Source organism: Bacillus sp. CH_48, from assembly GCF_038008465.1.
GTDB lineage: Bacteria > Bacillota > Bacilli > Bacillales > Bacillaceae_G > Bacillus_A > Bacillus_A thuringiensis_S.
The window spans coordinates 1,440,001-1,490,000 of sequence record NZ_JBBOZF010000001.1; the positions used below are offsets into that span (position 1 = coordinate 1,440,001).

Sequence of the window (50,000 nt, forward strand, 5' to 3'; positions counted from 1 at the left end):
TGCATTTGCATGTTCACGTGCAACGATAAATAATTCGAAACGATCTGTGAATCGTGGATCTTCATCATTCTTTTTCGCAAGTGGCGAAATTTCTACCGGATGACCGTAAATAAATGTTGGTTGGATTAATTTATCTTCTACTTTTTGCTCGAAGAACTCATTAATAATATGACCAACTTCCATTGTATCCTTAATTTCTACATTATGTTCTTTCGCAAGCTCACGCGCTTCTTCTACACTCATCGGATTCCAGAAATCCGCTCCAGAGTGTTGCTTAATTGCATCTACCATATGAAGACGTGTCCATTCTGGTTCTAGATTAATTTCATAATCACCATATTGGATTGTTGTTGTACCCAATACTTTTTTCGCAATATGAGCAACCATATTTTCTGTTAGTTTCATAATATCATTATAATCAGCGTACGCTTCATATAATTCAATCATCGTAAACTCAGGGTTATGACGAGTTGATACACCCTCATTACGGAATACACGGCCAATCTCATAAACTTTTTCTAATCCGCCCACAATAAGACGTTTTAAATGAAGTTCAATTGCGATGCGCATATATAATTCCATATCTAACGCATTATGATGCGTAGTGAAAGGACGAGCAGATGCTCCACCTGCAATCGCGTGCATCATAGGCGTTTCTACTTCAAGATAACCGTTGTCATCTAAATATCTTCTCATTTCACGAATAATTTTACTGCGAGTAACAAATGTTTCACGACTTTCCATACTTGTAATTAAGTCTAAGTAACGTTGACGGTATCGTTGTTCAACATCTTTTAATCCATGATATTTATCCGGTAACGGACGGAGAGATTTCGTTAAAAGCGTAAATCCCGTTGCTTTTACTGAAAGTTCTCCAACGTTTGTTTTGAACACTTTACCTTCAATACCTACTAAGTCACCTAAATCTGCTGTCGTAAATAACTCGTACTCTTCATCTCCAACAGTATCTTTACGAACGTAAATTTGAACTTGTCCGTGTAAATCTTGAATGTGCGCGAATCCAGCTTTTCCTTTACCGCGTTTTGTCATAATACGACCAGCGATAGAAACAGTGATTTCTTTCTCTTCTAATTCTTCTTTAGAGAATTCTCCATATAAACTTACTAAGTCGGTCGTTGAATTTGTGCGTTCAAATCGTTTACCGAACGGATCGATTCCTTGCTCACGTAAATTATGTAGCTTTTCACGACGAACAAGCAATTGGTCGTTTAATTCTTCGTGGTTCATGTTATCCATGATATTGATATCACTCCAGCTCTATTAATTTTTACAATATATACAGTATAGCATTTTCTACTCAACTAGAAAAACTGCCAGCAACTAACTGGCAGTTCTTCTTTCTTTCACGTAATTATAGGAAGTGTATAGAAGAATGTCAATCTCCTATGTTCCTTATTAACCAACGTAAATTGTTTGTTGTTTCGCTTCTACTTCTTCTACAAATGCACCTAACACATTCGCAAGGTCTTCACGTGTGTTACAAGCATTAATACCATTACGTACACTCGCATTACCACGAACACCTTTTAAATACCAAGCTGCATGTTTTCTCATCTCTCTTACAGCGACACTTTCGTTCTTTAAGTCGATAAGACGATCTAGATGCAACATACATACATCAATTTTCTCGCGCACTGTTGGTTCCGGCATTAATTCACCTGTCTCTAAATACTTTACTGTACGATAAATCATCCATGGATCCCCAAGAGCCGCACGGCCAATCATAACACCATCTACACCAATCTCATCAAGCATGCGCTTCGCATCTTGCGGTGTTTCGACATCACCATTTCCGATAACCGGGATATTCACAGCTTGCTTTACTTGTTTAATGATATCCCAATCCGCTTTACCTTCATACATTTGCACTCGCGTACGTCCGTGAACCGCCACAGCTTGTCCACCAGCACGCTCAATAGCTCTAGCATTTTCTATTGCGAAAATATGTTCTTCATCCCAACCGATACGCATTTTAACTGTAACCGGCTTTTCAACGGCATCTACAACTGCTGCTACCATTTCATATATTTTATTGGGATCTAAAAGCCACCTTGCCCCCGCATCACATTTTACGATTTTCGGTACTGGGCAACCCATATTGATATCAATAATATCTGCTGTCGTATATTTATCTACGTATTTCGCAGCATCTACAAGAGTTTCTTTCTCTCCACCAAAAATTTGTAAACTTAACGGTTTTTCTCTCTCATCGATATATAACATATCTAATGTTCTTTTGTTATTCAGTAATATTGCCTTATCACTTACCATTTCAGCACAAACTAGACCTGCACCAAATTCTTTCACTGTTAAACGGAATGCAGAATTACACACTCCCGCCATCGGTGCTAATACAACCGGATTTTTCATCTCAATATTTGCAATCTTTAACAATCAACCTACTCCTTCCTGCACAGTCACTTTGGCATTAATTCATCTATCGAAACATTTAATGCCTTAGCAACTTCTACTACAAAATCTTGAGAAGGTGATCGATTCCCTCTCTCAACTTCACCTAAAACAGATACAGATACCCCTAATTCTTTAGCAAAACCTTCTTGCGTGTAGCCTTTTAGCTTTCGAAAAGCACGAATGCGTCTTCCCCATTTTTCTGCTTCCATACCGTTACTCCCTCTCGCCTTTTCATTTCTTCTACTTGTGAACGTGAAATGTTTTGTTTTATGTCTTGATTAATCTCTAACAACGGAACGATAACAAAAGCTCTTTCAAACATCCGCGGATGCGGAACAATAAGATTCTCTGCTTCAATATTCTCTTGATTATAAAGTAAAATGTCAAGGTCGATAGTCCTCGGCCCCCACCTAATTTCCCTTTTTCTTCCTAGGTCATTTTCTACTTTTTGTGTTACTTTCAATAATTCTTGTGGTGATAAATTGGTAGAAATTTTTATAACTAAATTTAAAAAGCAACTTTGGTCAGTATAGCCAACTGGCTCAGTTTCATATACAGATGAAATATCATCAACCTGAATATAAGGATTTTTATTTAAGAACTGAATCGCTTCGGTTAGATACGTATAACGCTCTCCAATATTTGACCCTAATGCAATGTATGCTATATTATTCATGGACGTTCTCTCGTAATTTCTACTGCTACAGCACGATAATGACCTGGTATCGGTGGATCCGGCTTAATTACCTTAATTGTACATCGTGAAATACTTTCATATTGTTTTAATATATCTGCAGCAATATTTTCAGCGATACTCTCCACAAGCTTATACTTTCTATCTTCAACAACTTTTCTACATAATTCGAAAAGCTCTCCATAATTGACCGAATGCTCTAATTCATCACTTTCCCCTGCACGCTTTAAATCCAACTCCACCGTTAAGTCAACTTTAAATCTCTGACCTAATTTATTTTCCTCCGGGAACACACCATGATAACCGTAAAACTCCATATCATGGATATAAATTTTATCCAATTACTTTACCCCCTTACCAATCATTGCATCCATCATTTTAGCCATACGCGCCATTTCTTTCACATCATGGACACGAACAAACTCACAACCCTTTTCAATACCAAGACAAACAGTAGCTCCCGTTCCCTCAAGGCGTTCCTCTACTGGCAAATCTAATACGTGCCCAATAAAGGACTTTCTCGATGTACCTAAGAGAACCGGATAACCTAGCACATTTAACTGTTCTAAATTACGCATCACCTCTAAGTTTTGCTTAGGTGTTTTAGCAAAACCGATACCTGGATCTAAAATAATATTCTCATCTCGCACACCAGCATTTTTAGCAATTTTGATACTATCATACAAATCAGCAATCATATCCGCCATTAAATTACGATAATTCATATTATCGCGGTTATGCATTAAAATGATAGGTACATCATAATGAGCTGCGACTTCAGCAATTATTGGCTCCGCCTTCGCTCCCCAAATATCATTAATAATATGAGCACCAGCCTCAATTGCTTGCTTTGCAACTTCAGCTTTATATGTATCGATAGATATAGGCAATTTCACTTCTTTTGAAACCGCTTGAATCATCGGGACAACTCGCTTTATTTCTTCTTCTACTGATACTTTAGCAAAACCCGGGCGAGTAGATTCGCCACCAATATCAATAATATGAGCACCTTCACCTTGCATTTCTTTTGCATGACGTACCGCAGCATCTACCTCGTTATAACTCCCACCATCAGAAAACGAATCTGGTGTTACATTTAAAATCCCCATAATTAATGTCTTTTCATTTAAATTCAATGTATATTCGCCGCAGCGTAAATCATAATCCCACTTCAAACTACACATCTCCTCTTCGTAATTCATTTCTGCTCCATAATTTCTCTCTCTGCATTCCATAAAGGTACATTAAACTTTTTGTAACTACTCCTACTTTACCCGGGAAATCCTGCGCTTCTATACGATAAAGCGGAACAATTTCTTGAATTGAGTTTGTTACAAAGACTTCATCTGCTGAAAGTAATTCATCTTTTGTAAAGAAACCTTCCTTTACTTCTATATTCAATTCTTCAGCACTTTTTATAATAAACGCACGAGTGATACCATTTAAAATCCCTGTTTTTAACGAAGGTGTATATAAAACATCACCTTTCACAAAAAAGAGATTCGAAACAATCCCCTCTGCAACATAACCTGCTTCAGTAAGGAAAATACCTTCCTTGCTCACTACATTTCCAATTTCACGCTTCCCTAAAATATTATTTAGATAATGATGAGACTTCAGACGAAATGCTCCTTCTGGTGTATTTCGCACTTGTTTTAAAATAACCCCTTCTTTTTCTACTACATCTCCTGGAGCTGTTAAAGGTTTTATAAAAACAATAACCGAAGGGTCTTCATACATTTCCGTTTGTAATCCTATTTCATCTACACCTGCTGATACATTAAAACGTACATACGCATGTTCCAATTCATTCTTAGCGAGTAGATTTTTCAAAATAAGCATCACGTCATCTTTTGTCATTGTCCATTTAATTTGCAATGCATCTAGCGCACCTATTAAACGGTTATAATGATCATCTAACAAAAAAGGATGACCATTATAAATACGAAATGTCTCAAAAACTCCCAGCCCATATAAATAACCATGGTCATAAGGGGAGATTTTCGCTTCATTCGCTTCTACATACTCGCCATTTACGTAAATTAACATGATGCCACACTTGGACTATATTTACGAATGAAGTTCTGTAGTAACTCTTTCCCATGAGAAGTCATAATAGATTCTGGGTGGAATTGCACACCCTCTATCGGCAGTGTCTTATGACGAATCGCCATAATTTCCCCTTCCTCTGTCCAAGATGTTACCTCTAAACAATCTGGCAATGACTCTTTCTTAACAATCAGGGAATGATAACGCGTTGCAGTAAATGGATTAGGAATATCTAAGAAAATCGTTTTCCCATCATGATGCATAAGTGACGTTTTTCCATGCATTAATCGCTCTGCACGAACAACTTCTCCACCAAATACTTGTGCAATCGATTGATGCCCAAGACAAACTCCAAAAATCGGAATCTTCCCAGCAAAGTATTTAATAACTTCCATACTAATCCCCGCTTCATTAGGACTACATGGACCTGGCGAAATCATTAAGAAATCTGGTTTCATATTCTCAATATCTGCAATACTCACTTCATCATTACGCTTAACAACAAGCTCTTGTCCAAGTTCTCCAAGAAACTGTACTAAATTAAATGTAAAAGAATCATAATTATCAATCATTAATATCATTTCTCTCACCTAACCGTTTCTTCGCTACTTTCTTTTGCACGCCATAAAGCAATTGCCTTTTTTAACGACTCTTTATATTCATTTTTCGGATTTGAATCAATTACAATTCCCGCTCCAGCTTGCACATGTGCTTGCCCATCTTTCGCAAGAAGCGTTCTAATGACAATATTTAATTCCGTATCTCCAGAATAACCAATCCAACCAATTGAACCTGTATAAATCCCTCGACGAACAGGCTCTAATTCTTCTATAATCTCCATCGTACGTATTTTCGGTGCACCAGTAATTGTTCCACCAGGAAATACAGCTTTCACTAAATCGAAAGCATCCTTATCTTCTTCCACCTCACCACGCACATTGGAAACGATATGCATAACATGTGAGTACTTTTCAATTACCATAAATTCATCGACTTCTACAGTACCATATTTACAAACACGTCCTAAATCATTTCGCTCTAAATCTACAAGCATCACATGCTCTGCTCGTTCCTTTTCGTTCTCAATTAATTCCCTTGCTAAGTCTTGATCCTCTTGTTCATTTGCACCTCGGGATCTTGTACCTGCAATTGGTCGTGTACTTACTTCTTGCCCTTGTTTTTTAATCAGCAATTCAGGCGAAGCACTAACAATTTGAAAATCCCCAAGCTCTAAGTAACCCATATATGGAGATGGATTAATTTTACGAAGACTTGTATAAATTTCTAGTGGATGCGTTTGTAAAGTTCTTTCCTGTCTTGTCGACAAGTTTACTTGAAACACATCACCATTTCCAATATACTCTTGAATACATTCAACAGCCTTCATAAAGCCTGCTTCTGTAAAGGCAACCGCTTCATTTTTCTTTTTAGGACGTTCAAACGGCATAGTCACTTCAGGCACTTCTGCCGTCCAAAGATCCTTCCATTCATTTAAACGTTCTTCCGCTTCTGCATGCTTATCTACATAATGTGTAATAATCCACAATACCTTTTCTTTTTGATCATAGACAAACACATCATCAAATAATAAAAAGTATATATCGGGTATATTCAGATCATCCTCTGCAAGAGAAGGGAGTTTTTCAATATAACGGATACAATCATAACTAAAGTAGCCCATTGCACCACCTTGAAAAGGTGGGTACTCTGGATTGTAGTCTGTTTTCCATTTCTCCATATATTCTTGCATTAAATCTAATGGATTCCCTTTTTTTATTGTTTCCTTACCACTTTCACTTATATGTAACTTTACACCCTTTCCTTGGATTGCCGCTACCGGGTTTAAACCCACTATGTTATAACGACCGCCACGTCCACTTTCCAGCAAAATATGTTGCGGCTTATCCTGAGAAAGAAATTTATATTGCTTAAAGAAATCTAACTGATATGGAATAGAAAGCGCTAAAGATTTTCTTCGTTGCATATCAACACCCCGTCTTCTTTTATCCCACCCTCTTAGATGAACCACCTCAAACTACATAAGTTATTTATATAGAGATTGATTATACTCGAAGGCTAGTGAAAATAATTTAATTATACTACCTCTTATTTTACATGAAGTTTTCTAGTCATTCACTCTTTTCCTATTTCCAATCCAAAAAGAAAAAGCATCCTTTTTCAAGGATGCTTTTTCAATCGCATTTAATTATGATTCAAATTGATAAAGTGGTGTACTTAAATAACGTTCACCGTTACTTGGAATAATAACGAGTACCTTTTTCCCTTTACCTAACTTTTTCGCAACTTCTGTTGCTGCATAAATAACTGCTCCTGAAGAGATACCAACTAAAATACCTTCTTCTTTAGCCACTCTTCTCGCATATTCAAATGCTTGCTCTGTTTTCACTTGAATAATTTCATCATATACTTCTACATCCAATGTCTCTGGGACAAATCCCGCCCCAATTCCTTGGATTTTATGTGGACCTGGTTTCCCACCAGATAACACTGGTGAATCCGCAGGTTCTACTGCATAAATTTTAATACCTTCATATGCTTCCTTCAGCACTTCACCAGCACCAGTAATTGTTCCACCTGTACCAATACCTGCAATAAACGCATCTAATTGATCACCCATTTGTTCAACAATTTCTGGACCTGTTGTTAAACGGTGAATTTGTGGATTCGATTGATTTTGGAACTGTTGCGGTATAAAGTAACCATGCTCTTTTGCTAATTCAGTTGCTTTACGAATTGCTCCACCCATCCCTTCAGGACCTGGAGTCAATACTAATTCAGCACCGTAAGCACGTAATAAATTACGACGCTCAATACTCATTGTTTCTGGCATTACTAAAATTGCATTATATCCTTTAGCAGCCGCTACCATCGCTAAACCAATACCTGTGTTACCACTTGTTGGTTCAATGATTGTATCGCCCTCTTTTAACAATCCCTTTTTTTCAGCATCTTCAATCATAGCTAGTGCAATACGATCTTTAACGCTACTCCCCGGATTCATAAATTCTAGTTTTAAGTATATATCTGCGCTGTCTGATTCTACGATGCGGTTCAACTTAACGATCGGCGTTTTCCCGATTAATTCTGAAACTGATTGTGCCACTCGCATTCCTGTCACTCCTAACACCGAGTATTTTTATTGGTTTTATCTATATTTAGATTTTGTCAGAAAATTCCCTGTTTGTCAATCTATTCGGAGGGTTAATCCCCTTATTACAAATTCTCAATTAAATTTGTAATATCTTCTTTAGAGAACTTGTAACGTTCATTACAGAAATGGCAATGAACTTCTGTCTCTTCTTCTTCTTCACGAATTTGCTCTAACTCTGTTTTACCTAAACTAATTAACACACTCTCAATACGCTCACGTGAACACGTACAATTAAATTGAACATCCATTGTTTCTAATACTTTTACTTTATCTTCTCCAAGGACTGCATATAGTAGCTCTTCTGGAGAAAGGCCTCGTTCAATCAATGTTGATACAGGCGGGATTTTTTGCAAACGATCTTCAATGAATGAAATTGTTTCTTCCTGTGCGCCCGGCATAATTTGAAGGATAAATCCACCCGCCGCTAATACGCTGTCATCTCCATTTACAAGAACACCGACACCAACAGAAGAAGGCGTCTGCTCAGAAACTGCGAAATAATACGTGAAATCTTCCCCTAGTTCTCCCGAAACGATTGGGGATTGACCGATAAACGGCTCACGCATACCAATATCTTTAATTACTGTTACAAAACCTTCTGTACCTACCGCTTGATATACACGTAATTTCCCTTGTTCCGTTCCTTCAAAATCAACATGTGGATTCGTTACGTAGCCACGTACATCTCCATTTGCATGAGCATCCACTAAGATAGGGCCAATCGGACCATTACCTTCTACCTTAATCGTTAACTTTTGATCACCTTTTAACATCGCACCCATCATTGTACCTGCAGTTAAAGAACGACCAAGTGCCGCCGAAGCTGTCCTCCATGTATCATGACGTCTTTGTGCCTCACTTACTGTATTTGTTGTACGTACACTATACGCACGTACTTCTCCATCAAACGCTAACGCTTTTACTAAATAATCTTTCATACTTATTTATTCACCTTTCTCCTGCTGTAAATTTGCATTACGCTCATATAACATATACAAGCCTTTTAACGTTAAAAATGGATCTACAATATCAATTACATTCGATTCCTCTGAAATTAATTTCGCCAATCCACCTGTTGCAATAACTTTCGGTTCTTGTTTAGCTTCCTCTTTCATACGCTTAACAATACCTTCCACTTGTCCTACATAACCATAAAGAATACCTGATTGCATCGCACTTACTGTATTCTTCCCAACAACACTGCTCGGTTTTGTAATTTCAATACGAGGAAGTTTTGCCGCCCTACTATATAAAGCCTCTGCTGAAATCATAATTCCTGGCGTAATAACTCCACCCATATAATGCTTTTCTTCATTAATATAACAATATGTAGTAGCCGTACCAAAATCAACAATAATAAGTGGACTTCCATACAATTGGATTCCTGCTACTGCATTTACAATTCGATCTGCGCCTACTTCACGTGGATTTTCATATTTAATATTTAGCCCCGTTTTTATTCCAGGTCCTACTACAAGCGGTTTAATTTTAAAATACTTTTCACACATACGTTCTAAAGCGAACATAATTGGTGGTACGACTGAAGACACAATAATACCTTTCACATCTTCAAACGAGAGACCCTCATGATCAAGTAACTGTTTTACAAGCATTCCATATTCATCTTCTGTCTTATGACGATCTGTTTCCATGCGCCAATGCTGACGAAGTTCCCCCTCTTCAAACACGCCTAGTACAGCATTTGTGTTCCCTACATCCAATACAAAAATCATATTCTCACCACTTATCTTATTTAATCTATATTTGTGTAGTATGTATAAAACTTATAAAAACATCATATCACACATACTTATATAATCAGCTTTCCTATCCTCATCATTTTACAAAAAGATTGCTCTCTATTTCAATTTTTAATACTAGTTTTACTTAAATTACTTTATCCACTAAGCCCTCAATAGTAATTAGCAAAAATCTTAACAAATAAAAAAGGAGTGACGATAGTCACTCCTTCATTTCTTACTTATCTTCTTTATCTTCATCGTCTTTCTTCATATTGATGTTTACTTTCACATCATCTGAAGATGTTGGACGCTCAGGTAATCTGCCATAATCATATAAATGATTAATTTGCTCTGCATCTAATGTTTCTACTTCAAGTAACGTTTTTGCGATAATATCAAGCTTATCTCGTTTTTCAGTAAGAATTTGTTTCGCACGAGCATAACAGTCTTTAATAATCGTTTGCATTTCCACATCAATTTCATGCGCAATTGCATCACTGTAGTTTTGTTCTGAATGGAAGTCTCTTCCTAAGAATACCTGACCACCTTGTGAGCTACCAAATTGCATCGGTCCAAGCTTATCACTCATACCGAATTCCGTAACCATACGTCTTGCAATACCAGTCGCACGTTGGAAGTCGTTGTGAGCACCTGTACTTGCTTCACCAAATACAATCTCCTCAGCTACTCGACCACCAAGTAAACCAGTGATTTTATCAAGTAACTCTGGCTTTGTCATGAAGTAACGATCTTCCTTCGGAAGCATTACCGCATATCCACCAGCTTGACCACGAGGGACAATTGTTACTTTATGAACGACATCAGCCTCATCAAGAACAACACCAATTACAGTGTGGCCTGCTTCATGGAAAGCAACGATATTACGTTCTTTTTCAGAGATAACACGACTTTTCTTAGCTGGACCTGCAATAACACGATCCGTTGCTTCATCGATATCACTCATATCAATTTTCTTCTTATCTCGACGTGCAGCTACTAAAGCAGCTTCGTTTAATAAGTTTTCAAGATCCGCACCAGAGAATCCTGGTGTACGAGTCGCAATTGCTCTTAAATTAATATGCTCATCAAGCGGTTTATTACGCGCATGTACTTTCAGTACAGCTTCACGGCCATTTACATCTGGACGATCTACTGTAATTTGACGGTCAAAACGACCTGGACGTAATAACGCTGGGTCAAGAATGTCTGGACGGTTTGTCGCAGCAATGATAATAATACCTTCGTTTGCACCGAATCCATCCATTTCAACAAGTAACTGATTCAATGTTTGCTCACGCTCATCATGACCACCACCAAGACCTGCGCCACGTTGACGACCTACTGCATCAATTTCATCAATGAAAATGATACAAGGAGCATTTTTCTTTGCATTTTCAAATAAATCACGTACACGTGATGCACCGACACCGACAAACATCTCTACAAAGTCAGAACCACTGATAGAGAAGAATGGAACGCCAGCCTCACCTGCAACAGCACGTGCTAATAAAGTTTTACCTGTACCTGGAGGTCCAACTAATAGGACACCCTTTGGAATACGGGCACCAACTTCAGAAAACTTACGAGGGTCTTTTAAGAATTCAACTACCTCAACAAGTTCTTGTTTCTCTTCATCCGCCCCAGCAACATCTCTGAAACGAACTTTTTTCTTTTCATCATTATATAACTTCGCCTTACTTTTCCCGAAGTTCATAACACGGCTACCGCCGCCTTGAGCTTGGTTTAATAAGAAGAAGAATAAAATGAAGATGATGACAAACGGAATGATTGAAGTAAAGAATGTTACCCAAGCACTTGTTTCTTCTGCTGGTTGATACTTAACTTCGGCACCTTTCGCTTTATCATTGATTTTCTTTTGTAATTCCTCAGTATTTGGTGCATAAGTAACAAATTGTTCTCCTTGGCTAGAGTTATTGAATTGTCCTTTTACCTCAAATACACCATTTTTCGGTTGAAGTTGCACATTACGCACTTCACCGCTTTCTAGTTTAGTAATGAATTTGTCGTAGCTAACTGATGTCGTTTTTTGTGTCGAACCATTAAAATAGCTCACGATTCCAATTACTACTAAGAATATCAGTAAATAAAAGATGGTATTACGGAAGATACGATTCATTCCTAACCTCCTCTCACGGCATAAACACTATAGTAAATCGTAACATAGAAAAACTTTCCTATACAATTGTAAAGCCTGTATTTAATTAATTTGAGTAAACGCTTGGTTTTAATACGCCTACATAAGGAAGATTACGGTACTGCTCTTTATAATCTAATCCATATCCTACTACAAATTCATGTGGAACAGTAAATCCAACATAATCCGCTTTCAGATCAACCTTACGGCCTGTTGGCTTATCTAATAATGTAACAATTTTTACAGACTTCGCTTTACGATATTTGAATAAGTCTACTAAGTAGCTTAGTGTAAGACCACTATCAATAATATCTTCGACGATTAAAATATCACGACCTTCTACAGAAGTATCAAGATCTTTTAAAATTTTCACTTCGCCTGTTGAAACTGTAGAGTGACCATAACTAGATACAGCCATAAAATCCATTTCAAGATATGTATCTGTTCTCTTTAATAAATCTGCCATAAATGGCATTGCGCCTTTTAATACACCAATTGCAAGGGGTACTGTGTTTTTATAATCCTCTGCAATAACTGCACCTAGTTCGCGCACCTTTTCTTGTATTTGTTCTTCAGAAATTAATACTTTTTCGATATCTTGATTCATCATTTCATTATCCTCCCGGAAGACTCCTTGCTTTTGTAGTGAATAATCATATATTTACCCTTCTTTGCCATCTCTTTCGAAATTGCAAATGCAGATCGCTTCAACAAGGGTACCCAAATAATGTTCCCACTTGCATCACAAACGACCGGCCATTCTTCCCTTTTTTCTTTTGGTACTTTCGCTTCGATAAAAATAGCTTTTATCTTTTTCGTGCCATCCATACCTTGTATTGACATGCGATCTCCATTTTCCCTAGAACGAATACGAAGTGGATATGATATATCATTATACTTAGCAACAAATACTGTTTCATTCATGTTACTTGGTATATCTTCGCTCACCTCTGTTACAAATTCATCCCCGTTCAATAGCGTAATGATCCCGGGTACTGATAAATCTTGCAAAAAAGGAGAGACAATTTCTTGTTTAAATCTAAAGCTACACTCCTCGTATGTACGAACAATTTTCAAATCACCTGGAAAATCAAGTGAACCTGAAGGTTGTGTCCGCTTAAAAAACTCAATCACCTTGTCAATATGTATAGAAGAAAGAGAAGATGGAATCTTATATTCATAAAGATAGTTTAATATTAGTTGAATCCCTCTTCTTTGTAAAGGCATAGACATGGATTCAAAGGCAGGAATTGATAAGCTAATTTGTTTATCACTTTTTTTTGTAATTACTTTATTCATTTTCTCAAAAGCTAATTCCTGCAAATAAGCCTCATCCTCTTGCATCTGCACGCTAAATTTTTGGAATTTCTCATGCATTTGTGGATTTTCTTCTTTTAAGTGAGGAAGGACATATTTACGTAATCGATTCCTTGTATATACTTCCTTTTTATTACTCGGATCTATACGTGGAATTAAATTTAGCTTATTACAGTAATCAACAATTTCTTCCTTCGTTACCCCAAGTAACGGCCTAATTAAATATCCATTATGAAAAGGACGCTTCACTGCAATTCCTGCATATCCTTTCGGAGTACTCCCTCTTACAAGACGCATTAAAATCGTCTCTACTTGATCATCTCCATGATGTCCAAGAGCAACATATCTTGCATCATATTTCTTCATTATTCTTTCCAAAAATGCATATCTGCATTCCCTAGCAGCAACCTGTGCATTCATCCCGTATTGCTGTTGATATTGTGATACATTAATTCTTATCGTTTCACAAATAATTCCCAGTTCTTCACAAAGGTCCTGCACAAACTGTAAATCCTCATGAGATTCATCACCTCTAAACATATGATCCACATGAGCTACTACAATTTCCAACTGTTTTTCCGCTCTTTTTTCTAATAAATAATATAAAAGGGCTAACGAGTCAGGACCACCAGAAACTCCCACAACAATTGTTGAATCATTCTTTAATACATCATGCTGCTTTACAAAGTCATCTACTTTTTCAACAAATGTATCTTTCAACTTCGCAATCACCTTTCATTAAACAAGAACAGCAACATTAGTCGCCTTGTCTATAATGGTACAACTTTTACAAACATTGTGCAAAAAAAAGATATACAAAAATTACATTTTTATCTTACATCCTCCGTCTGTATTCACAAAATCAATAGCATTACCTTTTCCCACAAAAAAACCTAGGTATTCGCCTAGGTTTTTAAAATCAAATTTTAGATAAACATTCCACTTACATTTTACTGCGCCTGCATGCCTACAATCGGAATCGTAGCCCACTTCGGCATATTTTTCTTCACTTTTGCCACTACAATAGTCATATCATCATTTATATAACCATCACAAGAGCGAATCACTTCTTCCATAATGATATCAGCAATTTCTTGCGGGTCTTCGGTTTGCAATTCTTTAATTTTTCGTTTCATCCACAATTCATGATTCTCTACATGCTGCGCTCCCTCAAAAATCCCATCGCTCATCATAATAAGGATATCGCCCGTTTTTAATTGTTCACCCACCACATCAACTTCAACATCTTCGATGATTCCCATCGGCAAATTACTTGCTTCAATTTTCAAAATATTATTCGCGCGTTTAACAAAACTCGGCGTTGATCCGATCTTTAAAAACCTTGCACTCGCATCTCGCAAATCTACCATAGCTAAGTCTAATGTCGTAAACATCTCTTCCGTCGTTCTCAAAGAAAGAATTGAATTAATAGACTTAATCGCTATTTCTTCGTCAATACCGGATTGGAGTATTTTTTGTAATAATTTCACCGTTTCCTTACTTTCCATATGAGCTCTTTGCCCATTCCCCATACCATCACTAATCGCAAGTGCATATTTGCCAACACTTAAATCCATCATCGCATAAGAGTCACCCGAAACAAATCCACCGCCCTTTGCGGCTGTGGCCAATCCCGTATCAAGAGAATACGTCTTCGCCGAACCGAATGATATTAAACTGTGGCCATTCGGATAAGAAGACTTTTCTTCATGTTTAACGACAACATTTTCTTTAAGGATATCCGAAAGCATCGGTGCAACTAACTTTTCACATTCACCATGTTCATTAGATGCAACGGGAATCAACATTTCAATATCAATACTTCCTCTATCTAAACAATAAATATCAACATGCTCTACTTCGACACCAAAATCACGGAACGCTTGCATAATCTGTTCTTCCTGCACCTGATGATTTTCACGCTCTCGTTGTATCTCCTTAGCAAAATCCTCCATAACCTTTGATACACCTAATAGTTGCTCCGCAACTATTCTACGATTTTCCTTCATTTGTTTTCGTAATTTTTGTCCCTCATAGAAATGATCTAATTCACCCGCTACTAAATCCGTCACTTTTTTCCCTCTCACACAATGCTTGTCCCACTCACGAACTAATTTACGATTATGTTGCAGGGTTCCTTCTTCCGTTTCACTCATTATTTGTTTCATATAATCGTACGTTTTATCGAAATTCACTACCCAGCATTGATCCTTTTTAAAGCATGTTTGACATGTTTTCGCAGTAATTGTACTCAAAAACAAATCTGCTTCTGTATCTTTATCTTCTTCCTCTACATACCCATATACAGAAAAGCTATTAGATAAAGCAGCAAATACATTTGCAAATTGGTTGATTTTGTTCGCTGTAACATCGCGCATCCTTCTTAAATATTGTTGTTGATCTTGCGAATGCTCTTGTGTACCTGGCATAAATTTAGCAATACGATCTAAAACAAGCTTTGGCGTTAATAAGAAGATAGCAATCGCTACGCCTGACTCAATTAAAGTCGTTACAATATTTGTCTGTTTGTCTACATATAATGTAATTAAGCTTGTCCCAATTAATAAACCTAAACTAACACCTAAACGCTTCCCTTCTTTTAACAACCCACCAAGCAATCCAGAAAAAGCAAGAAGGCTAAGCTGGGACAAGCTAGATACATTTGCTAAACTTAATATCAAACCTGTTACGACCCCCACTGTAGATCCTGTAGCAGCACCCGCAATAAATGCAAATACTAGTACTAAATACCGTGTAAAAATATGTTGAATAGAAGCATCATATACAAACCAATCTGTTGTACCCGTTAAAACAGATGCTAGTAATATAATCAAACAAACAATTTCTTCCGTCTCTAACGCCTGTTGTTTTCCTTTCCTTTCTACTAAAAGCGGAACACTTTGTAAAAATATCATAGTTAATACAAAACTAAGCCCAGCCTCAATGGTACTAACGAGTAAATCGTACATGGTGACAGTTTGTTGTGCAAAATATACAACAACTAAGTGTGCGGTTAATGCGGAGATAAATACTTGAAATGGAACAAGTCCAACGGTTTTACGTGTGAATCTACTAAAGAAGATATTATAAATGAAGAAAGTAAAGATAGATGCAAAAGTAAAAAACAAATTATCTATCGAGACTGAAAGAGCTCCTCCCATTAGAGCTAAAAATGCTAGCGGCATCTTATCCCGCTTCATAACATAAACAGCAGCAAAAAATGGTAGTGCAAACGGTAAGATATTTGTTAATATATATGCTCTTCCCAAAAGAAAACCAATAACAACAATAATAAATCCCCATCTAAAGAAAACTTGTTCAAATTTCATTCGCAACTTACTCGTCCACTTTATTCCTCCAAGCTGACTCTCATTCATTGCCAATACACTTGTATTCATAGTATTCCTTCCTGCTTTAGGCATACTTTTAACACCACCTGCATAGTTTAATTACTGTCATTATAAAAGATGATTGTTGGGATTTTTGTCAAAACAACAGTTTTCACTTTTATAATCGTTCGACTTTTTATTCGAAATAACTCTACAGATATACACGGTATGTAAGTTATTTCGATTTTTTAATTAAATATTCAGAAAATATAGGGTGATTTTGTAGAAGTGTTGTATATCTTAATCCATTTAACAAAAAAAGATCATGCAAATTTGCATGATCTTTTTAGATGACCCGTACGGGATTCGAACCCGTGTTACCGCCGTGAAAGGGCGGTGTCTTAACCACTTGACCAACGGGCCGTTAAATTAAATATAGCGGCGGAGGGGATCGAACCCCCGACCTCACGGGTATGAACCGTACGCTCTAGCCAGCTGAGCTACACCGCCATGTCGTCGTATTTAACGGACAATTAGTATCTTACATCAGATATTATTTAAAGTCAACATATCTTGAAAACTTTTTTAAAATATATTTTCACATATAAAAAAGTACCCTGAGCCATCACTCTGGGTACCTCTCTATATGTTAAAAACTAAACGGTCTTATTATCCGCGACGTGCGCCACGGCCACCACGTTTAGACTCTGTGTTACGCTTTAAAGAAGTTAAACGATCTTCGCTATCCTTTAAGAAGCGTGCCATCTTTTGCTCAAATGTTTCTTTTGGAGCTCGGTCGTTACCGCCACCGCGATTATCTCTGTTGAAAGAGCGATTATTACGTTGTGGACGTCCAGAACGTTGTTGATCACCACCGCGTTGGTATTCACCGCGTGGACGATCTCCTTCTGTTTTTTCACGTTCTTTCGCTTTTTTGATAGATAAACCAATCTTTCCATCTTTTTCAACATTAATAACTTTTACTTCTACTTGGTCGCCCACTTTTAAGTGATCGTTAATATCTTTTACATAGTTATCAGCAACTTCACTAATATGAACAAGACCAGTTAAGCCTTCTGGCAGCTCCACAAAAGCCCCAAAATTTGTAATACCTGTTACTTTACCCTGTAACTTGCTGCCTACCTCGATTGACATAAAAAAAATGCTCCTCCTTAGTGGTTAAAAAGTCAAATTTTACTTTATTATATATAATCCTAAAATATAGTGTCAATAAGACATACTCTACTTCGAAACAGGAAAAATTATCTCCCCTTTACCAGAGAAGAAATAATCCCTTCTAGCAATCTTTAATACGTACTCTTCATCATTTAACTTTTGAACTTCGTCTTTTAGACTTTTTTCTTTATTCGTTAATGAATCCAGTTCTTTTTTCATGTCCTTAACTTTTGCTTCTTTTGCTTTAATGGAACTGTTTTGTTGATAAAACGTTACACTAATACTCGCAATAATTGTAAAAGTAAAGACAAGAAAAACCGCTAAACGGCGATAAAGTCGCTTCCTGTTCTCATCCGTTTGTATTATATGCTCTTTAACAGGATTTGGACTCTGTTTTTCGATTGTTCTTTGTCTCAGTTCCCTCATTTCCGAGGTCCCCCTAACTTCTTTTTTATACGCTCCCATATTTGGAAGATATGTCCCTTCAATTTTGCTATATATTGCAGGAACCCTATATGTTTCACTATAAAAAGTTTAACACGATTAGGGAGAAGTTTCCATATGAGCGAAGCAATAAATCGAACAGGCCAGAAAAAAACTTTCCATATGAAAAGTAATATCCAAATCACCATTTTCCATAACACATGTCCAATTGAAAGCAGTATACGAAATAAGAATAATATAAATGCAATAAATAGCTGCGCTATAATAATAACAGGTTTTATCATGAGTAGCTGTATAATTCGAACAAAAAAATATGTTGTTTGCATAAAAATATAGATGAGAAAATTTAACAGCTTCATGTATAGTGCTTTCAGTAAGCTTTGATATGCCGCAAAACCACATAATAATGCCAAAAACACATATATACGTAACTCAGCTTCATTTACGAGAAGCAATACATAAAAGACAAATAATGCTTGGACAATCCAAAATAGTATATCATGTATAAATACAAGCCAACGTTTACGTTCTTGACGCTTTAAAAAACGTTGATATGTATCTAAAGATGCTCCAATCCAAGCACCCATTCCAATCATTGAAAGCATTGTATACAACTGAATTGTTAAGCTCATTTAAACAACTTACTAAAGAAACCTTTAGTTTTTTCTCCTTGATTTTCATCAATATACAGCATCTCATGAACTTTCCCTTTAATCGACACAATACCTTTTTCTACATCTAAATTTTTCATTTGTAAATTTTGACCACGAATCGTTAAAAAACCCATTACGGTTTCGAGTAAAAACTCTTCGCTATCAAAACTCTCTACCTGCTTCACACCAGTAATATCAATTACACGCCTTCCACGCATAATAATATCATGCTCCACAGAAACATTTTGTTGATTAGAAGACGTAGGTGAGTAACCATTATTCACGTAAATCCCCCCATAGGTTTTTACTAGCTAATAGTAATGTATGAGGGGATAAATGATTTTAGAACAAGCCTTCTTCCGCTTTTACTTTTTCTTCGCGAACTAAGCTATACATATTTGCTGCATCTTCTTTTTTAGTTGTTTCTTTCAATTCATTTATTTTTACAGTCACTATTTTTTGACCAAAACGAATTGTTAATTCATCAGCTACTTTCACATCCGAACTTGCTTTTGCCACTTGACCATTAATAGATATTCTTCCTTGATCAGCTACTTCTTTCGCTAATGTTCTTCTTTTAATTAAACGTGACACTTTTAAAAACTTATCTAGACGCATCTCAAATCCCCCTATTAACGCTCTGTTTGTTTCGCTTCTTCCCATAAAACATCTAACTGTTCTAATGATAAATCTTCCATCTCTTTATTCATTTCAGCTACTTTTGCCTCCATGTATAAAAAACGACCAGTAAATTTCTCATTAGTTGAACGTAACGCCTCTTCTGGATCTATTTTATAATGACGAGCTATATTAACAAATGCAAATAGTAAATCACCAAACTCACCTAGCATCTTTTCCTCATCCATGTTTGTAACTTCTTGTTGGAACTCTTGCCATTCTTCCAAAGCTTTCTCTATCATAGGCTGCACATCAACCCAATCAAATCCAACCTTACCGGCTTTCTTCTGAATTTCATAGGCGCGTAGTAACTGCGGCAAACTTTTTGGAACGCCATTTAAAACAGATTCTTTCACGAATCCTTTTTCTTGTTTTTTAATTTCTTCCCAATTGGCAATCACTTCATCAGCATTGTTTACATCCGTATTTCCAAATACATGTGGATGGCGACGAACCATTTTCTCAGATAGAGTTCGAATGATATCATCTATAGAAAACCAACCTTCATCTTCTCCAATTTGAGCATGAAGCATAACTTGTAATAATATATCACCTAATTCTTCTACTAAGTGATCATCATCCTCTTCATCAATTGCTTCCAATACTTCATAAGCTTCCTCAATTAAATATTTCTTTAATGATTGATGTGTTTGCTTTTTATCCCACGGACAACCATTTGGGCCTCGAAGTTCTGCAATAATTTCTCTAAGTACATCGAACTGTTGATACAAGGATGCACGCTCCTGAACTGGCGGCACATACACACTCGTTAAATTATTCAATTCCGTTTCATGATCTAACATATACAACGGTACCTTCTTTACTTGTTCAAATGAAGTTCCTGCAGCTGTTACGATATACACTTCATAATCATCCGGCAACATCTCCATTAATGTTAATTTCACATCAGATGCAACGAATGCATCATATACTTGGCAAAAGATTAGATGTTGACGTAATTCTAATTGTCCTCTTTTAAATGATGTAGCGTCAAGTAATTGAAATCCTTCAATTGGATCAATCTTTAGGCTTGCAAACATAGGATCAAGGAAACTTTGTCCACCCTCAATTCGCAATTCAACATTTGAATCTTCACCTTTTTCCAACAGTAGCTGAACTGTTCTTTCTGCTACAAGCGGATGCCCTGGAACAGCATAGATAATTTCTGTACCTTCAGCTTGTTCTAGCAATTTATTCGCAATTGTTTCATATACAATTTCAAACGTATCATGCGCTTCATATACATCATCAAAAGCCGTATATTGCACGCCTTCTTTCTCCAATTCTTCTATAACTGGATGTTCCTTCGTCCTAACAAACAGATGATCTGCTTCTTTTATCTTTCGATATACACCCATCGTTAGCTGATCTAATTCACCAGCACCTAAACCTAAAATAGTAATGATTCCACTCACAATCTGTCACCTCTATCCACTCTTCTTCAATGAACCTTCTTTTTTCTCTTGTTTCATAACGGTTCCTAATTCTTTTTTTGTAAATACACGTAATTTCAAAATTAAAAACATATATGTCAATCCGCCGACAACTACACCTAGCAACGCTTCAAGCGTCGCGATTCCTCTATGTTCCGTATCAATTACTAATCCAGACACCTGCAACACACGTGTGAACATCATTAATACAAATCCCATACAGATACCACTAATCACTACACCTAACATATTTCGCTTATTGATAAGCGATCCTGATACAGCTCTCATAAGCAACAAACTATTTAGCCCAGAAATTATAATTAACGCACACAAAGTCGCAAAGGCTGCCCCTTTCACACCAAAATAAGGCATAAATATATAATTTAACGCTAACTTTAAGCAACCTCCAAATACAACAAATAATGCTGGCTTAAATGTTTGTCCCAACCCTTGTAAAATAGAAGCCGTCGTAATTGACAACGAGCTAAATAAAATAGATAAAGATAAAATAGATAAAACATCTGATCCATCACTATTTTCAAACAACATAATATTCGTAGGTTGAATAATACAAGTTAGTCCAATAGCTGCTGCAAGTCCAATAACAAGTGTTATTTTCATTGCTAACTTTACCTTTTCTTGAATAAAGGAAAGATCTCCTCTTTCCTTCGCCGCTGTAATAATTGGAATAAGTGACAACGAGAAAGAAGTCGTCACAACAGTACCTAATTGCATTAGCGGAATACTTCTATCATAAACACCCTTTAATACCTTTGCACTTTCAACCTGTTCTCCCGCACCAATAAGTAAGGTGTACAAGGATATTGAATCTGCCATCTGTATAAAAATAAGCACTAAATTACTAACACAAATCGCTAACCCCTGCCAAAAAAGGATTTTAATTACCCTCCTTTTTCCCTTAATTCTCGCTACACTTTTGAAAAATATAGAACGAAAATCTCGACGCATATACAACATAAGTACAATAATCCCAATAAGTCCACCCGCAATTGAGCCTAACATAGCCCCTGCACCAACTGTATATAAATCAAATCCGTGAGCAATTAGGAATAGCGATAAAAATACAATAATAGAAACTCGAATTGTTTGTTCTATTACTTGCGAAACAGCTGTTGGCATCATATTATTGAAGCCTTGAAAATACCCTCTTGCTACAGACAAAAACGGCATCAATAAGAATGAAAATGAAATAACACGTAGTAACTTATCTAAGTATATATCACCCATAGCTATCGCAATTGTTTTGGCCCCAAAAAACAATGTAAAGAAGCCTATAAAACCAATTCCCAATAAAAACCAAAAAGATACACAAATAATTTCTTCTGCTTCTTTTTGTTTTCCCCGCTCTAGTCGTTCTGCAACCATTTTCGAAATGATAATAGGAAACCCATAAGTAGCTAAAATTAAACAAAATCCATAAAACGGGTAAATTTGTTGGTAAATATAAAAACCAATATCACCCGCTATATTTTGATATGGAATACGGTAAAAAGCGCTTAATACTTTTGTAACAAAACTTGCAATCGTTAATATAATAGCCCCGCGCCAAAAGGCTTGATACTTCTTCGCTTCCATATAAGAAAACTCCTTTTTCTATTCTCACCTCTCGTATTATATCATAAAGAAATGAACAAGCTGCCTTACCACCACGGGTAATAATAGGTTCCTGCACCGTTAAAAATACTCAACGAAAAAAGGTAGCAAAGCGCTACCTTCATTCAATATACATATATCTCCAAATAATTGATTTCTCAAAAAGAAAGATCATAATTAGGAAAAATTGCTACTTCTAAAATTATACACCCTTACTGTTCCATTTGTTTCGCTAAGAAACTGGCAGCAGTATTAACCGCTTTATGCTCGATTTCGCTTATAATAGCTTCTTTCGAAAAAATAATGACAGCTCCAATCGGGTCTCCGTTTGCAACAATCGGTCCAACTGTATAAGAATGAACCTTTTCTGTTACACCATCGATAATGGAAATATCACTTTCGTCCGTCATAATAACAGACTTTCGTTCTTCCATCGTTTTTTCGATTAAATCGCCAACACTTTTATTTAAGTATTCTTTTTTCGATACGCCTGATACTGCGATGATAGAATCTCGATCACAGACAAGCACATTATGTCCTAAGCTGTCATATAAAGCCTCAGCATATTCTTTTGCAAAATCACCTAGTTCACTAATTGGAGAATACTTCTTTAAAATTACCTCTCCATCGCGATCAACAAATATTTCTAGTGGGTCTCCTTCTCGAATACGTAAAGTTCTACGAATTTCCTTCGGGATTACTACCCTGCCTAAATCATCAATTCGACGTACGATTCCAGTTGCTTTCATTCTAATGCTGCCTCACTTTCTACTGATGATCAAAGTGGTGAATTTACCTGTTCATGTAAAAATCACCAACTGTTAGACATAGTATTTTACACATTAGTTCTTCTATGCACGTCGAATTGTATTTTTTTATCTTATTTTAGGCATTTATTACTTCTTTTTTTACATCTGGTAAGCCTTTTAATAAATTTTCAGCAATTGTTAACCACTTCGATGTCTCTAAACCATTTGTTTTCATAACAATTTTCAATTGTGATCCTTCCATTCCTAAACCGATCATACGTCCAAAACTATTTCCAAGCATGAATAATTTTCCACCATCAATATTTTGACTTGCTTGTTCAGAAAACAGGAATGTTACTTCAAATTTATTCTGTTTAATTAACTCAATTTGTTCTTTCATTGCCAACACTTTGATATTTGCAATTTGTAATAAATAACCGACTTCTTGTGGATAATCACCGAATCTATCGATCATTTCTTCCTGCAATTCTTCAATATCCTCAATTGCAGAAACACCTCTAAATTGTTTATACATCATAATTTTTTGCTTACTATCTGAAATATAAGCATCTGGTAAGTATGCATCTACCTCTAAGTCAATTTCAACATTAACTGTATTTTCAGCCCCATCTGTTCCTCTACGCTGTTCAATTGCATCTTTTAACATTTGAGAATATAGATCAAATCCGACAGAATCAATAAATCCATGCTGCTCTGCCCCTAACAAATTACCTGCTCCACGAATAGATAAATCTCTCATCGCAATTTTGAAACCAGATCCAAGTTCCGTGAACTCTTTAATTGCTTGCAGACGCTTCTCTGCAACCTCTGACAGCACTTTGTCACGTTTATAGGCAAAGTATGCATATGCAACACGATTAGAACGTCCAACACGCCCACGAAGCTGATACAACTGTGATAATCCCATACGATCTGCATCAAATACAATTAACGTATTTACATTCGGAATATCTACACCCGTCTCAATAATTGTTGTACTTACAAGAACATCATGCTGTCCTTCTAAAAATGATAGCATAACAGACTCTAATTCACTTTCGTTCATTTTCCCATGTGCGTATGTTACACGGGCATCTGGAACTAACATCGAAATTTCATCTGCTTTTCTTTCAATATCCTCTACACGGTTATATAGGAAGTAAATTTGACCGCCTCTTGCAAGCTCTCGCTCTATCGCCTCTCGCATTAATGCTGGATTATACTCTACTACATACGTTTGGACTGGGAAACGATTTTCTGGCGGTGTCTCAATAACAGATAAGTCGCGCACACCAAGCATAGACATATGAAGCGTCCGTGGAATCGGAGTTGCCGTTAATGTTAATACGTCAACATTCGCCTTCAATTGTTTAATTTTCTCTTTATGCGTCACACCAAATCTTTGTTCTTCATCAATAATAAGAAGCCCTAAATCTTTATAAGTAACATCTTTAGATAAAATACGATGTGTTCCGATTACAATATCTATTGTGCCATCCTTTAAACCCTTAATCGTTTCATTTTGTTGTTTTCTCGTACGGAATCTACTTAATAATCCTATATTGATTGGATAATCTTGAAAACGCTCTCGAATTGTTTCATAGTGTTGCTGCGCAAGAATCGTTGTCGGTACTAAAATTGCAACTTGTTTTTCATCCATAATTGCTTTAAATGCCGCACGAATAGCCACTTCAGTCTTTCCATACCCTACATCACCACAAAGGAGCCTATCCATCGGGCGTCCGCGTTCCATATCTTTTTTAATCTCGTCAATAGAACGTAACTGATCCTCTGTCTCTTGATATGGGAAAGATGATTCGAACTCTTGTTGTTCTGCTGTATCTGGCGTATATGCATAGCCTTTTGAAGCTTCGCGTTCAGCATATAGTTTAATTAGGTCATCCGCAATGTCTTGTACAGATTTTTCAACTTTCGTTTTAACCTTCTTCCAATCATTACCGCCTAATTTGTAAACTTTTGGATCCTTACCTTCAGACCCTACATATTTTTGGACTTGATCAATTTGTTCAATTGGAACGTATAACTTATCATTACCTTGATATTTAATATTTAAATAATCTTTATGAACACCATTAATCTCTAATGTCTCAATACCTAAAAATTTACCTATACCATGATTTACATGAACTACATAATCTCCAACTTTTAATTCCGAATAACTTTTAATACGTTCAGCATTCGATAACTTTTGTTTACGTTGTGATTTTTTAACTTTCTTATGAAAAAGCTCCTTTTCAGTAATGACAACAAGCTTTTGCATCGGCATTTCAAATCCTGCATGTAAATCACCTACAGCAATTTGTAACCTTCCAGGCAATAAGATATCTGTACCTTCCACAATATCTGCCTCAATATCATAATCACTTAAAATATGTTGTAATTTTTTCACACGTTCATCATCTGTTCCAAGTACAACAGTCGTAAAATGCCCTTCATTCCATCTATCAATTTCTGTTTTTAACAAATTCATCTGTCCATGGAAATCTTGCATTGTTTTACATGTTACATTTACAATATTTTGCGGATGCGTGTGTGCAATATGACGCAAGAATAACGTTAAATATACAAAATTTCTTTTTTTATGATGAAGAAATCCCTCGAATGCGTGAGAGAAAGATAAATCTTGAATAATTGTTCCTTCACCAAGAAGTGATATATACCATTCCGCCTCTTCTGTTTCCAGATGTGATGCTGTTTCTTGAATACGGGAAATCTCATCTAAAATTACAACACCGTCTTCTGGTAAATAATCTATCAGACTAGCAGGTTCTTTATAGAAAATAGATAAGTATTTAAACATCTGTTCTATACTTTGCCCGTTTTTCAACATCTCAATTTCATGACTTACCGTCTCAAGTACTGTAGTCTTTAGTTTATCATCAGAAAGTTTTTGCATCGTCTTAGTCAAACCTTCTTCAAGATGCTGAATTCCTGATTTTAATTCTTCCTGTGAAAATAAAAACTCTGTTGCCGGACCAAACTTAACGCTTTCTTTTTTTCCTTGAGAACGCTGTTCATCCACATCAAATAATCGAATAGAATCGACTTCTGTATCGAAGAATTCAATACGAAATGGTAGTTCTTCAGTTAAAGGATAAATATCTAATATTCCCCCGCGCAAACTGAACTCCCCTGGAGCTTCTACCATCGACTTACGTTCATAGCCAATATGATGTAAAGTATGCAAGAGCGCATCTAAATCAATCTCTTGCCCTAGATTGATTTCAACTTGCTTTTGCTTCCACAATTCTTTTATTGGTAAAAATCTACGCAATCCTGCCACTGGAGCTACAATGATTCCATTCTCTCCAGCAGCCAAGCGATTTAACACTTCTATACGTTGCGCCTTCAATTCTGGACTTGCAACCCCAATTTCCGATGCTATAAGTTCATTCACTGGATATAGCCACACATCTTTTTCACCAAGTAACGCCACTAAATCTTCATGTACTTTTTGCGCTTGGTATAAGTTATGTGTCACGATTAATTGTGATTTTTTTGTTTTTTTATATAAAGCCGCCATTAATAATGAACGAGAAGACGTTGCCATCCCTGATATAAGTTGTTCCTTTAACCCATCTTCTAATCCATTAATAACTGATTGTATCTCTTTATTTTTATAAAATTGCTCTAATAAACCTATCATTTTTAAAACTCCTCTCAACATAAAGAGCAAGCCATTCTATTTTATGCAAATATTTCGGAAAAGGAAAACAGAAAAATGCTTTGGACATGCCAAAGCGACAACATTTTATTGCAGAAATTTTTCATATTCATAATACTCAGGATAAGATGCGAGCGTTTCTTGACACGATTCACAAATCGTTTTTATATATATATTTCCATTCTCATGAAAATGAATCATCTCTACTACTTCTTGCTCTGTTAGTTGAAATAAAACGTCGCTATATACTTTTTCTGCGTTAATGGAGCCTACATTACCTCCGCAGTGTCTGCAATAATAATACCCTTCCATACTAGCCTCCTAAAAATTAAATTACTACTAGTATGGGTAAAACAAAAAAGAAATATTCCTAATCTCATTTTTAACTATTGAAAGTATTCATGATTTGGAGAAAAGGCTTATTTAGCCACTCTTCACATGCATCCGCTGCTTTTTCAATAGAATGGTTAACATCCGGAATCTCTTCAGATGTAAAGCGTCCTAATACATAATCGACTACCTTCATTCCATTTTTCGGGCGATCAATTCCCATACGGATACGTTGAAATTCTTGTGTTCCTAGGTGTGAAATCATTGACTTTACACCATTATGTCCACCAGCACTACCTTTCATGCGAAGACGCAATTTACCTACAGGAATGTCTAAATCGTCGTACATAACAACGAAGTCCTCAACATCAATTTTATAATAATCCATGAGTGGACGAATACTTTCTCCAGATAAATTCATATATGTTAGCGGCTTTAATAAGATTACCTTTTCTCCATTAACAAAACCTGCACCAAATACACCTTTAAATTTTTGTTCATTCAAAGAAATGTTCCAACGCTTCGCAAGTTCATCAATGGCCATAAATCCAATATTATGCCTTGTTAATTCATATTCTCTACCTGGGTTCCCAAGTCCTACTATCAATTTCATTCTTGTACCACTACTTTCTTTTTTCGATACGAAAAGACGTAACCAATTTTGGTTACGTCTCATTCTATCCAATTAATTGAATAATACACTCACAGATTCTTCTTCGTATACACGAATGATTGCTTCTCCGATTAATGGAGCAACTGAAAGTTCATGTACTTTGTCGATTTTCTTCTCTTCCGGTAATACGATAGAGTTCGTTACAACTAACTCTTTAATATTTGAATTTTGAATACGTTCAATTGCTGGACCAGATAATACTGGGTGTGTACAGCAAGCATATACTTCAGAAGCACCGTTCTCAACAAGAGCGTTTGCTGCTAATGTAATTGTACCAGCTGTATCAATGATGTCATCAATTAAAATCGCTGTTTTGCCTTCAATATTACCGATAATGTTCATTACCTCTGATACGTTCGGGCGAGGGCGACGCTTATCAATAATAGCGATTGGCGCTTTTAGACGATCTGCCATTTTTCTTGCACGAGTTACACCACCATGATCAGGAGACACGATTACGATATCTTTAAGACCTTTTGTTTCAAAGTAATCAGAAAGAATCGGTACACCCATTAAGTGGTCGATTGGGATATCAAAGAACCCTTGAATTTGTGGAGCATGTAAATCTAGAGTGATTACACGAGTTGCACCTGCTGTTTCAAGCAAGTTTGCTACAAGTTTCGATGTAATTGGTTCACGAGAACGCGCTTTACGGTCTTGACGCGCATAACCATAATAAGGAATAACAATATTAATTGTTTTCGCAGATGCACGTTTTAATGCATCGATCATAATAAGTAATTCCATGATATGTTCGTTTACTGGGAAGCTTGTAGATTGAATAATGAATACATCGCAACCACGGATACTTTCTTCAATGTTAATTTGAACTTCTCCATCACTAAAACGATCAACAGAACATTTTCCTAGTCCTACTCCAATATGCTTTGCAATCTGCTCAGCAAGTTCCTTATTAGAGTTTAAAGAGAATACTTTCAAATTAGAATTTAGATATTGAGTCGACATCTAGATTAACCCTCCACATTATGATTTTTTCTTATTCAGCAATTGATCAACATAGTCTTCTTTGTTAACTTGACGTGCACGTGCTACCGATAATGCTTTTGATGGAACATTCTCTGTAATTGTAGAGCCTGCTGCCACATAAGCACCATCTTCAACTGTTACTGGAGCAACAAGGTTTGAATTACATCCAATAAATACCCCATTACCAATCACAGTTTTGAATTTATTCTTACCGTCATAGTTCACCGTAATTGAACCACAACCAAGATTCACGTCTTCTCCAACTTGTGCATCCCCGATATAACTCAAGTGTGAAGCTTTACTTCTATTACCAAAGACAGTTTTTTTGATTTCCACGAAGTTTCCAACGCGTACTTCGTCTCCAATAACTGAATCTGGGCGAATATGTGCAAATGGACCAACCGATACTTCTGTACCAAGTTTACTATCATGTACAGTAGATTGACGAATTGTCGTACGATCTCCAATTTCACTATCACGAATTACTGTATGCGGTCCAATTTCACAATCAGAACCAATTACAGTGTTCCCCTCAATAATTGTTCCTGGATGAAGAACTGTATCACTACCGATAATTGCATCAGCAGAAATATAAGTGTTACTTGGATCAATAATTGTAACACCATTTACCATGTTCTTTCGGTTGATACGGTTTTTCATAATAATTTCCGCTTGCGATAGAGCGACTCTGTCGTTAACACCTAACGTTTCATCGAACTGCTCTGTTTGATAAGCTGATACGATATGACCTTCATTTTTTAAAATCTCAATAACATCTGGAAGGTAATATTCACCTTGTACGTTATCATTTGAAACTTTAGAAAGTGAAGCAAATAAAGCCTTATTATCAAAACAATACGTACCTGTATTGATTTCTTTAATAGCTAATTCTTTCTCATTTGCATCTTTATGCTCAACAATCTTTTCAACATGACCATTCTCATTACGAACAATACGGCCATATCCAGCAGGTTCTTCTATGTACGCTGTTAGCACCGTCGCCATTGCTCCTGCTTCTTTATGTTGCTGAAGTAATGCTTCCATCGTTTCAGCAGTTATTAGCGGCGTATCACCACAAATAACTAAAGTTGTTCCTTCTTCATTTGCAAGTACACTTGCAGCTTGATCTACAGCATGTGCTGTACCAAGTTGTTCTGCTTGTAATGCAAACTCACTTACGTTTCCTAGCTGTTCTTGTACCATTTCAGCACCATGTCCAACAACCGTTACAAGTTTCTGCAATCCTAATTGAGATACTTGATCGACTACGTGTTGTACCATGGGTTTTCCACATACAGGATGCAGCACTTTGTATAGCTTAGACTTCATACGTGTGCCTTTACCTGCAGCTAGAATCACTGCAAATCTGTTTGACATATAGACCCTCCATCGCAACCTATTTATCCATTAAAGATATTATCCTAAATCATCATATATTTCAAGAAACACATTTTAACTATTAAATTTTACCATAATTCTTATAAGATGTTTTACTCTTTAGTATCTTTTTTAAGAAATAAGCTATACTATTTAAAATGATTTTGAAAAAATTAGTAGTTTCTTCTTTTTATATTAATGAATTATGAAATTTACAAATATAAAGTAAAAAAAACAAACTCCTGTAAATGCTTACAGGAGTTTGCTACAAAATTATAAGGCTTTTCGTCAAAGCCCTTTTCATTCGAATTTTACGAAGCACCTGCTTCTTCAAACTCAACCTCTTCTAACTCGCCTAAACGATGATACTCTGTTAAAACCGCATCTTGAATTTTAGAGCGTGTACCAGAATTAATCGGATGTGCAATGTCACGGAACTCTCCATCTGGAGTACGTTTACTTGGCATTGCTACAAATAATCCATTATTACCATCAATTACACGAATATCATGAACAACAAATTCATGGTCCAAAGTAATAGAGGCAATTGCTCTCATGCGGCCTTCTGTGTTTACGCGGCGTAATCTTACGTCAGTCACTTCCATCTTGTGTTCACCACCCTTTTCTAAATAAGCGATATATTTGTATAAATTCCACAAATTTTCTATTTTCCCTTTAATTTTTTAAAAATTTTTAAGATAAAAATTTTTAATGTAGTTGAATATAGAGATTAGTGGAGGTTATCGCTTACAAAAGGTTACTTAACTAGGGCGATTACTTCAATTTCAACGGAAACATCTTTCGGTAATTTTGCTACTTGCACACAAGATCGAGCTGGTTTATGAGTAGAGAAATAAGAGCTATATACTTCATTCACTGCATTAAAATCATCCATGTCCTTTAAAAATACTGTTGTTTTTACGACTGTATCAAATGAAGCACCTGCTTCCTCTAATACCGCTTGTAAATTTTGAAATACTTGTTCTGTTTGTACTGTTACATCTCCTGTTACAAGCTCCCCATTTTCCGTTAATGGAATTTGTCCTGAGCTATAAAACATATTATTTACAATAATCCCTTGTGAGTAAGGTCCAATCGCTTGTGGTGCCTTGCTTGTTTGAACAACTTTCATACTTTTCACCCTTTTATTATTTATTTTACTCTTTAAAAATAGTGTACGAAAGGCAGTTTGTCCATCTATTTTATAATCTATAAATAAAATAAAAAAAGATAGAGCTATCTGCTCTACCTTTTATTCAGCCTCTACAAGCCCTTCATCAAATGGTGCAAGAGAATAATTCCCTTTTTCCACTTGAATCGTTTTTTCTTTCACATCAACTTCCGATAGACGAATTAATGATACAAAATTATTAATTAGTCGTTCTTCAATATCTGTGGATTCTACTAATACACCAATACCAACAACATTAGCCTTGAACTCTTCTAACATACTCATCATACCTTGAATCGTTCCACCAGCTTTCATGAAGTCATCAATAATTAAAACATTCGATCCTTCTGGAAGGCTGCGTTTTGCTAATGTCATTGTTTGAATTCGTTTAGAAGAACCCGACACATAGTTAATACTAACAGTCGGACCTTCTGTTACCTTATTATCTTTCCTTGCAATTACAACTGGTACATCTAAGTAATTTGCCACTGCATAAGCAAGTGGAATCCCTTTCGTTGCCACCGTCATAACCGCATCAATTGATTGCCTAGCAAAAACAGAAGCAAACAAACGACCTGCGCCATTAATATGGCGAGGATTACTCAATAAATCTGTCATGTATAAGTAACCGCCAGGCAAAATACGATCTGGATTTTCAAATAAGCCACAAAGCTCATCAATAATTAGATCTGCCTCTTCTTCACTTATATACGGTATATATTTCACTCCTCCTGCTGCTCCTGGTATCGTTTGCAATGTGCCGACCCCTTGTTGTTCAAACGTTTGCTTAATAATAACTAAATCTTCACTAATGGAAGACTTAGCCGATTGATACCTTTCAGCAAAAAAAGTGAGAGATACTAGCTGACGAGGGTTTTGTAGCAAGTAATAAGTCATATCGACTAATCTTGTACTTCTTCTAATTTTCATACTCTCACCTCAAATCACGAATATTCTAAACAAATCATAACGTATTATACGTCTTTATTCAAGCGTTTCTCGCTCTCCTAATAAACGTACCGCATAGACCTGTTCACAAAATCCTTTTAACCCGTTATAAATGCGATGCATTCGAGAATCATGGTGTACAAGTCCAAATACAGTTGGACCACTTCCACTCATCAATACAGCATCCGCTCCGAATCGCTTCATCTGTGATTTAATACGTGCAACTTCAGGATGCATTCCAAATGTTACATCTTCTAAAACGTTACCAACAGTATCACAAATCCCTTTATAATCTCCAGAATTTATGACATCAACCATTTTATCTACATTTGGATGTGTAACTCGATTTAACTTTAAATTTCCATACACATCAGCAGTAGATACACCTATATGTGGTTTCGCTAAAATAACCCAACAAGAAGGCGGAGTCTTTATATGCTCAATTTTCTCTCCTCTTCCAGTGGCAATTGCTGTGCCGCCGTATACACAGAACGATACATCTGATCCAATTTCTGCGCCAAGCTCTGCTAACTCATCAATTGTAAGCCCTAAATTCCATAATTTATTAAGACCACGTAATGTCGCTGCTGCATCACTACTTCCACCTGCTAATCCAGCTGCTACTGGAATCGTTTTTTCAATAGTAATAGATACACCTTTTTTTACATTAAACTTCTCTTTTAATAATTTCGCTGCCTGATAAGCTAAATTTCGTTGGTCGTCTGGGACATACCGATTATGGGATAAAATTTCAATACGGTCTTCTGCTAATTCCGTTAGTTCTAGACGATCTGCTAAATCAATGGTTGTCATAATCATTTTCACTTCATGATATCCGTCTTGTCTTTTTCCCAGTACATCTAACGACAGATTAATCTTTGCTGGTGCTTTCACTAGTAGCTTCAATCTATTCACCCACTCTATGTACTCAATCTTTTATCGTTTATTTTACCATAAATTTATAGTAAGACGATGACACTTCCCTAATTATAACGAAAAGCATTCAGAATGAAACTACTTATGTAAAATGATGGCACCTTTTAGAGTACAAAAAGCCGAGGAATGTCTCCTCGGCTACCGTAGCATAGAAAGTATCTTACAACTACTGGTTTCGTTTCATTAATTGCTGTTCTGCAATTTCTATAGCACGTTTCACCATGTTACCAGCATCTTTCGCACGAATTCCGCCCCATCCTTCTTTCTGAACAACATCATAAAAGCCAAGCTCTTTTGCTAGCTCTTCTTTAAATTGGTTTGACATGACACCTCTTCGTCTACTCAATGCAGAGTCCCTCCTTATTTTGCTACGGTATAGTTAGTATGCAAAATAATATAGCTTTTCATTTATGGGAATATATGTAATGATATATGGATTATAAAATGACCTCATTATGAGGGTCTCCATAAAATGTTAACTCTACTGTCTCTGTTAAAACATCTGCATAACTATAAGATACACGTTGCAACGCATCTTCTTGTTGATCCAATTGTACAACAAAAACAGAACGGTATGTTTCTGCTAGTACACCTGATTGCTCCACAGTTTTTCTTCTTCCACTATTTGCTTTTAACATAAGTCGCTGTCCAAGATGGTGATCTAATTCGCTTTTAATTTCATCTAAACGTTTTGACATATACTTCGCTACACCTCGCTGTAATTTAGATTGAACACTTAAAGCACTATATATCTATCCTAATTATTAACCGCGATTCACAGCTAATATCATCTTGCGTTTGAATAGATAGAAGAAATACTATATTGTAAAAGTATCATTACGTAGTCTGTACGTTCTTGCCTCTTTTTATCCAAATTCATTTAAATCCTTCCATACAAAAAAGCAAGATACATATGTACCCTGCTTACTCTTCGTAATGTTGAAAAGGTAATCCCGTTCGTAAAATCCCTCTCGTTTCAATTCCACCTAGTCCCTTTTCACCAGTAATTGTATTACGTACGACATCCCATACATTGACTCTCTCCATAAATGAAGTAAAACTAATTTTACCAACTACATATACGGGATCTAGTGCATGAATATTAATTCTAGATGGTGAACTAGCGAAATTGGCCCCTGCACGAATTAGTGCCTCAAAGTGCGATTGACATGCCCCAGCAAAAATAACAAGTTGATCCAATGATGGATATTTTTTTCGCACTTCTCGAACAGCCTGTACAAAATGCCTTGAATGCCTATATGCCGCTAAATCTCCCTTCACTCCTTTCGATTTTGTATATGCATCATGCCCCGTAATAACGAGAATGTCTGGGCGAAAGTGATCTATTAAGTCTACTACTTTTTCATGCATCTCCGTTTCTTTACAATGAATACCTTGTACAGGAACGCCAATTTTGTTATATAAGTCTAAGCACTTGCGCAAATATAAAGGGTCTCCATCTATATGCAATACACGTCCCGGCATTTGAAAATAATTCACCTCACTTGTGTATCCACCAGTTGAAGTATGTTCATGCCTTTGTTTCATTAACACATAATCTTGTTGAAACAAACGATACGTGCGCTCCATTGTTTCTTTCTCACGCTTCACCCTTTTTTTATGTTCTCGTTGATCTATACTAATTAAATCTTCAAGTGGCGCATCCGCCACCAGTCTAATTTCCTCTCCAAACAATATAGCTATCTCGCCTTTTATTTCTATAATACGAAAAAGAATATCCCTCTTATGAGAATATCGTTCCACTAATTCTCCAACATGTAAAGCCATTCTCCTACCTCCAAACTCATTAGGCCATCTTACCTGTTTTTAAAATATGAATTTAGAGGGAGAAAGGTGACAAAAGGGACAGTTCAAGTTGAACTGTCCCTTTCATATTCTTATGATAATTTATGAAGAACCAATGCATTACTTAATGTTGCAAACTCTTCAATAGATAGCGTTTCGCCTCTTCGCTTTGGATCAATTCCTACTTCTGTTAAAATTCGATCCAATAATTCCTTATCTTTCGGGAAACCATTTAAATTATTTGATAAATTATTCATTAAAGTTTTACGGCGCTGTGCGAAACTTGCTCGTACTACTTCAAAGAAGAATGTTTCATCTGTCACCTCTACAACCGGTTTCGGACGCTTTAGAAGGCGAATAATTGCAGAATCAACATTTGGCTGTGGTACAAACACTGTACGCGGTACAGTCATAACTGTTTCAACTTCTGTATAATACTGAATGGCAATCGATAAAGAACCATACTCTTTCGTTCCAGGTTTAGCAGCTAAACGATCTCCAACTTCTTTTTGCATCATAACAACAAATCCACGAACTGGTAACTTTTCTTCAAGCAATTTAAATAAAATTGGCGTTGTAATATAGTATGGCAAGTTAGCTACTACCATTACATCTTGCCCTTCTTCAAATTGCTCATTAAATACTTCATGTACATCCGCTTTTAGTACGTCTTTATTAATAACTGTAACGTTACCATATGGTGCTAACGTCTCATCTAAAATTGGTAATAGTCTTTGATCAATTTCAAAAGCCACTACTTTTTTAGCACGCTTCGCTAATTGCTCTGTTAATGCACCGATACCTGGTCCAATTTCAATTGCACCACTTTCTGAACCAATTTCAGCATGATCGACAATACGATTTAATACATTTGTATCAATTAAAAAGTTTTGTCCTAAACTTTTTTTGAATGAAAATCCATACTTTTCAACAATGTCTTTTGTACGATTTGGCGTTGCGATATCCTTCATTTTTTTTCCTCCTGTATTACTTGCTTATAAGCTTCTCCAAATAATTCCTTTGAAACTTGAAACATCTGTAATCGTTTATGTAACTGTTTTGCATTTGTATAACCAATCTTTAATAGCTTACCCATTCTTTCTCTGCGGCTCTTTGCCATTTCTCCGCCCACTAAGCCCGCATCGACTAAATCACTCCAACTAATTTCACTTGTATAAACTTCCATTTCTTCATGTATATTCTCTAGAGCACGGCGGATCGACTCATTAGAAGCATGTTCGATCCCAACTCCCTTTTTCCTTTTAGCAAGCGCTTCTTCCTTCGGTAAAAAGGCATGCTTACAGCCGGGAACCTTGTCAGAAATAATTTTTCGAATACGCTCTCCAGGATAATCCGGATCTGTGAAAATAATAACGCCCCTTTTTTGTTGCGCTAATTTAACTTGCTCAATAACATGATCACCGATTGCTGAACCGTTCGTTTCAATTGTATCCGCATCAACAGCACGCTTAATCGCAACTGTATCATCTTTACCTTCTACAACGATAATCTCTTTTATTTTCATGCTTGCCTCCACACTCGTTTCGTCTCTACTTAGTAAAACAAAAAAATGACGACTTTTCCATTATTATTTTCCCCATTCTTATATTTTAAAAAATAGAATAGAAAAATCTTTGTTCTCTGTCCTTATTGTAACACTTCATCATTCACATTTATTTTCTTCATCACTTCTACTAGTGTTTTTTCAAAATAAAAAAGAACAGGTTTCCCCATTCTTTTTTATTCAACACCAAATAAAAATTTTGCATTTTTGGTTGTCATTTCTGCTACTTCCTCATAAGAAATTCCTTTTAAATTCGCAATTTCTTCTGCTACGAGTTTTACATAACTCGGTTCATTTCGTTTCCCTCGAAATGGATGCGGCGTTAGATACGGACAATCCGTCTCTATTAACAATTTCTCTAATGGAATCTCCGTAGCAACCTCTTTCGGCTTCTTAGCATTTTTAAATGTAACTGGTCCGCCTAACGAAATTAAAAAGTTCATATCAACACATCGCTCTGCTACTTCTACGCTGCCGCTAAAGCAATGCATAATGCCTCCTACTTCAGCTGCATTCTCTTCTTCTAGAATATCAACAATATCTTGAGTTGCATCGCGGTTATGTATAATAATCGGCAATTTCACTTTTTTAGCTAATGTAATTTGTTTACGGAATACTTCTTTCTGTATTTCTTTTGGAGACTTATCCCAGTGATAATCTAAACCCATTTCTCCAAGTGCAACGACTTTAGGATGAGAAGCAAGTTCTTCTAACCAAGCTAAATGTTCTTCTGTCATGTCAATTGCATCAACTGGATGCCATCCAACCGCAGCGTAAATAAAATCATAGGCTTCAGCTAATTCCATCGCCTTTTTTATCGTTACTTCATCAAAACCAACAACAACTGTATAAGTAACTCCCGCTTCTTTCATTCGGGCAATAACTTCTTGCAAATCTTCTTCGAATTGCTCTGCATTCAAATGTGAATGTGTATCAAACAACATAATACATAACTCCTTTTATATTGAAATCAAGTTTATTCTACAAAAATAAGTTCTTTAATAACTTAACGATAACAATACTACAATCTTAATGCAAAAATAGAGAGTGTAAAAAGAAAAAAGACGCTTCACACATGTTACACGTGAAACATCTCTTTTCTTGTCTTAATTACTTGATTTTTGTACCATTTGGTAGATTTTGATCAATTGATGCTAATGACAATACGCCATTCTCTTCACCCGCTAAAATCATACCTTGCGATAATTCACCGCGTAATTTTACAGGTTTTAAGTTTGTTACACAAATAACCTTTTTACCTTTTAGGTCCTCTGGCGAATAGAATTTCGCAATTCCAGAAACAACTTGACGCTTTTCTGTGCCTAAGTCTAGTTGAATTTTTAACAACTTGTCTGCTTTTTTCACAGGTTCAGCAGATAGTACTTCAGCTACGCGTAATTCTACTTTAAAGAAATCATCAATTGTAATTTCTTCTGCCTTCGGTTCTTCTTCTTTTTTCTCTTCTACTTTAGGAGCAGAGCTTTTCATTTGTTCCTTAATGTACTCTACTTCCACTTCCATTTCTAAGCGAGGGAAAATTGGGTTTCCTTTTTCTACTTTTGTTCCAGCTGGAATACAGCCAATTGTAGATAGACTTTCCCAAGATTTATGAGCCTCATCAGTAAGGCCAAGCTGAGCGAACATCTTGCTTGGTGCTACTGTTAAGAATGGCATAAGCATAATACCTGTTTGACGAAGTACTTCTGCTAAATGAGCCATTACAGAAGCTAACTTTTCACGATCATTCTCATCTTTCGCTAATACCCATGGTTGTGTTTCATCAATATATTTGTTCGTACGACTAACCAATTGCCAAATAGATCCTAACGCTACAGAGAACTCCATATTCTCCATTGCCTCTTCTACTTTTTTCAATGTATCTTTTGCAAACGTTACTAACGTTTCATCAAATTCCGTTACATTCGCTTTAAATGCAGGGATTTCTCCGTTAAAGTACTTATCAATCATAGCTACTGTACGATTTAATAAGTTACCTAAGTCATTTGCTAGATCGAAATTAATACGCTCCACAAATCCTTCTGGTGTGAATACACCGTCAGATCCGAATGGAACTTCACGAAGTAAGTAATAACGTAATGCATCTAATCCGTAACGATCGATCAATGTAACTGGATCTACTACGTTTCCTTTTGACTTACTCATCTTTCCATCCTTCATTAAAATCCAGCCATGAGCAAAGACTTTTTTCGGAAGAGGTAAATCTAATGCCATTAAAATGATTGGCCAATAAATTGTATGGAAACGAACGATTTCTTTTCCAACTAAATGCACATCTGCCGGCCAGAATTTCTTATACATCTCTTCATTTTCTGTTCCATAACCTAATGCTGTAATGTAGTTAGATAATGCGTCAACCCATACGTAAATAACGTGTTTCGGATTACCTGGAACACGAACTCCCCAGTCAAATGAAGTACGAGAAACTGCTAAATCTTCTAAGCCTGGTTTAATGAAGTTATTAATCATTTCATTCTTACGAGACTCTGGCTGAATGAAATGTGGATTATCTTCATAGAATTTTAATAGTCTGTCGACATATTTACCCATTCTAAAGAAATATGATTCTTCACGAACAAGTTCTACATCATGACCACTATCTGGACTTTTTCCTCCAACTACTTTGTCACCTTCCATAATTGGATCTACTAATTGATGCTCCGTATAGAATGTCTCATCTTGTACAGAATACCAACCTTCATATTCATCAAGATAAATATCACCTTGATCTACTAGTTGCTTAAAGATTTTTTCAACAACATCTTTATGACGATCTTCAGTTGTACGAATAAAATCATCATAAGAGATATCCATCTTCTCCCAAAGTTCTTTAATTCCTGCAACAATATTATCCACATATGCTTGTGGTGTAATATTTAATTCTTCTGCTTTTTTTTGGATTTTCTGTCCATGCTCATCAGTTCCTGTTAAATAATGAACATTGTATCCTTGCATACGCTTATATCGTGCCATTGCATCTCCTGCTACTGTCGTATAAGCATGTCCAATGTGTAATTTTCCACTTGGATAATAAATTGGGGTAGTAATATAAAAGGACTTATTTTCCTCTGTCATTGTTTTGGACCTCCCGAATAACCTCATATGTATTTATAAACAGTATATCAAAAACTCATATATAAAGTGAAACTTTAATCAGCGGGGTTTTTGTTCATCCCCACTGATTATTAGCCCACATCAATCGGGCTTTTACGAGCAGCCCGAATCTCACTTATCTTCTTTACCCCAACCTAATTTTGAATTTGGGTTCTTAATGCTCGATATCTTTATCATCTATTGCTCATATTCCAAAAAAATATACAATCTCCACTTAAAATTTGTTAATTTTTCAGAAAACAATGTAAATAATTGTGGAATTTCCTCTCAATCTATTATATATAAGAAATAAGAAATCTATAAATCTTTTTAAAAAATATAGAATTTAAGAATTGACGGAAATGTAAATGATTGGTATCATATGTCCATAGGGTATTTTGTCGAAAAATGACGAATCTAAAAATAGACTCGAAACTTATAAACTATTTATTTAGGAGGAAAAAAATTATGAAATCTACTGGTATTGTTCGTAAAGTTGATGAATTAGGTCGTGTAGTAATTCCAATCGAATTACGCCGTACTTTAGGTATTGCAGAAAAGGATGCTCTTGAAATCTATGTTGATGACGAGAAAATCATCTTAAAAAAATATAAACCAAACATGACTTGCCAAGTAACTGGTGAAGTATCTGACGGTAACCTTTCTTTAGCTGAAGGTAAAATCATCTTAAGCAAAGAAGGCGCTGAGCAAATCTTAAACGAACTTCAAGATTATATCGAAACAGCAAAATAAGCTTCTCAATTATGAGAAGCTTATTTTTTATCGACATGATAGATTTGATATACATCTCTTTTCGACAATTCTCGATCTTTAGCGACTGTTTTAATCGCTTCTTTTGAATTCATACCTTTTTCATTTATATAGTGTTCAATATGATCATATACTGAAAGAGATTCCCACCATTGTTCTTCTGGAGCAGGTTCTTCTGTCGAACCAGCTACTAAAATACAAAACTCACCACGTACCTCATTTTGCTTCGTCCACTCAATTGCTTCTTCGACTGTTCCTCGAATAAATTCCTCAAATTTTTTCGTTAACTCCCGACATAATACAATCTCTCTATTTCCCAACACTTCCTGCATCGAAATTAAAGTATCATCTAAACGATGAGGCGCTTCATAAAACATCATTGTAGTTTGTACATAACGAAGCTTTTCTAACTCCATCTTTCGTTCCTTTTTATTTCTCTGCAAGAAACCATAGAAATAAAACTGCTTTGTTTCAAGACCAGATGCAATTAATGCTGTAAGGGCTGCATTTGCTCCAGGAAGCGGAATTACATGATATTGCTCAGCTACTGCCTCAACAACAATATCGTAACCTGGATCAGAAATACACGGCATACCAGCGTCACTAACAAGTGCTACATTCTTTCCATCCTCTAATTTCTCTAATATTTTCTTCCCACTTACTTCTTTATTGTGCTCATGATAACTCGTGACAGGTGTTTCAATTTCAAAATAATTACAAAGTTTTTTCGTTTGTCTCGTATCTTCAGCAGCAATTAAATCAACTTCTTTTAAAATTCGGATTGCACGAAATGTCATATCTTCTAAATTTCCAATAGGAGTTGGTACTAAATATAAAACTCCCTTTTCATTTTGTTGAAAGCTTTTTTGTTGCCACATAGCGTTCTCCTTTTTGCATATATGCCTCTTTTTGTTTTCTCGTTAATTGCTTAAAGTAATACTCCGCTTGCATAGCTGTACGTTTATCATCATGGGTCTCTACATATTTTAAAACGACAGGAAGCCTGACGCGTGTATACTTAGCTCCTTTGCCGCTATTATGAGTCTGTATTCGTTTTTCTATATGGTTTGTATATCCAGCATAATAACTTCCATCAGAGCACTCTACCACATAAAAAAAATGCTTATTCTTCTCCATATAAAATTGAACGTATCTCCTTTGTATATTCGTTATTGTTCTCATATACAACGAGAGGTGGTAAAATTTTCAAATCTGCATTTCCATCCTTAATTCCTTCAATTAACAATGTATTTGCTTCTTTTCCAACCTTAGGATAAACAAATCGCACACGCTTTGGTTCAATTTTATATTTACGCATTAATGTGACAATGTCGAGTAATCGCCCTGGACGATGTACAAACGCCACTTTCCCACCTTGTTTTACTAACTGACTACTTGCAGATACAACATCTTCTAATGTACACATAATTTCATGACGAGCTATCGCTAAATGTTCATTCATATTTTTCTCTGAAGTTTGAGGTGTTTGAAAATATGGTGGATTACATGTAACAACATCATATTGATGACGTCCGAGTTTCTCTGGCATATCTTTCAAATCTCCATGTATGAGGTGAATTCTTTCTTCCAGCCCATTATATTGAACACTTCTTACTCCCATATCATATAAGCGTTCTTGAATTTCCACACCAGTAATCTTTCCTTTTGTTCTTGTACTTAATAGAAGGGGGACAACTGCGTTACCTGTACACAAATCAAGTAAATTCCCCTTTTGAATTGGTACCCATGCAAAATCTGCCAGTAAAACAGCATCTAAAGAAAAATTAAATACTGATGGGCTTTGTATAATCTTCATGTCTTGCGCTAATAAGTAATCTAAACGTTCATCTTCATATAAATTCATATACTGCTCCTTTTCTTACCCTTAACCTACCCTATTTCATGTATAAAAAATTACCTTTCCAATTATAATTGGAAAGGTAATTTCACTTTTTATTTAAGAATGACAGACAGAACAAACAATCTCCCTCTTTACGTACACTTCCATAATGTAGATTGCAAATATGAAAACCTTCTTGATACAGTCTCGCTAAATTGTCATAGCCTTCACCAATATCTGTCTTCGGCTTCACTTCTTTACGCTTTTGAGTTTTTTGTTTTTCTTTATTCTGCACTTCTTCAAAACGGTGTCGCAAATTGTTATTTTCCATTTTTATATGCTGGTTTTCTTCCAACAACTCTGCAAGATGCTGTTTTAACTCTCCCAACTGTTTGTATAAATGTCCAATTTGCTCTTCCATACTAGAAACCGATTCAAAAATATCTTTTTTCTCCACAAGCACCCACCTCATTAATCTGTGGTTTGACTCGAAACGACCCCTTTATTCACTAACTCATCTAACGTATATTCTACTATCCGTTCCTTGTCTACTAGTTCCACTTGAATTAATCTTTCTAAAATATTTAATCCGATCACACGGCCAGTACCATGCGGGGTTTGTATACGTTGATCTAAATCAGGAAGTTGTTCCTTTGCTGCCTCATATTCATCATTCTCATATTTTAAGCAACACATTAAGCGACCACATAAACCAGAGATTTTTGCAGGATTTAATGATAAATTTTGATCCTTTGCCATTTTAATGGATACAGGTTCAAAATCTCCTAAAAAAGTAGAACAACAAAGCATACGACCACATGGACCAATACCACCTAGCATCTTCGCTTCATCACGAACACCAATTTGTCTTAGTTCAATTCTTGTTCTAAAAATTGCCGCTAAGTCCTTCACTAGTTCGCGGAAATCAATCCGACCATCCGCAGTAAAATAGAAAATAATCTTATTACGATCGAATGTATACTCTACATCTACAAGTTTCATATCAAGATTATGCTCTACTACCTTTTGCTGACAGACTTGATATGCTTCTTTTGCAGCATGTTTGTTCTCTTCAACAATGGTACGATCATTTTCATTTGCAATACGAATAACCTTTTTTAGCGGTAATACAACGTCGTTTTCATCAACTTGCTTTTTGGTAATAACTACTTTTCCGTATTCAATACCTCTTACCGTTTCTACAATAACAAACTCATTTTCAGAGATATCGAACTGATTTGGATCAAAGTAATATACCTTTCCGGCCTTCTTAAAGCGAACACCTACTACATCATACAAAACGGTCATCCCTCCTGCAACCGCAACACTAACTGTTCGAACACAAGCTGCGCATTTACATTAGCGTTGATTCTATTTTTTGCCTCTAATATATTAAAGAGAGCTGATACAATGCGCTTCTGAGCATAGGAAAACGATTCAAACATCTCTTTCTGCTCATGAAAAACAAGACGATCTTCTTCTCCAAGTTGAACATATAGTAAATCCTTATAAATAAGGAGTAACATATCTAACCCTTGCTGTAATTGTTCTTTCTCTCCAAAGTGTTTTCCCCATTTTTCTTGTACAAAAAAAATAGAGGTTTTATCTTTTTCGAGCGCTTCACATAATTTTATCACTAAAGCTCGTGCTTGTGCAAACCATTCATCACTACATAAAGCTAAAGCTTCATCAAAACTATTTGTGAGTTGAGCAGCAAGTGTCGATAAAGATGCTGTAATACCTTCTTCCTGTAATCTTCTAATTAAAGATTCTGTAGGTAACGGTCTAAACGTAACAACTTGGCAACGAGATAAAATCGTATTTAAAATTTGATGACTTTGTTCAGTAAGTAAAATAGCGGTTGTATCACTACTTGGTTCTTCTAAAAATTTCAAAAGTGTATTTGCCGCATTTGCCGTCATACGATCTGCGTGCTCAATAATATATAATTTTTTATTTGCCTCTAATCCTGTTTTTGAAAACTCTTCTTGTAAATCATGAATTTGCTGCTTCTTAATAGATAATCCGTCTGGTTTTACAATATGTAAGTTAGGGTGGTTACCTGAATCAATTCGCTTACAATTTGTGCATACATGACAGGGCTCTACTCCATTCCGCTGAGAACAGAGGAAACTCTTTGCCATTTGAATTGCTGTCGCAAACTTTCCCGTACCTTTCCCTCCCTCTAACAAGTAAGCGTGGGATATACGCTCTTTTGCAATGCTATTCATCAACATTTTTACACCGATGGGTTGTATAGCAGAAAGCTGCTCCCACGTCTTCATCATAATGCATACCTCACTTATTTCATTCTTTCCTTCTATTATAACAATTTATCTTCTATAATCTGAACAACTTCTTCTATAAGTTTTTCCATCGGCTGATCAGCATTTACCAATACAATACGATCCGAGAAACGTTCTACAACTTGTAAATACCCTTCGCGCACACGTTTATGGAAAGAGATATCTTCCATATCTAGTCGATTTACTTCACGTCCTGCATCTTTTTCAATTCGAGCCAAACCAACCTCAGGCTCAATGTCTAGATAAATTGTTAAACTAGGCATACAGTCCTCTGTTGCGAAACGATTTATTTCAAATACCTTATCCATACCCAACCCTCTTGCATAGCCTTGATATGCTAAAGAACTATCTATAAAACGATCACATAGCACGAGATAGTTCTCATTAAGTGCTGGCATAACTTTTTCTACTAAATGCTGTCTGCGCGCAGCAGCATAAAGAAGCGCTTCTGTACGTGCTTCCATCATCGTATATTCTTGTTTATGTAAAATCGTCCTAATGTCCTCAGAAATTGCAATACCACCTGGTTCCCTTGTCGCCATTACCTTTTGTGCTTTTTGTTCAAAATATGGTAATAAGCTTTTAATTAACGTTGTTTTACCTGAACCTTCTGGACCCTCAATTGTTACAAATAATCCCTTCATCCTAAAACCTACTTTCTATATCATACACTTTCATATATTTCGTATTACCTTGAAAACGAGCTCCTGCTCTCTCTAAATACATAATTTGCTCTTTATGCTCTGAAGTAATTCTCTCTCCATACATAACCAATGGAATTCCAGGTGGATACGGAATTACCATTTCCGCCGCTATCATTCCAACAGCCTCTTCTATAGATACTATCTTTGTTCCATATCCTTCTAGTTGTTTATACGTATACGGCAAAGGAGAGAATTCACCTTTATAAGTATAACGAATAGATTCCCTCTTGTCTTTCACGTCATAATGTTGCAATGCTACTCGGATCATCTCTATAACCTTCATATACTCCTCATTTACTTGCAGGGGTAAAATAAATAGGACATTGTACGGATCAGCCATCTCTGTATATATACCGACATTTTCAAATACGGACTGTAATTCGTACCCTGATAACTGACAACGAGTTTGTACCGTAACCTTTAGCTCGTCTTGCAACGGATATTCTAAAATGGCGATTTGTGGAATAGAACGTAACTGTTCCTTAAATCTCCGTAAAAACTCAACAATTTCACCATGTCCTTCTTCTTTTATACGCGCCATTGTAAAGCGTGCTATATCCAAGGAAGCCATAATTGGATACGATGGACTACTAGATTGTAGCATACTTAAATAAGTAGTAACCTTCTCTTCGTCTACTAAGTGACTATTTATATGTAAATAGGAACCCATTGTCATTGCGGGTAATGTTTTATGTGCAGAATGAACTACAATATCTGCACCATATGTTAACGCTGATTTTGGGAATGGTTCTCCCAAACAAAGATGTGCCCCATGTGCCTCATCTACCAAAACAGGGATTTTATGTGCATGTGCAAAAGCGATGCTTGCCTCTAAATCCATCCCCATACCATAATAATTAGGATGCGTTAAAATGAGTGCTTTCGCATTTGGATATTTTCCAATTGCTTTCTTAATAATTTCATTACGAACTCCCACTGGTACGTTATAAGCTTCATCAATCCATGGATCTAAAAAAATGGGATTTGCTCCCGCTAGTTTTAAACCATTAATAATTGATTTATGACAATTTCTTTGTACAAGAACAATATCATGTTCCCTGCAACAAGACAAAATCATTGCTAAGTTCCCGACTGTTGAACCATTAATTAAAAAATAACTTCTCTTTGTATCATACACTTCAGTCAATAATTGTTGTGCCTCATCTATACATTCAAACGGACTATGCAAATCATCCAGTCCTGCTAACTCAGTTACATCAATAGATAGAATATCTTTAAACTCTCTTATTGCCTTCTGAGGGAAGTTTAAACCATTCTTATGACCTGGAACATGAAAAGATAACGACCCTCTTTCTTTAAACTCTATTAACGCCTCATATAAAGGCATATGATTTTGATTCATCTACATCTCTTCCTTATAATTCATTCTCCATCTATTATACAGAACAAAAAAAATAATAGGCATATGCCTATTTAAAAATATGATACTTCTAATTTTCGAAGTTGCTTTAAATAATGTATATATTTTGGATCATCTGTCTCTGTGTTCACCATATCCTTTTCACATTCATAACATATTAAATTATTATAAACATATATACCTTCTTTTCTTTTTGTCTCACAAACAATACAAACTTCACTTTGTAATTTCATAACCTTCCCTCCCTATTTAAGTGAACCTATTTTATACTTCTAATCCTTAACAATTTCCAGAAAAATATACACCCATCTCTTATATAATATGATTAACTCTTGGGCAACGTGTTTGTATTACCATTACTTCTTTCCCATTCTTTTTAACAATACAAAAAAACACGAGTCAAATGACTCGTGTTTTAGTTGCTTGGCGACGTCCTACTCTCACAGGGACAAGGTCCCAACTACCATCGGCGCTAGAGAGCTTAACTTCCGTGTTCGGTATGGGAACGGGTGTGACCTCTCTGCCATCATCACCAAACTATGAAGGCATATTCCTTCAAAACTAGATAACATTGCTACATATTATATGGTTAAGTCCTCGATCTATTAGTATTCGTCAGCTCCACATGTCACCATGCTTCCACCTCGAACCTATCAACCTGATCATCTTTCAGGGATCTTACTAGCTTACGCTATGGGAAATCTCATCTTGAGGGGGGCTTCATGCTTAGATGCTTTCAGCACTTATCCCTTCCGCACATAGCTACCCAGCTATGCCCTTGGCAGAACAACTGGTACACCAGCGGTGCGTCCATCCCGGTCCTCTCGTACTAAGGACAGCTCCTCTCAAATTTCCTACGCCCACGACGGATAGGGACCGAACTGTCTCACGACGTTCTGAACCCAGCTCGCGTACCGCTTTAATGGGCGAACAGCCCAACCCTTGGGACCGACTACAGCCCCAGGATGCGATGAGCCGACATCGAGGTGCCAAACCTCCCCGTCGATGTGGACTCTTGGGGGAGATAAGCCTGTTATCCCCGGGGTAGCTTTTATCCGTTGAGCGATGGCCCTTCCATGCGGAACCACCGGATCACTAAGCCCGACTTTCGTCCCTGCTCGACTTGTAGGTCTCGCAGTCAAGCTCCCTTATGCCTTTGCACTCTACGAATGATTTCCAACCATTCTGAGGGAACCTTTGGGCGCCTCCGTTACACTTTAGGAGGCGACCGCCCCAGTCAAACTGCCCACCTGACACTGTCTCCCGGGTCGATAAGACCCGTAGGTTAGAATTTCAATACAGTCAGGGCGGTATCCCACCAGCGCCTCCACCGAAGCTAGCGCTCCGGTTTCAATGGCTCCCGCCTATCCTGTACAAACTGTACCAAAATTCAATATCAGGCTACAGTAAAGCTCCACGGGGTCTTTCCGTCCTGTCGCGGGTAACCTGCATCTTCACAGGTACTATAATTTCACCGAGTCTCTGGTTGAGACAGTGCCCAAATCGTTACACCTTTCGTGCGGGTCGGAACTTACCCGACAAGGAATTTCGCTACCTTAGGACCGTTATAGTTACGGCCGCCGTTTACTGGGGCTTCAGTTCAGAGCTTCGCTTACGCTAACCCCTCTCCTTAACCTTCCAGCACCGGGCAGGTGTCACCCCCTATACTTCGCCTTACGGCTTCGCAGAGAGCTGTGTTTTTGCTAAACAGTCGCTTGGGCCTATTCACTGCGGCTTTCCGTTAAGAAAGCACCCCTTCTCCCGAAGTTACGGGGTCATTTTGCCGAGTTCCTTAACCAGAGTTCTCTCGCACACCTTAGGATTCTCTCCTCGCCTACCTGTGTCGGTTTGCGGTACAGGCACCTTTTATCTCGCTAGAAGCTTTTCTTGGCAGCGGGGAATCAAAGACTTCGCTCCATAAGGAGCTTCCCCATCACAGCTCAGCCTTCACGATAAGCGGATTTGCCTACTTATCAGCCTAACTGCTTGGACGTGCACAACCAATCGCACGCTTCTTCTATCCTTCTGCGTCCCTCCATTGCTCAAACGATAAAGAGGTGGTACAGGAATATCAACCTGTTGTCCATCGCCTACGCCTGTCGGCCTCGGCTTAGGTCCTGACTAACCCTGAGCGGACGAGCCTTCCTCAGGAAACCTTAGGCATTCGGTGGACGGGATTCTCACCCGTCTTTCGCTACTCATACCGGCATTCTCACTTCTAAGCGCTCCACCAGTCCTTCCGGTCTGACTTCACTGCACTTAGAACGCTCCCCTACCACTGATACCATTGGTATCAATTCGCAGCTTCGGTGGTGTATTTAGCCCCGGTACATTTTCGGCGCAGAGTCACTCGACTAGTGAGCTATTACGCACTCTTTAAATGGTGGCTGCTTCTAAGCCAACATCCTAGTTGTCTAAGCAACTCCACATCCTTTTCCACTTAATACACACTTTGGGACCTTAGCTGGCGATCTGGGCTGTTTCCCTCTTGACTACGGATCTTATCACTCGCAGTCTGACTCCTAAGGATAAGTCATTGGCATTCGGAGTTTGACTGAATTCGGTAATCCGATGAGGACCCCTAGTTCAATCAGTGCTCTACCTCCAAGACTCTTACACTTAAGGCTAGCCCTAAAGCTATTTCGGGGAGAACCAGCTATCTCCAGGTTCGATTGGAATTTCTCCGCTACCCACACCTCATCCCCGCACTTTTCAACGTGCGTGGGTTCGGGCCTCCATTCAGTGTTACCTGAACTTCACCCTGGACATGGG

General features: G+C 36.7%; 50 protein-coding genes, 2 tRNA genes and 2 rRNA genes (2 of these 54 only partly in view). 1 reads left to right on the forward strand and 53 read right to left on the reverse strand.

Going from position 1 to position 50,000, the window contains the following annotated elements; all coding sequences use genetic code 11:
* The 42 genes from lysS to metG form a co-directional block, all read right to left on the reverse strand.
* Positions 1-1,257 carry the 5' portion of a lysine--tRNA ligase gene (gene lysS / locus N2V92_RS07085; RefSeq protein WP_000369684.1) on the reverse strand. It extends 243 nt beyond the left edge of the window, so 1,257 of the gene's 1,500 nt are visible here — the first part of the coding sequence; it begins with the start codon at positions 1,255-1,257; its stop codon lies beyond the left edge, outside the window.
* Positions 1,258-1,416: 159 nt separating this feature from the next.
* Positions 1,417-2,415, reverse strand: a complete 999-nt coding sequence (dusB, locus tag N2V92_RS07090) for a tRNA dihydrouridine synthase DusB (RefSeq protein WP_000912244.1) — start codon at positions 2,413-2,415, stop codon at positions 1,417-1,419.
* Between the two features lie 23 nt (positions 2,416-2,438).
* A complete protein-coding gene (locus tag N2V92_RS07095; protein WP_000387030.1) occupies positions 2,439-2,642 on the reverse strand; it encodes a helix-turn-helix domain-containing protein in 204 nt (67 codons plus the stop codon).
* A complete protein-coding gene (folK, locus tag N2V92_RS07100; RefSeq protein ID WP_001059450.1) occupies positions 2,594-3,109 on the reverse strand; it encodes a 2-amino-4-hydroxy-6-hydroxymethyldihydropteridine diphosphokinase in 516 nt (171 codons plus the stop codon). Before folK ends, N2V92_RS07095 begins: the two co-directional genes overlap by 49 nt.
* Complete coding sequence (folB, locus tag N2V92_RS07105) at positions 3,106-3,468, reverse strand: dihydroneopterin aldolase (protein WP_000358066.1); 363 nt, start codon at positions 3,466-3,468, stop codon at positions 3,106-3,108. Before folB ends, folK begins: the two co-directional genes overlap by 4 nt.
* Positions 3,469-4,329: a dihydropteroate synthase gene (gene folP, locus N2V92_RS07110; protein ID WP_002084136.1), complete on the reverse strand. Its 861-nt coding sequence runs from the start codon at positions 4,327-4,329 to the stop codon at positions 3,469-3,471.
* Positions 4,304-5,176 (reverse strand): aminodeoxychorismate lyase, encoded by an 873-nt coding sequence (gene pabC / locus N2V92_RS07115; protein WP_000909860.1) that lies wholly within the window; start codon positions 5,174-5,176, stop codon positions 4,304-4,306. Before pabC ends, folP begins: the two co-directional genes overlap by 26 nt.
* Positions 5,170-5,757: an aminodeoxychorismate/anthranilate synthase component II gene (pabA, locus tag N2V92_RS07120; RefSeq protein WP_042596826.1), complete on the reverse strand. Its 588-nt coding sequence runs from the start codon at positions 5,755-5,757 to the stop codon at positions 5,170-5,172. The genes pabC and pabA overlap by 7 nt, the downstream gene beginning before the upstream one ends.
* Positions 5,758-5,762: 5 nt before the next feature.
* Positions 5,763-7,160: an aminodeoxychorismate synthase, component I gene (gene pabB / locus N2V92_RS07125; protein ID WP_001189702.1), complete on the reverse strand. Its 1,398-nt coding sequence runs from the start codon at positions 7,158-7,160 to the stop codon at positions 5,763-5,765.
* A gap of 222 nt (positions 7,161-7,382) precedes the next feature.
* A complete protein-coding gene (gene cysK / locus N2V92_RS07130) occupies positions 7,383-8,306 on the reverse strand; it encodes a cysteine synthase A (protein WP_001261716.1) in 924 nt (307 codons plus the stop codon).
* Between the two features lie 104 nt (positions 8,307-8,410).
* Complete coding sequence (hslO, locus tag N2V92_RS07135) at positions 8,411-9,286, reverse strand: redox-regulated molecular chaperone HslO (RefSeq protein WP_000656369.1); 876 nt, start codon at positions 9,284-9,286, stop codon at positions 8,411-8,413.
* Between the two features lie 6 nt (positions 9,287-9,292).
* A complete protein-coding gene (locus N2V92_RS07140) occupies positions 9,293-10,081 on the reverse strand; it encodes a type III pantothenate kinase (RefSeq protein WP_000578366.1) in 789 nt (262 codons plus the stop codon).
* A gap of 244 nt (positions 10,082-10,325) precedes the next feature.
* On the reverse strand, positions 10,326-12,227 hold the full coding sequence (ftsH, locus tag N2V92_RS07145; RefSeq protein WP_001079668.1) for an ATP-dependent zinc metalloprotease FtsH: 1,902 nt from the start codon (positions 12,225-12,227) through the stop codon (positions 10,326-10,328).
* A gap of 85 nt (positions 12,228-12,312) precedes the next feature.
* Positions 12,313-12,855, reverse strand: a complete 543-nt coding sequence (gene hpt, locus N2V92_RS07150; protein ID WP_000981846.1) for a hypoxanthine phosphoribosyltransferase — start codon at positions 12,853-12,855, stop codon at positions 12,313-12,315.
* Entirely contained in the window at positions 12,852-14,282 is a 1,431-nt protein-coding gene (gene tilS, locus N2V92_RS07155; RefSeq protein WP_000655456.1) for a tRNA lysidine(34) synthetase TilS, read from the reverse strand. The genes hpt and tilS overlap by 4 nt, the downstream gene beginning before the upstream one ends.
* A gap of 230 nt (positions 14,283-14,512) precedes the next feature.
* Positions 14,513-16,984, reverse strand: a complete 2,472-nt coding sequence (spoIIE, locus tag N2V92_RS07160) for a stage II sporulation protein E (RefSeq protein WP_016078239.1) — start codon at positions 16,982-16,984, stop codon at positions 14,513-14,515.
* 258 nt (positions 16,985-17,242) lie between these two features.
* Positions 17,243-17,314 (reverse strand) — tRNA-Glu (locus tag N2V92_RS07165).
* Positions 17,315-17,327: 13 nt separating this feature from the next.
* Positions 17,328-17,401, reverse strand: a tRNA-Met gene (locus N2V92_RS07170).
* A gap of 159 nt (positions 17,402-17,560) precedes the next feature.
* Positions 17,561-18,046 carry a S1 domain-containing RNA-binding protein gene (locus tag N2V92_RS07175; protein WP_000021451.1) on the reverse strand — a complete coding sequence of 162 codons (486 nt, stop codon included), beginning with the start codon at positions 18,044-18,046 and terminating at the stop codon, positions 17,561-17,563.
* Between the two features lie 87 nt (positions 18,047-18,133).
* Complete coding sequence (gene divIC, locus N2V92_RS07180) at positions 18,134-18,493, reverse strand: cell division protein DivIC (RefSeq protein ID WP_001208739.1); 360 nt, start codon at positions 18,491-18,493, stop codon at positions 18,134-18,136.
* Positions 18,490-19,143: a spore cortex biosynthesis protein YabQ gene (gene yabQ, locus N2V92_RS07185; RefSeq protein WP_000059770.1), complete on the reverse strand. Its 654-nt coding sequence runs from the start codon at positions 19,141-19,143 to the stop codon at positions 18,490-18,492. The genes divIC and yabQ overlap by 4 nt, the downstream gene beginning before the upstream one ends.
* Positions 19,140-19,448, reverse strand: a complete 309-nt coding sequence (yabP, locus tag N2V92_RS07190; RefSeq protein ID WP_001059105.1) for a sporulation protein YabP — start codon at positions 19,446-19,448, stop codon at positions 19,140-19,142. Before yabP ends, yabQ begins: the two co-directional genes overlap by 4 nt.
* A gap of 58 nt (positions 19,449-19,506) precedes the next feature.
* Complete coding sequence (locus N2V92_RS07195) at positions 19,507-19,782, reverse strand: RNA-binding S4 domain-containing protein (RefSeq protein ID WP_001234876.1); 276 nt, start codon at positions 19,780-19,782, stop codon at positions 19,507-19,509.
* 14 nt (positions 19,783-19,796) lie between these two features.
* A complete protein-coding gene (gene mazG, locus N2V92_RS07200) occupies positions 19,797-21,257 on the reverse strand; it encodes a nucleoside triphosphate pyrophosphohydrolase (protein WP_000014231.1) in 1,461 nt (486 codons plus the stop codon).
* A 12-nt stretch (positions 21,258-21,269) separates the two neighbouring features.
* Positions 21,270-22,871 (reverse strand): putative polysaccharide biosynthesis protein, encoded by a 1,602-nt coding sequence (locus tag N2V92_RS07205; RefSeq protein ID WP_042596823.1) that lies wholly within the window; start codon positions 22,869-22,871, stop codon positions 21,270-21,272.
* A 230-nt stretch (positions 22,872-23,101) separates the two neighbouring features.
* On the reverse strand, positions 23,102-23,638 hold the full coding sequence (gene spoVT / locus N2V92_RS07210; protein ID WP_000648306.1) for a stage V sporulation protein T: 537 nt from the start codon (positions 23,636-23,638) through the stop codon (positions 23,102-23,104).
* 136 nt (positions 23,639-23,774) lie between these two features.
* A complete protein-coding gene (mfd, locus tag N2V92_RS07215) occupies positions 23,775-27,305 on the reverse strand; it encodes a transcription-repair coupling factor (protein WP_000579721.1) in 3,531 nt (1,176 codons plus the stop codon).
* Between the two features lie 105 nt (positions 27,306-27,410).
* Positions 27,411-27,635 (reverse strand): anti-sigma-F factor Fin family protein, encoded by a 225-nt coding sequence (locus N2V92_RS07220; protein ID WP_000399438.1) that lies wholly within the window; start codon positions 27,633-27,635, stop codon positions 27,411-27,413.
* A 70-nt stretch (positions 27,636-27,705) separates the two neighbouring features.
* Positions 27,706-28,266, reverse strand: coding sequence for an aminoacyl-tRNA hydrolase (gene pth / locus N2V92_RS07225; RefSeq protein WP_014894852.1), 561 nt, complete (start codon positions 28,264-28,266; stop codon positions 27,706-27,708).
* A gap of 72 nt (positions 28,267-28,338) precedes the next feature.
* Positions 28,339-29,292 carry a ribose-phosphate diphosphokinase gene (locus N2V92_RS07230; RefSeq protein WP_000107420.1) on the reverse strand — a complete coding sequence of 318 codons (954 nt, stop codon included), beginning with the start codon at positions 29,290-29,292 and terminating at the stop codon, positions 28,339-28,341.
* Positions 29,293-29,310: 18 nt separating this feature from the next.
* Positions 29,311-30,690 (reverse strand): bifunctional UDP-N-acetylglucosamine diphosphorylase/glucosamine-1-phosphate N-acetyltransferase GlmU, encoded by a 1,380-nt coding sequence (gene glmU / locus N2V92_RS07235; RefSeq protein ID WP_000071039.1) that lies wholly within the window; start codon positions 30,688-30,690, stop codon positions 29,311-29,313.
* A gap of 311 nt (positions 30,691-31,001) precedes the next feature.
* On the reverse strand, positions 31,002-31,295 hold the full coding sequence (spoVG, locus tag N2V92_RS07240; protein WP_000454041.1) for a septation regulator SpoVG: 294 nt from the start codon (positions 31,293-31,295) through the stop codon (positions 31,002-31,004).
* 152 nt (positions 31,296-31,447) lie between these two features.
* The gene (locus N2V92_RS07245; RefSeq protein ID WP_000869823.1) at positions 31,448-31,822 is read right to left on the reverse strand and encodes a RidA family protein; all 375 of its coding nucleotides are present in this window, start codon (positions 31,820-31,822) and stop codon (positions 31,448-31,450) included.
* Positions 31,823-31,942: 120 nt separating this feature from the next.
* Positions 31,943-32,791: a pur operon repressor gene (gene purR, locus N2V92_RS07250; protein WP_000702467.1), complete on the reverse strand. Its 849-nt coding sequence runs from the start codon at positions 32,789-32,791 to the stop codon at positions 31,943-31,945.
* A gap of 54 nt (positions 32,792-32,845) precedes the next feature.
* A complete protein-coding gene (gene ispE / locus N2V92_RS07255; protein WP_000772104.1) occupies positions 32,846-33,715 on the reverse strand; it encodes a 4-(cytidine 5'-diphospho)-2-C-methyl-D-erythritol kinase in 870 nt (289 codons plus the stop codon).
* 196 nt (positions 33,716-33,911) lie between these two features.
* On the reverse strand, positions 33,912-34,091 hold the full coding sequence (sspF, locus tag N2V92_RS07260) for an acid-soluble spore protein SspF (RefSeq protein WP_002094215.1): 180 nt from the start codon (positions 34,089-34,091) through the stop codon (positions 33,912-33,914).
* 91 nt (positions 34,092-34,182) lie between these two features.
* Positions 34,183-34,443, reverse strand: a complete 261-nt coding sequence (veg, locus tag N2V92_RS07265) for a biofilm formation stimulator Veg (protein ID WP_000044347.1) — start codon at positions 34,441-34,443, stop codon at positions 34,183-34,185.
* A 226-nt stretch (positions 34,444-34,669) separates the two neighbouring features.
* Positions 34,670-35,533 (reverse strand): sporulation peptidase YabG, encoded by an 864-nt coding sequence (yabG, locus tag N2V92_RS07270; protein WP_001173734.1) that lies wholly within the window; start codon positions 35,531-35,533, stop codon positions 34,670-34,672.
* Between the two features lie 110 nt (positions 35,534-35,643).
* Entirely contained in the window at positions 35,644-36,522 is an 879-nt protein-coding gene (gene rsmA / locus N2V92_RS07275) for a 16S rRNA (adenine(1518)-N(6)/adenine(1519)-N(6))-dimethyltransferase RsmA (protein ID WP_000651548.1), read from the reverse strand.
* A complete protein-coding gene (rnmV, locus tag N2V92_RS07280; RefSeq protein WP_000692841.1) occupies positions 36,519-37,076 on the reverse strand; it encodes a ribonuclease M5 in 558 nt (185 codons plus the stop codon). The genes rsmA and rnmV overlap by 4 nt, the downstream gene beginning before the upstream one ends.
* A 215-nt stretch (positions 37,077-37,291) precedes the next feature.
* The gene (locus N2V92_RS07285) at positions 37,292-38,059 is read right to left on the reverse strand and encodes a TatD family hydrolase (RefSeq protein WP_000895845.1); all 768 of its coding nucleotides are present in this window, start codon (positions 38,057-38,059) and stop codon (positions 37,292-37,294) included.
* A gap of 166 nt (positions 38,060-38,225) precedes the next feature.
* Positions 38,226-40,208 (reverse strand): methionine--tRNA ligase, encoded by a 1,983-nt coding sequence (gene metG / locus N2V92_RS07290; protein WP_000134138.1) that lies wholly within the window; start codon positions 40,206-40,208, stop codon positions 38,226-38,228.
* Positions 40,209-40,694: 486 nt separating this feature from the next.
* Here metG and N2V92_RS07295 point away from each other — a divergent pair, with 486 nt between their 5' ends.
* Entirely contained in the window at positions 40,695-40,979 is a 285-nt protein-coding gene (locus N2V92_RS07295) for an AbrB/MazE/SpoVT family DNA-binding domain-containing protein (RefSeq protein ID WP_000843036.1), read from the forward strand.
* Positions 40,980-40,999: 20 nt separating this feature from the next.
* On the opposite strand, the gene rsmI is transcribed toward N2V92_RS07295, so the two are convergent.
* The 11 genes from rsmI to N2V92_RS07350 all read right to left on the reverse strand — a co-directional run.
* Positions 41,000-41,875, reverse strand: a complete 876-nt coding sequence (gene rsmI, locus N2V92_RS07300) for a 16S rRNA (cytidine(1402)-2'-O)-methyltransferase (protein ID WP_016078236.1) — start codon at positions 41,873-41,875, stop codon at positions 41,000-41,002.
* Positions 41,844-42,134, reverse strand: a complete 291-nt coding sequence (locus tag N2V92_RS07305; protein WP_000414350.1) for a GIY-YIG nuclease family protein — start codon at positions 42,132-42,134, stop codon at positions 41,844-41,846. The genes rsmI and N2V92_RS07305 overlap by 32 nt, the downstream gene beginning before the upstream one ends.
* Positions 42,121-42,861 (reverse strand): tRNA1(Val) (adenine(37)-N6)-methyltransferase, encoded by a 741-nt coding sequence (locus tag N2V92_RS07310; RefSeq protein ID WP_001055355.1) that lies wholly within the window; start codon positions 42,859-42,861, stop codon positions 42,121-42,123. Before N2V92_RS07310 ends, N2V92_RS07305 begins: the two co-directional genes overlap by 14 nt.
* An 82-nt stretch (positions 42,862-42,943) precedes the next feature.
* On the reverse strand, positions 42,944-43,294 hold the full coding sequence (yabA, locus tag N2V92_RS07315; RefSeq protein WP_000412063.1) for a DNA replication initiation control protein YabA: 351 nt from the start codon (positions 43,292-43,294) through the stop codon (positions 42,944-42,946).
* 14 nt (positions 43,295-43,308) lie between these two features.
* Entirely contained in the window at positions 43,309-44,136 is an 828-nt protein-coding gene (locus N2V92_RS07320) for a PSP1 domain-containing protein (protein ID WP_000272429.1), read from the reverse strand.
* Between the two features lie 5 nt (positions 44,137-44,141).
* Positions 44,142-45,125 carry a DNA polymerase III subunit delta' gene (gene holB / locus N2V92_RS07325; RefSeq protein WP_000978578.1) on the reverse strand — a complete coding sequence of 328 codons (984 nt, stop codon included), beginning with the start codon at positions 45,123-45,125 and terminating at the stop codon, positions 44,142-44,144.
* Between the two features lie 35 nt (positions 45,126-45,160).
* Positions 45,161-45,787: a dTMP kinase gene (gene tmk, locus N2V92_RS07330; protein WP_000677218.1), complete on the reverse strand. Its 627-nt coding sequence runs from the start codon at positions 45,785-45,787 to the stop codon at positions 45,161-45,163.
* A 1-nt stretch (position 45,788) separates the two neighbouring features.
* Positions 45,789-47,210, reverse strand: coding sequence for an aminotransferase class I/II-fold pyridoxal phosphate-dependent enzyme (locus N2V92_RS07335; RefSeq protein WP_001073008.1), 1,422 nt, complete (start codon positions 47,208-47,210; stop codon positions 45,789-45,791).
* Positions 47,211-47,281: 71 nt separating this feature from the next.
* A complete protein-coding gene (locus tag N2V92_RS07340; protein WP_000776279.1) occupies positions 47,282-47,461 on the reverse strand; it encodes a sigma factor G inhibitor Gin in 180 nt (59 codons plus the stop codon).
* A 188-nt stretch (positions 47,462-47,649) separates the two neighbouring features.
* Positions 47,650-47,765, reverse strand: a 5S ribosomal RNA gene (rrf, locus tag N2V92_RS07345).
* Between the two features lie 48 nt (positions 47,766-47,813).
* Positions 47,814-50,000 (reverse strand): 23S ribosomal RNA (locus N2V92_RS07350); it runs 735 nt beyond the window's last position.

What these genes read in the sequence shown, in the direction of transcription:
- N2V92_RS07095 (WP_000387030.1), bottom strand. Translation starts at nt 2,642, where the DNA reads ATGGAAGCAGAAAAATGGGGAAGACGCATTCGTGCTTTTCGAAAGCTA.
- folK (WP_001059450.1), bottom strand. Translation starts at nt 3,109, where the DNA reads ATGAATAATATAGCATACATTGCATTAGGGTCAAATATTGGAGAGCGT.
- folP (WP_002084136.1), bottom strand. Translation starts at nt 4,329, where the DNA reads ATGAATTACGAAGAGGAGATGTGTAGTTTGAAGTGGGATTATGATTTA.
- pabC (WP_000909860.1), bottom strand. Translation starts at nt 5,176, where the DNA reads ATGTTAATTTACGTAAATGGCGAGTATGTAGAAGCGAATGAAGCGAAA.
- pabA (WP_042596826.1), bottom strand. Translation starts at nt 5,757, where the DNA reads ATGATATTAATGATTGATAATTATGATTCTTTTACATTTAATTTAGTA.
- pabB (WP_001189702.1), bottom strand. Translation starts at nt 7,160, where the DNA reads ATGCAACGAAGAAAATCTTTAGCGCTTTCTATTCCATATCAGTTAGAT.
- cysK (WP_001261716.1), bottom strand. Translation starts at nt 8,306, where the DNA reads ATGCGAGTGGCACAATCAGTTTCAGAATTAATCGGGAAAACGCCGATC.
- hslO (WP_000656369.1), bottom strand. Translation starts at nt 9,286, where the DNA reads ATGAAAGATTATTTAGTAAAAGCGTTAGCGTTTGATGGAGAAGTACGT.
- N2V92_RS07140 (WP_000578366.1), bottom strand. Translation starts at nt 10,081, where the DNA reads ATGATTTTTGTATTGGATGTAGGGAACACAAATGCTGTACTAGGCGTG.
- ftsH (WP_001079668.1), bottom strand. Translation starts at nt 12,227, where the DNA reads ATGAATCGTATCTTCCGTAATACCATCTTTTATTTACTGATATTCTTA.
- hpt (WP_000981846.1), bottom strand. Translation starts at nt 12,855, where the DNA reads ATGATGAATCAAGATATCGAAAAAGTATTAATTTCTGAAGAACAAATA.
- spoIIE (WP_016078239.1), bottom strand. Translation starts at nt 16,984, where the DNA reads ATGCCTAAAGCAGGAAGGAATACTATGAATACAAGTGTATTGGCAATG.
- N2V92_RS07175 (WP_000021451.1), bottom strand. Translation starts at nt 18,046, where the DNA reads ATGTCAATCGAGGTAGGCAGCAAGTTACAGGGTAAAGTAACAGGTATT.
- divIC (WP_001208739.1), bottom strand. Translation starts at nt 18,493, where the DNA reads ATGAGGGAACTGAGACAAAGAACAATCGAAAAACAGAGTCCAAATCCT.
- yabQ (WP_000059770.1), bottom strand. Translation starts at nt 19,143, where the DNA reads ATGAGCTTAACAATTCAGTTGTATACAATGCTTTCAATGATTGGAATG.
- N2V92_RS07195 (WP_001234876.1), bottom strand. Translation starts at nt 19,782, where the DNA reads ATGCGTCTAGATAAGTTTTTAAAAGTGTCACGTTTAATTAAAAGAAGA.
- N2V92_RS07205 (WP_042596823.1), bottom strand. Translation starts at nt 22,871, where the DNA reads ATGGAAGCGAAGAAGTATCAAGCCTTTTGGCGCGGGGCTATTATATTA.
- spoVT (WP_000648306.1), bottom strand. Translation starts at nt 23,638, where the DNA reads ATGAAAGCAACTGGAATCGTACGTCGAATTGATGATTTAGGCAGGGTA.
- mfd (WP_000579721.1), bottom strand. Translation starts at nt 27,305, where the DNA reads ATGATAGGTTTATTAGAGCAATTTTATAAAAATAAAGAGATACAATCA.
- N2V92_RS07220 (WP_000399438.1), bottom strand. Translation starts at nt 27,635, where the DNA reads ATGGAAGGGTATTATTATTGCAGACACTGCGGAGGTAATGTAGGCTCC.
- pth (WP_014894852.1), bottom strand. Translation starts at nt 28,266, where the DNA reads ATGAAATTGATAGTAGGACTTGGGAACCCAGGTAGAGAATATGAATTA.
- N2V92_RS07230 (WP_000107420.1), bottom strand. Translation starts at nt 29,292, where the DNA reads ATGTCGACTCAATATCTAAATTCTAATTTGAAAGTATTCTCTTTAAAC.
- glmU (WP_000071039.1), bottom strand. Translation starts at nt 30,690, where the DNA reads ATGTCAAACAGATTTGCAGTGATTCTAGCTGCAGGTAAAGGCACACGT.
- spoVG (WP_000454041.1), bottom strand. Translation starts at nt 31,295, where the DNA reads ATGGAAGTGACTGACGTAAGATTACGCCGCGTAAACACAGAAGGCCGC.
- N2V92_RS07245 (WP_000869823.1), bottom strand. Translation starts at nt 31,822, where the DNA reads ATGAAAGTTGTTCAAACAAGCAAGGCACCACAAGCGATTGGACCTTAC.
- purR (WP_000702467.1), bottom strand. Translation starts at nt 32,791, where the DNA reads ATGAAAATTAGAAGAAGTACAAGATTAGTCGATATGACTTATTACTTG.
- veg (WP_000044347.1), bottom strand. Translation starts at nt 34,443, where the DNA reads ATGTCAAAACGTTTAGATGAAATTAAAAGCGAATTAGATCACCATCTT.
- yabG (WP_001173734.1), bottom strand. Translation starts at nt 35,533, where the DNA reads ATGGCTTTACATGTTGGAGAATTAGTGGAACGATATTCTCATAAGAGG.
- rsmA (WP_000651548.1), bottom strand. Translation starts at nt 36,522, where the DNA reads ATGAAGGATATCGCAACGCCAAATCGTACAAAAGACATTGTTGAAAAG.
- rnmV (WP_000692841.1), bottom strand. Translation starts at nt 37,076, where the DNA reads ATGAAAATAAAAGAGATTATCGTTGTAGAAGGTAAAGATGATACAGTT.
- N2V92_RS07285 (WP_000895845.1), bottom strand. Translation starts at nt 38,059, where the DNA reads ATGTTGTTTGATACACATTCACATTTGAATGCAGAGCAATTCGAAGAA.
- metG (WP_000134138.1), bottom strand. Translation starts at nt 40,208, where the DNA reads ATGACAGAGGAAAATAAGTCCTTTTATATTACTACCCCAATTTATTAT.
- N2V92_RS07295 (WP_000843036.1), top strand. Translation starts at nt 40,695, where the DNA reads ATGAAATCTACTGGTATTGTTCGTAAAGTTGATGAATTAGGTCGTGTA.
- rsmI (WP_016078236.1), bottom strand. Translation starts at nt 41,875, where the DNA reads ATGTGGCAACAAAAAAGCTTTCAACAAAATGAAAAGGGAGTTTTATAT.
- N2V92_RS07305 (WP_000414350.1), bottom strand. Translation starts at nt 42,134, where the DNA reads ATGGAGAAGAATAAGCATTTTTTTTATGTGGTAGAGTGCTCTGATGGA.
- N2V92_RS07310 (WP_001055355.1), bottom strand. Translation starts at nt 42,861, where the DNA reads ATGAATTTATATGAAGATGAACGTTTAGATTACTTATTAGCGCAAGAC.
- holB (WP_000978578.1), bottom strand. Translation starts at nt 45,125, where the DNA reads ATGATGAAGACGTGGGAGCAGCTTTCTGCTATACAACCCATCGGTGTA.
- tmk (WP_000677218.1), bottom strand. Translation starts at nt 45,787, where the DNA reads ATGAAGGGATTATTTGTAACAATTGAGGGTCCAGAAGGTTCAGGTAAA.
- N2V92_RS07335 (WP_001073008.1), bottom strand. Translation starts at nt 47,210, where the DNA reads ATGAATCAAAATCATATGCCTTTATATGAGGCGTTAATAGAGTTTAAA.
- N2V92_RS07340 (WP_000776279.1), bottom strand. Translation starts at nt 47,461, where the DNA reads ATGAAATTACAAAGTGAAGTTTGTATTGTTTGTGAGACAAAAAGAAAA.